At 37.3% G+C, this 57,671-nt stretch carries 50 protein-coding genes, 1 riboswitch and 1 other annotated feature (1 of these 52 running past the window's edge); of the genes, 26 read left to right on the top strand and 24 right to left on the bottom strand.

Annotated features, from left to right (window positions below; translation table 11 throughout):
* The 7 genes from AC3WOM_RS13280 to AC3WOM_RS13250 form a co-directional block, all read left to right on the top strand.
* Positions 1-434 carry the 3' portion of an ATP-binding protein gene (locus tag AC3WOM_RS13280; RefSeq protein WP_427542954.1) on the top strand. 1,054 nt of this gene lie to the left of the window's left edge, so only the last 434 of its 1,488 coding nucleotides appear in the window; its start codon lies off the left edge, out of view; it ends in the stop codon at positions 432-434.
* Positions 431-1,099 carry a response regulator gene (locus AC3WOM_RS13275; protein WP_427542951.1) on the top strand — a complete coding sequence of 223 codons (669 nt, stop codon included), beginning with the start codon at positions 431-433 and terminating at the stop codon, positions 1,097-1,099. The genes AC3WOM_RS13280 and AC3WOM_RS13275 overlap by 4 nt, the downstream gene beginning before the upstream one ends.
* A gap of 315 nt (positions 1,100-1,414) precedes the next feature.
* Positions 1,415-2,458: a DctP family TRAP transporter solute-binding subunit gene (locus AC3WOM_RS13270; RefSeq protein ID WP_492447227.1), complete on the top strand. Its 1,044-nt coding sequence runs from the start codon at positions 1,415-1,417 to the stop codon at positions 2,456-2,458.
* Positions 2,459-2,515: 57 nt separating this feature from the next.
* The gene (locus AC3WOM_RS13265) at positions 2,516-3,559 is read left to right on the top strand and encodes a DctP family TRAP transporter solute-binding subunit (protein WP_492447226.1); all 1,044 of its coding nucleotides are present in this window, start codon (positions 2,516-2,518) and stop codon (positions 3,557-3,559) included.
* A 286-nt stretch (positions 3,560-3,845) separates the two neighbouring features.
* Positions 3,846-4,343: a TRAP transporter small permease gene (locus AC3WOM_RS13260; RefSeq protein WP_427542942.1), complete on the top strand. Its 498-nt coding sequence runs from the start codon at positions 3,846-3,848 to the stop codon at positions 4,341-4,343.
* Positions 4,324-5,592, top strand: a complete 1,269-nt coding sequence (locus AC3WOM_RS13255; protein WP_492447225.1) for a TRAP transporter large permease — start codon at positions 4,324-4,326, stop codon at positions 5,590-5,592. The genes AC3WOM_RS13260 and AC3WOM_RS13255 overlap by 20 nt, the downstream gene beginning before the upstream one ends.
* 10 nt (positions 5,593-5,602) lie before the next feature.
* Positions 5,603-6,802, top strand: a complete 1,200-nt coding sequence (locus AC3WOM_RS13250) for an MFS transporter (protein ID WP_427542936.1) — start codon at positions 5,603-5,605, stop codon at positions 6,800-6,802.
* Between the two features lie 40 nt (positions 6,803-6,842).
* Here AC3WOM_RS13250 and AC3WOM_RS13245 read toward each other — a convergent pair whose 3' ends face one another.
* The 4 genes from AC3WOM_RS13245 to AC3WOM_RS13230 all read right to left on the bottom strand — a co-directional run bounded on the left by AC3WOM_RS13245 (position 6,843) and on the right by AC3WOM_RS13230 (position 12,193).
* Positions 6,843-7,748 carry a DMT family transporter gene (locus AC3WOM_RS13245; RefSeq protein ID WP_492447224.1) on the bottom strand — a complete coding sequence of 302 codons (906 nt, stop codon included), beginning with the start codon at positions 7,746-7,748 and terminating at the stop codon, positions 6,843-6,845.
* Between the two features lie 383 nt (positions 7,749-8,131).
* Positions 8,132-9,343: an amidohydrolase gene (locus AC3WOM_RS13240; RefSeq protein ID WP_492447223.1), complete on the bottom strand. Its 1,212-nt coding sequence runs from the start codon at positions 9,341-9,343 to the stop codon at positions 8,132-8,134.
* Positions 9,340-10,590, bottom strand: coding sequence for an amidohydrolase family protein (locus tag AC3WOM_RS13235; RefSeq protein ID WP_492447222.1), 1,251 nt, complete (start codon positions 10,588-10,590; stop codon positions 9,340-9,342). Before AC3WOM_RS13235 ends, AC3WOM_RS13240 begins: the two co-directional genes overlap by 4 nt.
* 43 nt (positions 10,591-10,633) lie before the next feature.
* Entirely contained in the window at positions 10,634-12,193 is a 1,560-nt protein-coding gene (locus tag AC3WOM_RS13230) for a glutathione ABC transporter substrate-binding protein (protein WP_427542925.1), read from the bottom strand.
* A 182-nt stretch (positions 12,194-12,375) separates the two neighbouring features.
* Here AC3WOM_RS13230 and AC3WOM_RS13225 point away from each other — a divergent pair, with 182 nt between their 5' ends.
* Genes AC3WOM_RS13225 through AC3WOM_RS13195 form a run of 7 tightly spaced genes read left to right on the top strand, consistent with a single transcriptional unit; the run spans position 12,376 to position 19,014 of the window.
* Positions 12,376-13,278: an ABC transporter permease gene (locus AC3WOM_RS13225; RefSeq protein ID WP_492447221.1), complete on the top strand. Its 903-nt coding sequence runs from the start codon at positions 12,376-12,378 to the stop codon at positions 13,276-13,278.
* A 14-nt stretch (positions 13,279-13,292) separates the two neighbouring features.
* Entirely contained in the window at positions 13,293-14,213 is a 921-nt protein-coding gene (gene nikB / locus AC3WOM_RS13220; protein WP_492447220.1) for a nickel ABC transporter permease, read from the top strand.
* A 13-nt stretch (positions 14,214-14,226) separates the two neighbouring features.
* Positions 14,227-15,240, top strand: a complete 1,014-nt coding sequence (locus AC3WOM_RS13215; protein ID WP_492447219.1) for an ABC transporter ATP-binding protein — start codon at positions 14,227-14,229, stop codon at positions 15,238-15,240.
* Positions 15,237-16,223: an ABC transporter ATP-binding protein gene (locus tag AC3WOM_RS13210; RefSeq protein ID WP_492447218.1), complete on the top strand. Its 987-nt coding sequence runs from the start codon at positions 15,237-15,239 to the stop codon at positions 16,221-16,223. The genes AC3WOM_RS13215 and AC3WOM_RS13210 overlap by 4 nt, the downstream gene beginning before the upstream one ends.
* 37 nt (positions 16,224-16,260) lie before the next feature.
* Complete coding sequence (locus AC3WOM_RS13205; protein WP_492447217.1) at positions 16,261-17,013, top strand: sensor histidine kinase; 753 nt, start codon at positions 16,261-16,263, stop codon at positions 17,011-17,013.
* Positions 17,014-17,051: 38 nt separating this feature from the next.
* Complete coding sequence (locus AC3WOM_RS13200; protein ID WP_427542908.1) at positions 17,052-17,750, top strand: response regulator transcription factor; 699 nt, start codon at positions 17,052-17,054, stop codon at positions 17,748-17,750.
* A gap of 4 nt (positions 17,751-17,754) precedes the next feature.
* Positions 17,755-19,014 (top strand): permease, encoded by a 1,260-nt coding sequence (locus tag AC3WOM_RS13195; protein WP_492447216.1) that lies wholly within the window; start codon positions 17,755-17,757, stop codon positions 19,012-19,014.
* Between the two features lie 60 nt (positions 19,015-19,074).
* Here the strand turns inward: AC3WOM_RS13195 and AC3WOM_RS13190 are convergent, their stop codons facing one another.
* Complete coding sequence (locus AC3WOM_RS13190; protein WP_492447215.1) at positions 19,075-20,013, bottom strand: DUF4181 domain-containing protein; 939 nt, start codon at positions 20,011-20,013, stop codon at positions 19,075-19,077.
* Complete coding sequence (locus AC3WOM_RS13185; protein ID WP_427542899.1) at positions 20,000-20,521, bottom strand: sigma-70 family RNA polymerase sigma factor; 522 nt, start codon at positions 20,519-20,521, stop codon at positions 20,000-20,002. The genes AC3WOM_RS13190 and AC3WOM_RS13185 overlap by 14 nt, the downstream gene beginning before the upstream one ends.
* A 342-nt stretch (positions 20,522-20,863) precedes the next feature.
* On the opposite strand from AC3WOM_RS13185, the gene AC3WOM_RS13180 reads away from it, so the two are divergent.
* Together AC3WOM_RS13180 and AC3WOM_RS13175 are read left to right on the top strand one after the other, a co-directional pair.
* Positions 20,864-21,718 carry a PhzF family phenazine biosynthesis protein gene (locus tag AC3WOM_RS13180; RefSeq protein WP_427542896.1) on the top strand — a complete coding sequence of 285 codons (855 nt, stop codon included), beginning with the start codon at positions 20,864-20,866 and terminating at the stop codon, positions 21,716-21,718.
* Between the two features lie 1,352 nt (positions 21,719-23,070).
* A complete protein-coding gene (locus AC3WOM_RS13175) occupies positions 23,071-23,259 on the top strand; it encodes a GNAT family N-acetyltransferase (protein WP_492447214.1) in 189 nt (62 codons plus the stop codon).
* A 452-nt stretch (positions 23,260-23,711) separates the two neighbouring features.
* Here AC3WOM_RS13175 and leuS read toward each other — a convergent pair whose 3' ends face one another.
* The 4 genes from leuS to AC3WOM_RS13155 form a co-directional block, all read right to left on the bottom strand.
* A complete protein-coding gene (gene leuS, locus AC3WOM_RS13170) occupies positions 23,712-26,129 on the bottom strand; it encodes a leucine--tRNA ligase (protein ID WP_492447213.1) in 2,418 nt (805 codons plus the stop codon).
* Positions 26,130-26,220: 91 nt separating this feature from the next.
* Positions 26,221-26,432 (bottom strand) — a binding site (T-box leader).
* A gap of 64 nt (positions 26,433-26,496) precedes the next feature.
* On the bottom strand, positions 26,497-28,236 hold the full coding sequence (locus AC3WOM_RS13165; protein ID WP_427550062.1) for a SulP family inorganic anion transporter: 1,740 nt from the start codon (positions 28,234-28,236) through the stop codon (positions 26,497-26,499).
* Positions 28,237-28,293: 57 nt separating this feature from the next.
* Positions 28,294-28,641, bottom strand: a complete 348-nt coding sequence (locus AC3WOM_RS13160; RefSeq protein WP_427547946.1) for an ArsR/SmtB family transcription factor — start codon at positions 28,639-28,641, stop codon at positions 28,294-28,296.
* A gap of 167 nt (positions 28,642-28,808) precedes the next feature.
* Entirely contained in the window at positions 28,809-29,987 is a 1,179-nt protein-coding gene (locus AC3WOM_RS13155; protein ID WP_427547944.1) for an MDR family MFS transporter, read from the bottom strand.
* Positions 29,988-30,612: 625 nt separating this feature from the next.
* Here AC3WOM_RS13155 and mnmL point away from each other — a divergent pair.
* Together mnmL and mnmM are read left to right on the top strand one after the other, a co-directional pair.
* A complete protein-coding gene (gene mnmL, locus AC3WOM_RS13150; protein WP_492447212.1) occupies positions 30,613-31,569 on the top strand; it encodes a tRNA modification radical SAM protein MnmL/YtqA in 957 nt (318 codons plus the stop codon).
* Complete coding sequence (gene mnmM, locus AC3WOM_RS13145) at positions 31,566-32,144, top strand: tRNA 5-(aminomethyl)-2-thiouridylate-methyltransferase MnmM (RefSeq protein WP_427547940.1); 579 nt, start codon at positions 31,566-31,568, stop codon at positions 32,142-32,144. Before mnmL ends, mnmM begins: the two co-directional genes overlap by 4 nt.
* Positions 32,145-32,272: 128 nt before the next feature.
* Here the strand turns inward: mnmM and AC3WOM_RS13140 are convergent, their stop codons facing one another.
* Together AC3WOM_RS13140 and AC3WOM_RS13135 are read right to left on the bottom strand one after the other, a co-directional pair.
* On the bottom strand, positions 32,273-33,781 hold the full coding sequence (locus AC3WOM_RS13140; protein WP_492447211.1) for an alanine/glycine:cation symporter family protein: 1,509 nt from the start codon (positions 33,779-33,781) through the stop codon (positions 32,273-32,275).
* Positions 33,782-33,895: 114 nt separating this feature from the next.
* Positions 33,896-34,702, bottom strand: a complete 807-nt coding sequence (locus AC3WOM_RS13135; RefSeq protein ID WP_427547937.1) for an alpha/beta hydrolase — start codon at positions 34,700-34,702, stop codon at positions 33,896-33,898.
* Between the two features lie 135 nt (positions 34,703-34,837).
* Here AC3WOM_RS13135 and AC3WOM_RS13130 point away from each other — a divergent pair, with 135 nt between their 5' ends.
* On the top strand, positions 34,838-35,359 hold the full coding sequence (locus AC3WOM_RS13130) for a gamma carbonic anhydrase (RefSeq protein WP_492447210.1): 522 nt from the start codon (positions 34,838-34,840) through the stop codon (positions 35,357-35,359).
* Positions 35,360-35,492: 133 nt separating this feature from the next.
* Here AC3WOM_RS13130 and metK read toward each other — a convergent pair whose 3' ends face one another.
* Positions 35,493-36,686, bottom strand: coding sequence for a methionine adenosyltransferase (metK, locus tag AC3WOM_RS13125; RefSeq protein WP_492447209.1), 1,194 nt, complete (start codon positions 36,684-36,686; stop codon positions 35,493-35,495).
* Positions 36,687-36,976: 290 nt separating this feature from the next.
* Positions 36,977-37,095: riboswitch (SAM riboswitch) on the bottom strand.
* Between the two features lie 523 nt (positions 37,096-37,618).
* On the opposite strand from metK, the gene pckA reads away from it, so the two are divergent.
* Entirely contained in the window at positions 37,619-39,205 is a 1,587-nt protein-coding gene (gene pckA / locus AC3WOM_RS13120; RefSeq protein ID WP_427547932.1) for a phosphoenolpyruvate carboxykinase (ATP), read from the top strand.
* A 1,290-nt stretch (positions 39,206-40,495) separates the two neighbouring features.
* Here the strand turns inward: pckA and AC3WOM_RS13115 are convergent.
* From AC3WOM_RS13115 to AC3WOM_RS13105, 3 genes are read right to left on the bottom strand one after another with little or no spacing between them, the layout of a single operon-like run.
* Positions 40,496-41,272: an alpha/beta hydrolase family protein gene (locus AC3WOM_RS13115; RefSeq protein ID WP_492447230.1), complete on the bottom strand. Its 777-nt coding sequence runs from the start codon at positions 41,270-41,272 to the stop codon at positions 40,496-40,498.
* On the bottom strand, positions 41,256-41,720 hold the full coding sequence (locus AC3WOM_RS13110; protein WP_427547929.1) for an NUDIX domain-containing protein: 465 nt from the start codon (positions 41,718-41,720) through the stop codon (positions 41,256-41,258). The genes AC3WOM_RS13115 and AC3WOM_RS13110 overlap by 17 nt, the downstream gene beginning before the upstream one ends.
* Before the next feature lie 26 nt (positions 41,721-41,746).
* Positions 41,747-42,307 (bottom strand): helix-turn-helix domain-containing protein, encoded by a 561-nt coding sequence (locus AC3WOM_RS13105; protein WP_492447208.1) that lies wholly within the window; start codon positions 42,305-42,307, stop codon positions 41,747-41,749.
* 175 nt (positions 42,308-42,482) lie between these two features.
* Here AC3WOM_RS13105 and AC3WOM_RS13100 point away from each other — a divergent pair, with 175 nt between their 5' ends.
* Both AC3WOM_RS13100 and AC3WOM_RS13095 read left to right on the top strand, forming a co-directional pair.
* On the top strand, positions 42,483-43,961 hold the full coding sequence (locus AC3WOM_RS13100) for an L-lactate permease (RefSeq protein ID WP_492447207.1): 1,479 nt from the start codon (positions 42,483-42,485) through the stop codon (positions 43,959-43,961).
* An 88-nt stretch (positions 43,962-44,049) separates the two neighbouring features.
* Positions 44,050-44,439 (top strand): hypothetical protein, encoded by a 390-nt coding sequence (locus AC3WOM_RS13095; RefSeq protein ID WP_492447206.1) that lies wholly within the window; start codon positions 44,050-44,052, stop codon positions 44,437-44,439.
* A gap of 87 nt (positions 44,440-44,526) precedes the next feature.
* Here AC3WOM_RS13095 and AC3WOM_RS13090 read toward each other — a convergent pair whose 3' ends face one another.
* The 8 genes from AC3WOM_RS13090 to AC3WOM_RS13055 all read right to left on the bottom strand — a co-directional run bounded on the left by AC3WOM_RS13090 (position 44,527) and on the right by AC3WOM_RS13055 (position 52,793).
* A complete protein-coding gene (locus AC3WOM_RS13090; protein ID WP_492447205.1) occupies positions 44,527-45,450 on the bottom strand; it encodes an aminopeptidase in 924 nt (307 codons plus the stop codon).
* Positions 45,451-45,463: 13 nt separating this feature from the next.
* Positions 45,464-46,225: an IclR family transcriptional regulator gene (locus AC3WOM_RS13085; RefSeq protein ID WP_492447204.1), complete on the bottom strand. Its 762-nt coding sequence runs from the start codon at positions 46,223-46,225 to the stop codon at positions 45,464-45,466.
* Positions 46,226-46,566: 341 nt separating this feature from the next.
* Positions 46,567-47,838 carry a M20 family metallopeptidase gene (locus tag AC3WOM_RS13080; protein ID WP_492447203.1) on the bottom strand — a complete coding sequence of 424 codons (1,272 nt, stop codon included), beginning with the start codon at positions 47,836-47,838 and terminating at the stop codon, positions 46,567-46,569.
* Positions 47,828-48,784, bottom strand: coding sequence for a DUF1177 domain-containing protein (locus tag AC3WOM_RS13075; RefSeq protein WP_427547916.1), 957 nt, complete (start codon positions 48,782-48,784; stop codon positions 47,828-47,830). Before AC3WOM_RS13075 ends, AC3WOM_RS13080 begins: the two co-directional genes overlap by 11 nt.
* 165 nt (positions 48,785-48,949) lie before the next feature.
* Positions 48,950-49,936: an ABC transporter ATP-binding protein gene (locus AC3WOM_RS13070; protein WP_427547915.1), complete on the bottom strand. Its 987-nt coding sequence runs from the start codon at positions 49,934-49,936 to the stop codon at positions 48,950-48,952.
* Complete coding sequence (locus AC3WOM_RS13065) at positions 49,923-50,942, bottom strand: ABC transporter ATP-binding protein (RefSeq protein ID WP_427547913.1); 1,020 nt, start codon at positions 50,940-50,942, stop codon at positions 49,923-49,925. The genes AC3WOM_RS13070 and AC3WOM_RS13065 overlap by 14 nt, the downstream gene beginning before the upstream one ends.
* A 19-nt stretch (positions 50,943-50,961) precedes the next feature.
* On the bottom strand, positions 50,962-51,828 hold the full coding sequence (locus tag AC3WOM_RS13060; RefSeq protein ID WP_427547911.1) for an ABC transporter permease: 867 nt from the start codon (positions 51,826-51,828) through the stop codon (positions 50,962-50,964).
* Between the two features lie 2 nt (positions 51,829-51,830).
* Positions 51,831-52,793, bottom strand: a complete 963-nt coding sequence (locus AC3WOM_RS13055) for an ABC transporter permease (protein WP_427547909.1) — start codon at positions 52,791-52,793, stop codon at positions 51,831-51,833.
* Positions 52,794-53,012: 219 nt separating this feature from the next.
* On the opposite strand from AC3WOM_RS13055, the gene AC3WOM_RS13050 reads away from it, so the two are divergent.
* The 4 genes from AC3WOM_RS13050 (at position 53,013) to AC3WOM_RS13035 (ending at position 57,558) form a co-directional block, all read left to right on the top strand.
* Entirely contained in the window at positions 53,013-54,614 is a 1,602-nt protein-coding gene (locus AC3WOM_RS13050) for an ABC transporter substrate-binding protein (RefSeq protein ID WP_492447202.1), read from the top strand.
* 65 nt (positions 54,615-54,679) lie between these two features.
* Entirely contained in the window at positions 54,680-55,741 is a 1,062-nt protein-coding gene (locus tag AC3WOM_RS13045; RefSeq protein ID WP_492447201.1) for an amidohydrolase family protein, read from the top strand.
* Positions 55,738-56,880, top strand: a complete 1,143-nt coding sequence (locus tag AC3WOM_RS13040; protein ID WP_427547904.1) for an amidohydrolase — start codon at positions 55,738-55,740, stop codon at positions 56,878-56,880. The genes AC3WOM_RS13045 and AC3WOM_RS13040 overlap by 4 nt, the downstream gene beginning before the upstream one ends.
* Before the next feature lie 6 nt (positions 56,881-56,886).
* A complete protein-coding gene (locus AC3WOM_RS13035) occupies positions 56,887-57,558 on the top strand; it encodes an AroM family protein (protein WP_427547902.1) in 672 nt (223 codons plus the stop codon).
* The last annotated feature ends 113 nt before the right edge of the window (positions 57,559-57,671 follow it).

The following is a 57,671-nucleotide window of genomic DNA, read 5'->3' as shown; positions in this document are numbered from 1 at the left end:
TTCAAGGATTATTACTTGGTAAATTCTCACGGGCGAAAGAACTTGGTGTGGAGCTGACAATTGATGAGGATTCAAAGCTCATTGATTTTATGAGTGGTTTTTCCAGTGGAGACATGGTGACTATTATAGGTAACTTATTGGACAATGCGATGGAGGCATGCTTTGAATGCGCTCATAAAGATGTTCATATTACCTTGATTGGTCATAAACATCATTTATTCATTGAAGTACAGGATAGTGGTAAGGGAATTACTGGTCTGCCAAATCGTATTTTCGATTATGGCTTTAGTACAAAGCAAAAGGATGGTCATGGTATTGGACTTGCCCTTGTGAAACAGATTGTGGAGTCAAACAATGGAATTATTCAAGTAGAATCAACCGTGAATGTTGGAACAATCATTACAATAGAAGTAGGGGTGACTGAAGAACAATGAGTAATCTTTCAGTGTTTATCGTAGAAGACGATCCAATGGTACTTGAAGTAAATAAAGGTTTTTTAAATAAATTGAATGGTTTTCAGCTCGTGGGTGAATCAGTCAATGGACGTGATGCCTATGACAAAATTATAAGAAAGAAACCAAATCTAATTTTACTAGATATGTTTTTACCAGATATGACAGGCATGGAATTATTCTTAAAGCTTCGTGCAGAGCGTGTCCCCTCGGATATTATTATGATTACTGCTGCAAGAGATGCACCTACAGTACAGGAGGCTCTTCGACTGGGAGCCATCGACTATCTCATTAAGCCATTTCGTTTTGAACGCTTTGAAAAAGCATTGCAGCAATATAAAAGCTCTACAAAAAAGTTACAAAGTTCACAGGCATTTAATCAAGAGGACATCGACAAATGGCTTGGAATACAGCATGAAACAATGGAGCTTCCCAAGGGACTAAACACAATAACAATGCAACAGATTCTTGATTATCTAATGACACACCGAGCAGCTATTACCTCAGAGCAGCTAGCTCAAAATGTCGGAATGGCCAGAGTAACCGTGCGTAAATATTTGGATTTCTTGGCTACTAAGGGTACTGTCTCAATTGAATTACAGTATGGGACTGTTGGTCGTCCAACGAAATACTATACCATTAAGTAGAATAAGGTTTAGTTCAATAACTAAATAACAAGAATCTGCCCTTTCCACGAGTATATTTCAGTCCCTGCTTAAGGCTGAAATATATTTTATCCCCTTTTATCAAGGAATAAGGCAGATTCTTTTTCTATTACAGATTTTTAATAAGCATTTACTTTTATCCATCGGGACATCTGTTTTGTAACAGTTTATTAAAATAATAAATTGTTATATACCATAAATACCAAAATGTCCATTAAAACCATAATATTGAGTATTTATTGAAATGATTTACAATGAAAATCGTTCACAACTTATAGAGATTAGGGGTGAATTTGTATGTGGAGTAATCGTTTTGCACGCAGTTTTGTTAGCGTTCTCATTTTTATAACAATTCTGTTAGTTTCATGTCAGGAAGACGTTTACCCTACCGACAATGAGCAATTAAGTCATGAGGAGCAAATCGTTATTCGATTTTCACATGTAGTTGGTGAAAACACACCAAAAGGAATGGCAGCGGTAAAATTTGCAGAGCTAATCAAAGAACGTAGTAATGGTCACGTCGAGATTCAAGTATTTCCAAACGGGGTTCTTTATAAAGATGGAGAAGAAATGAATGCCTTATTACGCGGTGATATTCAAATGATTGCGCCTGCTATTTCTAAAATTACAACGCTTGTACCAGAGTGGTCAGTTATGGATTTACCTTATGCATTTAAAAATGCAGATGAAGTGCATACATATGTCAACAGTGATGTTGGTCAATCGTTAATGACAAAGTTAAATGCCCATAATCTATTTTCCATGGGTGTTTGGGATAGTGGATTTAAGCAGCTTAGCAATAGTATTCGACCTATAGAAGCTGTTCAGGATTTGAATGGCTTGCGTATGAGGATTATGCCAAGTGATATATTAGCCGAACAATTTTCCATTGTTGGAGCCTATCCAAAACGCATTGACTTCAATACTGTTTTTCATCAACTGCAAAGAGGCAATGTCGATGGTCAGGAAAATACACTGACAAACATTACCAGCAAAAATCTACATTCACTACAAGACTACTTAACGATTAGTAACCATGGCTATCTTGGTTATTTACTGCTGATGAATCATGAATTTTGGAATTCCCTTCCTGAAGATGTGCAAACCCTGCTCATAGAAACACTAGAGGAAGTTCAAGAATGGGAATGGCAGCTTGCAGAAAATTTAACAGCAGAGCGACTTGAAGAAATGAAAGCATGTGATTGCATCAAAATTTACAATTTATCGGATGAAGAGAAGGAAGAATGGGAATCTGCATTTGAGCCTGTTTATCGCTATTATGCAGATAACTATGGGAAAAGATATATCCAAGCACTTCCTAAAAATCAATCACATCACTAGCATGGGTTAAAAAGGTTAACCTTTTAACTATAATCATAACATTTAGGGGGATATGTAATGAAAAAATGGCTTTTTATGTCACTTATGGCTGTGTTAGTTCTAGCACTTGCAGCTTGCAGCGGCGGAAAAAAAGAAACATCTGCTCCAGCAGCTGAGGGTGATGGTGGGTATACAAAGGATAAACCGCTTGTCATTAAATTTTCACATGTAACATCAATCGATAGTGTAAAAGGAAAAGCAGCTGATGCTTTTGCGAAATTAGTAGATGAAAAAACCGAAGGTAAAGTAAAAGTTGAAGTTTACCCTTCCTCTCAATTATACGGGGATAATGATGAACTAGATGCACTAGTTTCTGGGAATGTTCATATGATTGCTCCTTCTGTTACAAAAATGGTTAAAATCGACCCACGTTGGCAATATGTTGATATGCCTTATCTATTTGAAAACGAAGAGCATGCACGTAAATTCTTTACTTCTGACGTAGCAAAAACAATTCTTGAATCTAATCAATTAGCAGCAAATGATATTAAAGGTTTAGTATTCTGGGAAAATGGCTTTAAGCATTTCTCAAATAACAAGCATCCACTTGAAAAAGTAGAAGATTTTAAAGGCTTAAAGTTCCGTGCACAAGCAGGTAAAGTATTAGAAGCACAATTTAAAGCGTTAAATGCTGGCTCTGCAACAATTGCATTTGGTGAAACATACGCTGCCCTACAACAAGGAACAGTTGATGGACAAGAAAATACATTCAACAACTTTGATACACAAAAATATCAAGAGGTTCAAAAATATTTCTCAGTATCTGAACATGGTCGTCTTGACTATGCAATCTTTGTCAACAAGTCATTCTGGGATAAAATTCCCGCTGATTTATTAACAGCAGTGGAAGCATCTTTAGATGAAGCAACGAAGCTAGCTTGGGATTTAGCCGCAGATGAAAACGCAAAATCATTTGAGAATATCAAAAACTCTGGTATTGAAGTTCTTGAGTTAACGGCTGAGCAAAAAGAAGCTATTAAAGCAAAGCTTGAACCAGTATATGAAGAGTTTGGTGAAGTTATCACAGAAGAATTAATTAACGGTATTCGTGATCTAAAATAACATAACTTTGGGTTATTAAAAACCTTTCTATTCGGGGAATTAAATAGTTTAACGTAAGAATTCGCTCAATTCCATGGATAAGCTACAAGGTTCATAGGATAGATGAGCCTTGTAGGTAAACTGAATCAAATTTAGTAAATCACTTACATGAAATCTGTACGAACGGGTGCTAAGACGCTCACTACAAGCAGCAACATTACTATAGTGAGAGAGTCAGCACCCGTTTGTATTTAAATGATGAATAATCATCATTCCCTTTTCAAATTCACTTGAAGGAGGCAATTGAATGAAAGCCTTACATAAAATCTGGGGCTACTTAGAAGAAATCCTAGCTGGAATCTTTTTCGTAGCTGGTGTAGTTCTTATTTTTTATGGCGTAATTATGCGCTACATATTCAATGAACCACAGGCATGGGTAGAGGAATTAGCACGTTATTCAATTATTTGGGGTACATTTCTAGGATTTGGCTTAGCTCTGCGCCACAATCAACATATTCAAGTAGATATTTTATATGATAAATTAAAGCCTTCTATGAAACGTGTACTGGATATAGTGGCAACTGGATTAAGCATTGCCTTTTGTTTGATTTATACGTATTACGGCTTTGTTTTAGTAGAAAATCGTTATACATCAGGCATGGTATCACTTGATATTGGGATACCAATGTGGGTTGTATACTTAGTTTTACCAATTTCAGGCGTTTTATTTTTACTACGATTCGTAGAAAGATTAATCAATATTCTACGAGGAAAGGACGAAGAATATGCTAATCCTCTTACTTAGTTTCTTTTTATTACTATTCCTACGAGTACCAGTCGCGATTAGTTTAGCACTATCGACAATTCTTGTGTTCTTCCAAATTGATTTTAATATGAATATGATTCCTCAGCGTATTTTTACTGCACTGGATTCCTTCCCGATGATGGCAATTCCAGGCTTCGTCCTTGCAGGGGTATTAATGGCACGCGGTGGGATTTCAAAATATCTTATTGAAGCTTTACGTGCATGGATTGGTCATCTTCCAGGCGGTCTTGCTGTTGTAACAATTATCGCCTGTGCTATTTTCGCAGCGATTTCAGGCTCTTCACCTGCAACGGCAGCTGCGATCGGTTCTATCATGATTCCTGCGATGATTTCTGCAGGCTATAAAAAGCGCTATTCTATGGGTCTTGTTGCCGCTGGTGGTACATTAGGTATTTTAATTCCACCAAGTGTACCGTTAATCATTTATGGTATTACCTCAGAGCAATCTATTGGTGAGTTATTTATGGCTGGTGTTATTCCAGGACTAGCATTAACAGGAATATTAATTGTGGCAGCTATCGTTTATGCGAAACGCAATGGTTTTAAAGGAGATGAACCAGCTTCTTGGAATGAGCGTGGTCGTAAATCTTTGAAAGCAATTTGGGGTGCATTTTTACCATTCTTAATCTTAGGAACAATCTATTCAGGGGTTGTAACACCAACTGAATCAGCCGTTATTGCCGTTTTCTATGGTCTTATCGTATCCCTGTTCATTTACCGAGAGATGAAGCTAAAGGATTTCCGTGAGGTATTAGTAGAATCTGTTAATATTACAGCCATGATTTTCCTAATTATCGGTGCCGCTTCATTGTTTGGACTATATTTAACAAATGCACAAGTACCTCAGCAGGTTGGTGCATGGATTGCCGAAAGTGATATGAACAAATGGATATTCATGATAATTGTTAATATTCTATTCTTTGTTATGGGAATGTTCTTAGAGGCTGTATCCATTATTCTAATTACTTTACCAATTCTCTTACCGATTCTAGCACATTTCGATATTAACCTGATTCACTTTGCCATTATTATGACGATTAACATGGAGCTTGGTATGATTACACCGCCAGTTGGACTTAATCTCTTTGTCGTAAGTGGAATTGCTAAAGAAAAGCTTGGAGAAGTTGTCAAAGGGGTCATTCCTTTTATTGTTTTAATGATTATTTTCTTAGGATTAGTGGTTTTACTGCCACAATTATCACTTTGGTTACCAGAGCAAATGAAATAAGGGCATCTCTATGGAAGCATTTACAAAGAGATATTCGATTAAGGACCGCCAATTTTGGACAATCGTGATTAGCTTGGGAGGAGCTTCGGTGTTTGTATTCGCAGCAATGTATTCGGTACAACCCCTGCTCCCCTTCTTTACAGAGCAATTTCAAATTTCTGTTCCCACTGCAAGTCTGACCATGTCTGTAACAACTCTTTCCGTGATTATCGGGTTAATCGTTTTAGGATTTTTGTCTGATCGCTATGGCCGAGTACCATTTATCCTATTTTCCATCATTCTAACGATTGTCCCTTTTCTCTTAATGCCCTTAACAGATTCTTTTTCTATGATTATTCTTTTACGTTTTATCCAAGGCTTTGCGATTGCTGGTGTACCTGCAGCTGCACTTGCCTATATAAGTGAAGAAATTAATCAGCAATCAATGGGGTTTGCGACAGCACTTTATATTTCATGTAATGCTCTAGGTGGGACAATTGGACGCCTAATGATGGGTTATCTAACAGAATATAAATCTTGGGAGATTGCATTTTTCTCTTTAGCACTTTTGGGTGGTGTCATTTTCATTCTAGTGTGGCTTACCCTACCAAAATCAAGGAATTTTTCAGTTCACCAACGTACCATTCAAAAGGATTTACATGGTTTTTGGCTCCATTTAAAAAATCCAAATTTACTTATTCTTTTTGGGCTTGGGATCATATTGCAGCTATCTTTTACAGGGATGTGGTCATTTATCCCATACTATTTAGCTGAATCACCATTTTTATTATCATTGAAAACGATTTCCTTTATTTTTTTAGCATACGGCTTAGGAATCATTGGTTCGCCAATTGCTAATTCCCTTGCAGGTAAAGTCGGTATCAATAAAATTCGAACATTTGGGGTGCTTTTATTAGTATTTGGAATTTTATTAACGCTAAGTTCCTCTCTTACTATGATTGTTGTTGGGCTCTGTATTGCATGCTTAGGTTTTTTTACCGCTCATGCCTTAACCTCTGCAACAGTTAGTCGGACAGCTATCCATCAAAAGGGGCTTGCCTCAAGCTTATATCTCGTTTCTTATTATATTGGCGTTGCATCCGGAAGTACTTTGCTCAGCCCAATCTGGCTGCATTTTAAATGGCAGGGAATTGTTATGATTACCATACTTCTTCCTATACTATATATCGCTTTTTTAAATTACACATTACACAAAAAACTTCAAAGCTAAGCGAGCAAAAAAGATGCACTGAAACGATTCAAGCATCTTTTTAGCTCGCTTTTCTTTTAATAAAAGAAAAAGCTTTTATTTCTTTATAATAAACACATAGAAGAATACCTAAGAGAATCAATAAAGAGCCGTAGATCTGAATGATAGAAGGCAGTTGATGTAAAACAATGGCACTTAAAATCATAGCTATAGCTGGTTCAAAATTTAACAAAAGTGATGCATTTGTAGAACCAATGTCTTTCATTTTTCTATTCCACATTAAATTACTGATTCCATGAATAATTATGGCTGATACGACTAAAAGTACCCAATATGGAAATTCCACTTGCATATTCTTCTGCATAAATATAGATGTACCAAATGGCGTCAGCACAATTAATCCTATTAAATTTGTATAAAACGTAATGGCCTCAGCCGTAATTTTTAGACTAAGATGATTCACAATAATAAGGAACAGGGCGAAACTTAGCATTGTCACCAAGCTTAGTATCTCTCCTTTACCAATTGAAATGACAATCAATGCTCCCTTTGTAATAATCAGTGATACACCCATTAACGAAATAATAGCACCTATCCAAAAAATGCGGTTTCGATATTCTTTATAAATCATTTTATTAAGTAGTGACGTAACAATCGGTGCACAGGCTAATATAAGGGCAGCTGTAATGGGAGAAGTATGCTGAAGACTTGCATAAAAGCTATAGTGATTAATGGCAACACCCAAAATGCCTGCAATCATTAATAATATAAAATCATTACGTGTAAATGTTACATGGACAATTGCTTGCCAATGAATACACCCTAAAAAAAGAACAATGATCATTAGTCTGTAAATGGCTATTGCTATGGGCTCCCAATGCTCAATAAGGATAGAACCAATGATAAAATTACTTGCCCAAAAAAATACACAACTAAATAAAATCATGTATGTCGTTAATTGTTTCATTTGTTGCACCTTCCACATGATAATGTCAAAATACTTGCTTCAATGGAAAAAACCCGCTTCGCTTCCCGTGCAAAGTAGCGCAATCAAATGAAAGCGAAACGTAAGCACAGAATGTAAGCGGATTTTCATCTATATCAATTTCGCCTTGGCGTAATTGCGTCCGGATTTTGAATTGTGCCCGCACAATTCATTCCTTTGAAAATCCGTGACATCCGCTGGAGGCTTTATCTTCATTCAGTAGGTGTTTGGACACCCACTGAAAAAGAATCAACCGCATTCATCTCTCCAACTGTAGAGGTGAGAGTCTTCTGCTGAATGAAGATAAATTTGTATAAGGGGGGATAATTTGAATGGCAACTACACGATATGCAGTTCCAACATTTCTAGCGAATAAATTTCCCTTTAGACATCACAACTCGATCTAAAGGTCTTCTTGCAATGACCTCAGCACTTGATACCGCGTCAAAGAATACAAAGCTCGCTTCGTCTTTAACATTTGGCCAAACCATTTGACCATCTGTATCCAATGGCGTAATACCATTTGTAATATATCTCAATACTTGGCGAATGGAGCGCTCATCTAGTTTTCTAGTTATATCTGCAAAAGTAGTTGCTTTTTCCAACACATCTCCAGAACCATATGGACTCCATGAATCATAAAATCCATCACAACCAAAATGAACATCGACGCCATGTTCTGATAATAAATCAATTGGCGGCATAACACGATTGATATTAAATGGTACGGTTGACATGATTTTTACTTGTTGCTGTGCGAGTCGATCAGCAATAGTATGCTGCTCCATTACAGAAACATCTCCTAATGCGAAGGCATGGCTTATTGCTGTTCGCCCTTGGTAATTCGCCTCTTCGACAATATCAATCCATTTATCAATTGTATAATAGCCGACATGTCCTCCATCATGTAAATGAATATCAACATCAACATTAAATTCATGTGCAATATCCATTGTCTCGTAAAGAGAACGTTCAATGGTATTATCTATTCCTGCTGGATCAAGCCCGCCAATCATCGTAGCACCGTTACGTAATGCCTCACGCAGTAACTTCGGCACATCATCTCGTAATAAGCCGTGCTGTGGAAAGGCAATGACCTCTGCTGTCACAACATCTTTATAGTCATCTAAGGCTGCCAGTACACCTTCTAAATTTTTTAACCCTATATATGGATCAATATTGACATGTGTACGAATATGATTGGTACCATTGCTGATAATTTTTTCAATCATAGCAAGAGCACGCTGTTTTCCTGTAGCAGCTAAAATAGGCAGCTCTCTTGCTTCTTGCTCTAGCCGATCCTTTAGGTTTTTTGCTGGTACTACAGCTTTCCAAGGTAAGGAAAGATAGGTTTTATCTAAATGATTATGCATTTCCTTAAAAGCAGGTAAGAGTAATTTGCCCTTCATATCTGTAACCTGTTGTGAAGAATCAATGGGTTGTGCTGCTGATTTAATTTGTGAGATAAAACCATCGGTAATTTCAAGGTTAAAAAGCTCAACCTTTGTGCCAACTGTATCATTATCTTTTACATACTCTCCTGTTTCAAGTAGAACGTTTGTAAGCCATTGCTTCATCTGAATTCTCCTTTCAACTCTCCCACTTCCTGCTGGTGAATCAATTTGCCTTGTGAAATAACTGTAGAGATCGGGCATCTTCTAGCCACAACATGGGCTGAGCTCACGCCATCTACTAAAAGCATATTCGCAGCATCACCAACCTTCGGCCATACACGCTCACCCTTATCATTAAGAGGTGTTATACCGCCAGAGGCATATTTCCATGCACGACTTAAAGAGTATTCATCCATGAAACGAAATCTTTCTGCCATAATATTTAATTTTGTAATTGTGTTACCTGTACCATAAGGAGACCAATGATCTGTTAAGCTATCATGACCTACCGAAACGTTTACCCCATTGTCATATAAATAGGGAATTGGAATTGTAGAGCGATTAATAGCGACTGGCACTGTCGTTGTCACATCCATTTGTACAGAAGCCATCGCTTGTACTAGACTCTCTAGCTGTGGCTGTGGTAAATCAGCTAGTGCCATCGCATGACTGATTGTGACCTGTCCTTCTTTTTTGGCCTGTTTTGTCAAATCAATCAAGTTATAAAATTCAAATTCTCCCAATGTATTTGGTGTATGAATATGAATATCGATACCAGCGTTATAGTCTTGTGCAATTTGCATTGTTGTTTGTAGTGATCTTTCAATATTTCGATCAACGATGGATGGATCAACGCCCCCAACGAGCGTTGCCCCCATTGCCATCGCCTCACGGATTAGTCCTTCCACATTGGAGCGTAGTAAGCCATGTTGTGGAAAAGCCACAATATCATAGGTGATCTGATCTTGATATTTTTCTAAAACTTGTTTCGTAATTTCAATGTGCTTTGTCCCAATTTGTGGATCAACATTACAATGGGAACGAATATGTGTATGTCCCTGTGAAATGAGCCACTTGACCATTTCTTCTGCTCGATAGGCAGCTGTTGGCAATTGTTTGGGTAATAGCGCTCTTTCTTCTTCAATACGCGTTAATATACCTTTTGTAATCGGTCTTGGTGCCTGCCATTCTCCACCAAAATAAGTTTTATCGATATGAATATGCATTTCCCGGAATGAAGGAACCAGTAGTTGCTTTTGAGCATCTAAAACCTCTACATCTCCATCAACCACTATATTCTTATCCACTTGTTGGACATGTCCATCGTCAATTAGGACATCATAAATAGCTGTACGAGTTCCGACAATATGTTCGTTTTCGTACTCATAAGCTTCTTCTAGTCTCACATTTTTCAGCAGTAGTTTACGCATAGTTTCCTCCCTAATTGGTATTTTTATCGATCACCAAGTTTGATTATTCTACAATTTCAACGCCACTAATCATTGTGTAGTTAGATGCATCTAACCAGAAACCTTTCACAGCATTGCTGTAGACTGCCAAATGCTCATAGTTTCGAACTGGAATATACACAGCATCTTCTAACTCCATTTGCATTGCTTTTTTGTAGATTTCATTACGAGTAGCTTGATCTGATTCAGAGCGTCCTTCTTCAATCAGCTTATCTATTTCAGGATTACCGTAATAGAAATGATTTCCTGGTGCGCCCATAGAAGCTGAATGGAACAGATTGTACTGGTTATAATCAGCGTCACCAGTAGCATTGCCCCAGCCGCTAATAAATAATTGATGCTGTTCTTTCGTGATTTCTGAGATAAATGCACCATACTCCATAACTTGAATATCTACATCTAAGCCAATGCCCTTTAATTGAGATTGCACAACCTCTGCCATATTAATTCGTTCTTTACGATCACTTGTTAGTAATTTGATTTTCGTTCCTTCTTTAATTCCGGCCTCTTTTAAAAGCTGTTTTGCTTTGACAACATCATAATCATACGCCTTCGTTTCACTTGAATAGCCAATCACCTTTGGACTCATCGCTGAATTCGCAAGTGTCCCTACATTATCATAAATACCGCTAATAATTGCTTCACGGTCAACTGCATAGCTTATTGCTTGACGTACTTTAACATCAGATAATAATGCGTCTTTCACATTGAAACCGATGAATTCTACTGCAAGCCCTTCTGCACGGAAAAGATTCATTGACGGTGAATTTTCAATGCGATTAATTTCTGTTACTGGTACTTGCTCAGCAATATGGGCTTCTCCACTTTCAATCATTGCTAAGCGAGTAGAATCCTCTGGTACAACTTTAAATGTTACTTTATCTACTTTCGGTACATTACCCCAATAGTCTTTATTTGCGTTTAATGTAATTTCTTGTCCAGATTTCCAAGATTCAAATACAAATGGACCTGTCCCTACTGGATGTGTTGCCAACTTATCAGCCGATTCAGCAATGGCTTTCGGGCTTATCATACTGCCTTCTTGACTCGCTAAAATAGATAGAAGCGGTGCATACGGTTCTTTTAATTTCAACGTTACAACATACTCATCATCTACCACTACTTCGTTAATCATTGATAATTTATCACGCTGTGGAGATCCAGTTGCAGGATCTAAAATTCGATCGAATGTAGCTTTTACAGCCTCTGCATTAAAATCTGCTCCATCATGGAATTTAATGCCTTCATTCAATTTGAATGTCCAAGTAGCATCATCTTTTTGCTCCCACTCTTTTGCAAGTAATGGAGTAATTTTGCGATCTCTATCAAAAGCAACAAGTGTTTCATATACCTTGCCATGAATAATATTCGCTGAAGGAATATCTGTAATAAAGTGAGGATCAAGGCTTGTCGCATCTGATGCCCGTAAAATAACCAATTCTCCTCCTACACTTTTTGCTCCCTCTTTGGAACCCTCTGCACTTTTATTACTAGCAGTTGAGCATGCCTGCAAAACTAGAACAGTAATTAGTGTCATGAATAAAAGCAGCTTCATTTTCTTCATAAACATTTCCTCCTTGTGTGATTTGATACTTACATTTCGAATTATAAAGAAATAAAATTCACTTGTTTTTTAAAATTTTTACGTGTTTTTTAAATTTTCTGACTAATAGCCACTAAAATATTTACATTCTTTACGCTTTTCACTAAATTGAAATCACATCAAATAGAAAAGGAGCATTCGGTATGGAAAAAATAACTACTACTATCGATCATTCTGTTTTAGTGAATGCACGCAAGGCATCTAGAAAAAAGAATCTTGTTTCATTCCTAAATAAAATCAAAAAAAATAAAGCAGCTGTCGCAGGAGGCATTATCATTCTTCTATATATATTGATGTTTCTCATCGGGCCAATTATAGCCCCTTATGATCCCTTCGACGTACAGTTAGATCAAAAATTACAGGGACCGAGTTTAGACCATCTAATGGGTACCGATGACAAAGGACGAGATATTTTAAGTCGTATATTATATGGCTCGCGTTTATCTATCGGTGTTGGTATTTCAGCTGTGTTGTTTGGCGGGACAATTGGAACACTCTTAGGGCTCATCTCTGGCTACTATGGAAAATGGGTTGATTCTATTATTAGTCGTATGTTAGATATCATGCTAGCCTTTCCAGGTATCTTACTAGCTCTAGCTATTGTCAGTGCATTAGGACCAAGCCTTATTAATGTAACAATTGCAGTTGGCTTTTTCTCTATTCCGATGTTTGCACGTATCGTACGCGGATCGACAATGGAAGTGAAAAAATTGGAATATATTGATGCGGTCAAAACTCTTGGAGCCAATGATATGACCATATTAATCAAGCATATTTTTCCGAATATTTTATCACCAATTATTGTTCAAGCATCTATGCGCTTAGCGACTGCTATTCTATCGGCAGCAGGGCTATCATTCTTAGGATTGGGTGCACAGCCACCATCTCCTGAATGGGGTGCTATGCTGTCAAATGGTCGAGATTTCCTGTTTACTGCTCCTTATATGGCGTTATTCCCAGGTATTATGATTTCTATACTTGTACTAGGATTTAACCTATTTGGAGATGGATTACGCGATGCTTTAGACCCTAGAATGAAAAATTAAAGGAGAGAAAACACATGACATTATTTATCTTAAAACGACTTGCTCAAATTATTCCTGTGACGCTCGGTGTAACGCTTGTTGTTTTCCTAATTATGCAGATGATTCCTGGCGACCCAGCGATAATTTTAGCAGGCGAAGGCGCTTCACAAGAAACTGTTGCAGAATTACGTGAAAATTTAGGGCTCAATAAGCCTTTAGCTGTTCAATATACAGATTACATTAAAAATCTGCTACAAGGTGATATGGGTAACTCATTAAAAAATAACCAACCTGTATTTGAAGAAATTACTGCTCGTTTACCTATCACAATTGAGCTAGCCTTTTATAGTATTTTAATCACAATTGTTCTAGGGCTTATTGCCGGCATCATATCTGCAATTCGTCCCTATTCATTTATGGATGTTGGATTAATGGTCGTTGCATTATTAGGGATTTCCCTACCAAGTTTTTGGTTAGGTATTTTATTAATGTATGTTTTCTCGGTGCAGTTACACTGGCTTCCTGTGGCAGGTTGGGATAGTGCCAAACATATAATTCTGCCTGCTGTCACACTTGGTGCTGGTGGTGCTGCCATTGTTGCCCGTATGACGCGCTCTAGTATGCTGGAGGTTGTAAACCAAGACTATATTCGTACTGCTAAAGCGAAAGGTTTAAAGGGTTACATTATCATTTTAAAGCACGCATTACGCAATGCCTTGATTCCAGTTATTACAGTTGTAGGCTTACAGTTTGGTAGTTTACTTGGAGGAACAGTTTTAGTAGAATCTGTTTTTGCTGTTAATGGATTAGGACGAATGATTGTAGATGCTATTCGTACACGCGATATACCAGTCGTTCAGGGTGGCGTTCTTGTCGCCTCATTAATATTCGTTTTCATTAATCTTTTCGTAGACATTTTGTACCGATTCTTTAATAAGCGAATGGATTTAAACTAGGGAGGGAAAACAGATGAAACAAGAAACAGTGTTGGAAGTAAAAAACTTACAAACTTATTTTTATTCGAGTGAGGGAGTCGCCAAAGCAGTTGACGGTGTATCATTTACACTTCAAAAAGGGGAAACGTTAGGCATTGTTGGGGAATCAGGCTGTGGAAAATCAATGACTTCCCTATCATTACTTCGTTTAGTACCTTCACCCCCTGGTAAAATTATCAATGGTGAAATTCTCTTAAATAATACAGATATCTTGAAATTATCAGATGAAGAATTACGCAAAATACGGGGCAATAAAATATCAATGATTTTCCAAGAGCCGATGACAAGCTTAAACCCTGTGTTATCTGTTGGGGAGCAAATTGCTGAATCCATTCGTTTGCACCAAGGATTATCACGTAAGGAAGCATGGCAAAAGGCTGTAGATATGATTCGCCTTGTAGGGATTCCTGCACCTGAAAAAAGAGCGAAACAAGAGCCTTATCAGCTAAGTGGCGGAATGCGTCAACGCATTATGATTGCGATGGCACTAGCCTGTACACCAGACGTGTTAATCGCTGATGAACCGACGACTGCTCTAGATGTTACCATTCAGGCTCAAATAATTGATATTATTCAAAATCTGCAAAAACAATTAGGGATGAGTATAATCTTCATTACCCATGACCTTGGTGTTGTAGCAGAAATATGCGATAAAATTGCCGTTATGTATGCGGGGCAGGTTGTAGAGGAAGGTACAACAGAAAGTCTTTTTGAAAAACCGTTACACCCTTATACAAATGGATTAATTCAATCATTACCAAAGCTATATGAAGATCAAGAAGAATTATCTACTATTCATGGTACCGTTCCAAGTCCATATAATTACCCAACTGGCTGTCGTTATGCAGAACGCTGTCCATTTGCTTCAGATGTATGCCGTGAAAAACAGCCTGAGCTCCTTACTGTCGAACTGGAGAAAAAAGTACGATGCTGGATGTACAGCAAAGAGTGGCAAGGAGAAACACTTATGAAGGAGATGACAGTATGACGACAAAGCAGCAACCACTATTAGAAGTAAATAATTTAAAACAGCATTTTTTCTTAAAAAAAGAAAAGCTCTTTGGTCCACAGCAGGTTGTTAAAGCTGTGGATGGCGTTTCCTTCGATATTATGCCTGGTGAAACGCTCAGCATTGTTGGAGAATCTGGTTGTGGAAAATCAACGACAGGTCGTTCAATTTTAAGATTGGATGAGCCTACCGCTGGAGAAGTATTATTATTTGGCAAAAATTTAGTGAATATGAACAAAAAAGAGCTTCGAGCTGCGCGCAAGGACATACAAATTATTTTCCAAGATCCCTATGCATCTCTCAACCCACGACGAACGATTCGTAAAATGTTGATGGAGGCCATGTCTATTCAAAAAATAGTACCGCCTGAGCAGCAAGAGGCACGCATGATTGAGTTAATGTCGCTTGTGGGATTACGTCCTGAGTACTTAGAGCGCTATCCGCACGAATTTTCAGGTGGACAGCGTCAGCGTATTGGTATTGCGAGAGCCCTTGCTGTCAATCCTAAAATTATTATTTGTGATGAATCGGTTTCTGCCTTAGACGTTTCCATTCAAGCACAGATTTTAAACTTACTGAAGCAACTACAAAGAGATTTAGATTTAACCTTTTTATTTATCTCTCATGATTTAAGTGTCGTTCGCCATATTTCAGACCGAATCATGGTCATGTATCTTGGAAAGGTTGTAGAAATCGCTGATAAGCATTCACTTTTCACACAGCCACATCATCCTTATACAAAAGCACTATTTTCATCGATTCCAGTGATCGATAAGCACCATCGCAAGGAGCGCATTATTTTGAAGGGAGATCTGCCTTCCCCACTTAATCCTCCTACTGGCTGTAGCTTTCACACACGTTGCCCATTCGCAACAGATAAATGTAAAGCAGAAGTTCCAGCATTACGAGAAATTTCTGCAACGCATAAGGTAGCTTGCCATTTTGCAGAAAATTTAGTTTAATGTAACTTACACTTATAAAATAAATGGAGAGGTCGTTATGTTACAACTAGAAACCTTCAACATATATATTCTCCTATGTGTAATTGCTCCAATTATTGGAGCTTTTCTGCTTACGTTTATTTTTATTTTTGAAAAACAAATCGACAGCCTTGAGGAAGAAAAAAGGCATTTAGAGCTTGAGCAGGATTTACAAAGAGCCAATATTCTGCAATTAAATCAGCAAATACAGCCGCATTTCTTTTTTAATGCTTTAAATTCATTACTGAGCCTAGCCCGCATCAATCGGAAGGAAGATTTGGTTGCGGGCATTGAGGCCTTAGCAACGTTTTTTAAATTTAAATACAATAATCACGAGGTTTTAATCGCTTTAAAAAACGAGGTGCAATTTGTCGATAGCTATTTAAATATTCAACAACTACGCTTTGGGCATCGTTTAACGATTCACAAGTATGTTGATGAAGCAGCCCTATCCGTGCAAATACCTCCATTTATTCTCCAGACCATTATTGAAAATGCGTATAAACATGGCTTTGAAAAACATATAGGACCTGCGAAGCTATCCATTTTTATCAAAAAAATGGACAAGTTTTTATTAATAGAAATTAAAAATACACAGCCATCGGAAAAAATAGAAACTGTTGTTGAACAGGTAGAAGATGAATTGCAGCAAGGCTACGGTCTTGAAAATATTAAAAAACGACTTGAACTTATTTATGGACTCGAAAATATTTTATTCTCGATTCAAAATAATGAACAGTTTTACACTGTTACGATCCATGTTCCCGCTTAGGCTTTCTACAAATTTGAATGTGAAAGGAGAATCTCACCATGAATATATTAATCGCAGATGATGAGCCGTTAGAGCTTGAGCAAATGATTTATTTATTAAAACCGCATTTCCCTAATTGGACATTCCATACTGCTCAGGATGCCTCACAAGCTCTGCAATTAGCTAAAAAGCACCGTATGACTATCGCCTTTTTGGATATTCAAATGCCTGGGAAAGATGGAATCACTCTGAGCAAGGAACTAAAAGAACTTTATGAAGTAGATATTATTATGGTAACAGCTTATCAGACCTTCGAATATGCCCAACGAGCATTACGTATCGGGGTTAAGGATTATCTTACAAAGCCTGTCATCGCTAGTGAATTAGATGCTATTGTGGAAAAATATAAAGTATGGAGCTCTAACCACGATGCCATTCAAAGCGCTCTTTCTTATATTCATGAAAATTATCATGAAAAACTTGGTTTAAATATTATTGCTGAAAAGATTCATTTGAATCCAAGCTATTTAAGCCGCAAATTTTTGGAGGAGCAATCCATCGGCATTAATGAGTATATTAATAATTATCGGTTAGAGATGGCTGTCAAGAAAATAAATGAGAATCTAGACGCGAGTATGTCTGCAATTGCTGAGAGCTGTGGATTCAATAGTCAGCACTATTTTAGTGTAGCTTTTAAGAAAAAATATAATCAATCACCTCGTCAATATAGAACCTCTAAAATGAGTAAAGGGTATTGATTGTATGTTAAAGAAATATTCATTGCTCGTACCGTTCGCAAGTTTAAGCACAGCAGCAGGGGTCATTATTCTGTTAGCTAGATGGATTAATGGAAACTTATTATTGTCCTCTCCTTCTGCCCTTATTTCCTATGGTTTTATGGCGGGCATTTGTTACACACTAGCAACAGCCATATCATTTATCGTGCTTGGTTCATTTTTAAAGAGAAGCGGCTTTACACAAAGCCAAAACAAACAAAGCTTTTTGATTCTGAAAATGCAGGAAAAATTAAGTGGAATTAATTTAAAATTCATCCGATTATTCTATCTAATAACAGGCATCGAAATTTGGCTTATACAATTAATAAGCGTTAGTGTACTATCAACTATTATGTTAAATATACCAGTCCCGATAACACTGACACTGTTTTTGATTGGCATGTTATTATTGGATCGATTACTTTCAATAAAAGGGATATTATGGATGGATATTCTATTTATCATCATGCTTTTTTCGCTTCTTATTTTTATCCCCATCTTTTATTTTGTACAAAATGGTGCCAGTACTGTATATGAAGGGATTCGATTATATCATCCATATTTGTTTTATTTTAAAAACAGTGAAATCTTATTGTTCTATGTTGTATTACAATTAGCGATTTTAGGACAAGTATTGTTTGATAAATCAACATGGTATCTAATTGCCTTTATTAAACCTAAAAAAATACGGCGGAGTTTATTTTCTGCAGGCGTTATTTTAGCTCTACTAACACTATCATTTACCGCTATCTTAATGATCGCCCTATACGGTGGCTCCTATGGACAGTTTCAAATTTTAGTCCTTACATTTTTATATGAGGTACAGCCGGGTTTCCTTACATTTGCCTTTTTTGTCTTTACACTTTTAGCTATTGTGACTACCCTACTTGTTGAAATGCGAGCAACGAAACGCTTCTTTTCCGCAAAAAAACCCTATTATTACTATTTGATAGGTCTTATACTAATCTTGCTTACCTTGTTTTTATCTATTGATATGACAATTTTAGGTGTTATTTACACCTTTGCCTTTCTTCATATCACGATGTTGCCCTTTATCATTATTCTTTTATTTACAAACAGAACGATTCATAAGCATAGTTGGTTTGCACTATTTCTTTCTATAGTCATTGGTATCGGTATTGGATTATACTTTAACTTTTTATATGGTCTAGCCGTTAGCTTTATGATCTCTTGTATAGCCCAATTCTTGCTTCAAACTGAAAATATGGATAGTAGAAACATATGAGCTCGATTCCAATCGAGCTCAATACTAGCTCATCTTCTATTTTGCTTATGGCATACTACTTTAAATATACATAAGGAATATAAATAATAATAAAAGCATTACAATGGAAGAAATAATTGATACATAATGTCTTTTCTCTTCGCGGCCATAGTAATACTCAATCATAGTAGAAATTATTATTACTACTGCTAACGATATACTTAGAGCGATTGTATACAAAAACCATTGTTTTATTGTAAATACCAAAATAAAAATTGCATTCAGAAATTTCACGATATATGTGGAGCGCTGATGACCTGAGCTTACGTATTTTGGCTCCTTTGGAATATTAAACTTCCTTCGCAAAAGTTTATCAACTAACCACCCGATAAAGATAATAACAACTATAAAGGTAATTAAATCCGAACTATTAATATTGAATTCACTTCTCTGTACAAAATTCTTATAAGCAGATGCTAGGTTTTCATCCTTCACTTTATAAGATATGTTTGTCTGTTGATCAGTGAAAACTAATTCGATATCGTTTAAGCACATCTTCAGCTTTATGATTTGCCCATTATCAAACTCAACCCATATATCACTCTTCGCAAAAGTGATAAAATTATTATCCTTCAGTGTAACGGTAGCCTGCTGTAATATTTGTTTCAGCATATCTCTTGCTGATTCTTCTTTAAACACTTGCTGTCCTATAATCCAACCAGTTCTTCCGGCTTTAAAGGAATCTTCATCCCAATTTTGTGCCATAGTAAACTGTTTAATGGCTTCCTGTTGTGCTAATTCAACTATCGTAGCATGTTTTGTAGTTTCCACTTGTCCCCAAGGACCCATAACGAATAACAATAGTAGTGTCACCACAACTGCCCCAAAAGTTATCGTTGGATATTGCCGATTTCTTCTTTTTTTGTGCTTAACATGCTGTAAAATACGCTTTTGTAATGGTTGTGAAAACCGTGGCACTTCACCAAGCTCTTTATCCAATTTGTCCTTAAAGGATGTCATCTCCTAACACCTCCCAATCATTTTTATCTAGTTTTTCTTGTAGCATTTGTCTCGCTCTACGTAATCTAGTTTTTACTGTGTTTTCAGTTAATGCTAGGATATCTGCTATCTCTCGTATTTTTAATTCTTGATAATAGTAAAGAATTAGTACTTCCCTATAAGGTAATGAAAGTTCAAACAAAGCTGTTGCCAAAATCCGACGATCATCCTTCTCTACTAATTCTTTTTCAGGTGTTCGCCTACTCACGCCAATATGTAATTTTTCTAATAATATATGTCGCTTATTTTTCCAGCTTCGTAAATGGTCATGACTTTTATGTACAGTTATTTTTACTAAATATGTTTTCAATGAGGATCGTTGTTCAAAGCGCTCCTGTTGACGATAATAGGCGAAAAATACATCCTGAACGATTTCCTCCGCTATAGCCCAGTCCTTCACGTAAAGATAAGCCACTCGTAGGCAATATTCACCATGCTCATCCATAATTGCTGCTAAATGCTCACTCAAGCAAACACCTCCTAATCCCAGTCACACTATAGTCGTAATAACATCTTTATTAGTTTCAATATAATAGAAAAAAGTGCCCTACTATGTAACATTAAAGATAAGTAATTGTACATGATGATTTATTTCATAATTACTTTTTTATAATGTTGCACATATTATGAAAATGTACATTACTAATTTTAATTTGGTAGTGTACATGATGGAACAAAGAGAGAAAGAGTACAATAAGCAACGTAATCTGCTAAAACGTAAAAACCAAATTTACAAGTTATACAAACGACAAGTGTTGACGTAGTGCTTTCTATGCTACAATTTACTATAAGTGAGGAAGGAAGGTATCTTATGAAAATATCCGTTTATGTTGCAAGTGCATTTAGCAAGGATCATAAAGGCGGAAATAAAGCAGGAGTGGTATTTATTGAGAATACATTGACCACTACTCAAAAAATGGCAATAGCCAAACAACTGGGCTATGCTGAAACCGCATTTATATCAGAATCTAAAATTGCTGATTATAAATTTGAGTATTTTACACCAAAAGAAGAAGTTGATTTATGTGGTCATGCCACAATTGGCTCTTTCGCGATACTGATGCATTTAAATAAACTTTTCAGGAATCGCTATACGATTGAAACGAACAGCGGTGTTCTTACTATTACCATAAAAGATGACATCATATTCATGGAACAAAATAAACCGATATTCTATGATGTTGTATCTCCAAACGAGTTCATCGACTGTTTTGACATTAAAGCTATAGACAATAAATACCCAATTCAAATTGTCTCTACGGGCTTAAAAGATATTTTAATTCCTATAAAAAGCGAAACACGATTACATGAACTGCAACCTAATTTTGAAAAAATTAAAGAAATCAGCAAGTATTATAATGTTGTCGGGATGCATCTATATACTTTTAATGACAATCGAATTATATGCAGAAATTTTGCTCCACTATACGACATCAATGAAGAAGCAGCGACTGGAACTTCAAACGGTGCATTAGCTTGCTACCTTTATGAACAGCAATACTTGCAAAAAGAAGTCTATGTATTTGAACAAGGTTATTCTTTACACTCGCCTTCCGAAATATTAGTTAAATTAGCAACCAATAGCAAGAATAAAATAGAAAAAGTTTATGTTGGCGGCAAAGGCTATTACTGTGAAACTAAGTGTTTAAATGTAGATATTGAGTGAAAATAAAAAAACACCGAATAAAAAGGTTGAGAAAATAATTTCTCAACCTAGGTACTAACCTTTTTAAAGTTAGAACCTTATCCTTTTCTAACTCTACTGTAGATTTGAAATAAAGTTGCGATGTTTAAAATAAAGTTACGACGAAACATCCCTTTAGATTATATTGGTCTAAAGGGATGTTTTTATGTCTAAAGAGCGAGAACATCGTCAAGCTGAGAAATTTATATTTAGTAATCAAACTAAATATAAACATCGGTTGAAAAACTAAATGGTCAAGGGACTCTTTGTGAACACCTACTAAGTCAAATGAAGGTATTTCCGTTCCAGGCTACTCGCTTTGCCGCTGACGCTTCGCTTTCGCACAGAGCAAGGCTTCCTGTGGGCGAGCGACGAGCCGCTTCATACGCTGAGGAACGAAGACTAAGTGCGTCACGTCCTGTGACAATTTATCTGTGCGAAAGCGTAGCGACAGCAACAACGCCTTCGTGACCAACATCGTGTTGGCCTCAGGGTCTCGTCTGTCTCGCTATCCCACGGGAGTCGAGTAGCCTTGCACTCCAATCAGCAATAGTGTAGAACTTTAAATATTTTCTTCCCTCAAAAGTAAAGTAAAAGTATGTTACTCACCATCATTAAATGGATATAATGGCACAATTCTATAGTTGTTGCCCTACACTTTATGTATAGAATCATTTTGTTGCTTTACATAAAGCTACTCATTGCTGTCACTCTGTTTTCGCATAAAAAAATATTATCAAAGCTCCACTATTGCGCAATATAGTGATGGCAAAGACTTCATTTTATCACTACACATTTATGTGAAATGCCGATAGAAAATACGATGAGCAACGGTTGATTGGAGTGTAGACTGAGTGACTCCTCGGGGATACAGCGTCACAGATGAGACCCTGGAGCGAGCTACGCGAGTGAAGCGGCTCATCGGACGCCCCCAGGAAAGCACTCAGTCGGAACGGAGATCAACCCCTCGTTTTGAAAAAGAGCTATATTTTTTTATTTGTCACCTTGATTTCATTGACATAATAGTATTTCAACAACATGTTTATATTTAGTAATCAAACTAAATATAAAGGTGAAAAATTATGAAGACTGAAAAAGGAACAAAATATAATATAGAGGAAATTGAACCTTTATATAATGATTACCTTGATTCTCATATAAATTACCCTGGATGGAAAAAGGAATTTATCCAGTAAAAGAAACTGCAATAAATGGCATACAGGAAGGTAATTTATTTGTGATTAGAGATAGTATTCGTATTGTTGGCACTGTTATATTACGACATGAGCAAGAATTAGGTTATTCTAAAGCTAATTGGAATATCAATTTAGATTATGAAGATATATTGGTTATATACTTTTGCTGTACATCCTAAATATCTTAAAAAGGGAATTGGAAAAAGGCTTATGGACTTTATTATCCAATATAGCGAAGAAATGAATATAAAAGCTATTCGTTTGGATGTATATGGAGAAAATAAACCAGCTATAAAACTTTATAGAAAATATGTTTTTTTATATTGATACAATAGATTTAGGATATAGTGCATATGGTTTAGATAAATTTGAACTTTACCAGAAGCTTTTATAAATTCTAGTTTAAAGAACTGTTAATCTAAAAAGATTGACTGCTTTTTTGTTGCCTAGAGAGCTATTTCTGTCTTTATGTAATATAGGACGATTTGTGAATCATATCACTTGAACACATTCGGATTACATTTTAGCTGTTTTTGTTCATTTTTTGTAAAATATCTTTTGGTCATTACACTCTACTCCAACATCTTTTTTCTCATTATAAACAAAAGTACCCTATAGGATAGACTTTTTTCAAAGTGTCTATCTTATAGGGTTTATATTAGGTTCAGTCTTAATTTTTTTAATTAAAATGTGCAACCTTTTATAAAAGTATTGTTACATTAACAATTGTATACAAATTGTTGACTTTTAATAAAAAAATTTTGGACACTTTTTTATCATTATTTTACTACGATATTCACAAGCTTACCTGGAATAACAATGACTTTTACTAAGTTTTTGCCTGTCATATGCTCTTGAACCTTGCTGTCAGTAAGTGCTACTTTTTCGATTTCTTCCTTAGAAGCATCTTTTGCTACGATAATTTTTGCTCGTACTTTACCTGCAACTTGCACAGCGATTTCCACTTCATCATCCACAAGTTTAGACTCATCATATGCTGGCCACTGCTCATAAACAAGTGTTGCATTATGTCCTAATAGCTGCCATAATTCCTCGGCAATATGTGGAACGATTGGTGCTAGCATTTTTACGAAGCCATCTGCGTAAGCTGCTGGAATAACATCTGCTTTGTAGCAATCATTGATGAATACCATCATCTGTGAAATAGCTGTATTAAAGCGGATACCTTCATAATCCTCAGTCACCTTTTTCACTGTTTGGTGATAGGATTTTTCAAGTGTTTTATCATCTGAAACTTGAATTTTTGAAGAAATTGCACCATCCTCTTCATTGACAAATAAACGCCAAATACGATCTAAGAAGCGACGTGCTCCGTCTAAACCATTTGTAGACCATGCCACAGACGCCTCAAGTGGTCCCATAAACATTTCATATAAACGTAGTGTATCCGCACCATGTGAAGAAATGATTTCATCCGGATTAACTACATTACCTTTGGATTTAGACATTTTTTCATTACCTTCACCAAGAATCATTCCTTGGTTAAATAATTTTTGGAATGGCTCTTTCGTGTGAACAACGCCTAAATCATATAATACTTTATGCCAGAAGCGTGCGTATAATAAATGCAATACAGCATGCTCTGCTCCACCAATATAAATATCAACTGGTAACCAGCGTTTTAGTAATTCTGGATCAGCTATTGCTTCTGTATTTGTTGGATCGATATAGCGTAAGAAGTACCAGCTTGAGCCTGCCCATTGAGGCATTGTATTTGTTTCACGGCGTCCTTTCTTACCTGTCTCTGGATCCACAACATTTACCCATTCTTCAATATTTGCCAATGGTGATTCACCTGTACCAGAAGGACGGATATTATCTGTTTTTGGAAGCATTAATGGTAATTCCGATTCTAGAACTGCTGTTGTCGTGCCATCTTCCCAATGAATCATTGGGATTGGCTCACCCCAGTAACGCTGGCGAGAGAATAACCAGTCACGAAGACGATAAGAAATTTTCTTCTCTCCTACGCCCTTTTCCTCTAACCATTCGATCGCCTTGGCAATACCATCCGCTTTGTTTAAGCCATCAAGGAAATCGGAATTAATATGCTGTCCATCACCTGTAAATGCTTCTTTGTTAACGTCTCCACCTTCAAGGACAGGAATAATCTCTAAGTTAAACTCTGTAGCAAACTCATAGTCGCGTTCATCATGCGCTGGAACTGCCATGATGGCACCTGTACCATAAGAAACTAATACATAGTCTGCAATCCAAATCGGCACTTTTTTACCGTTAATCGGATTCACTGCATAGGCACCTGTAAATACGCCTGTTTTTTCTTTAGCTAAATCTGTACGCTCTAAATCTGACTTCATTTTTACTTTTTCTAGATAAGTCTCAACTGCTTGTTGTTGGTCAGCCATTGTAATTTGCTCCACTAATTTATGCTCAGGAGCAAGCACACAGTATGTAGCACCAAATAATGTATCTGGACGTGTCGTAAATACTGTAAAGTTTTCATCTAAGCCATCAATACCAAATGTGACTTCAGCCCCTTCTGAACGACCGATCCAGTTACGCTGCATATCTTTAATAGACTCTGGCCAATCTACTTCTTCTAGGTCGTCGATTAAACGATCCGCATAAGCTGTAATTTTTAGCATCCATTGCTTCATTGGGCGACGTTCTACAGGATGACCGCCACGCTCTGATTTCCCATCAATTACTTCCTCATTTGCCAATACTGTTCCTAATGCAGGGCACCAGTTTACAGCCACTTCATCTATATAGGCTAAGCCTTTTTTATATAGCTGGATAAAGATCCATTGTGTCCATTTATAATATTCTGGGTCTGTTGTGTTTATTTCGCGATCCCAATCATAGCTGAAGCCAAGCTCTTGAATTTGACGTTTGAATGTCGCAATATTTTTTGCTGTGAATTCAGCGGGATCATTCCCTGTATCAAGTGCGTATTGTTCTGCTGGTAAACCGAATGCATCCCAGCCCATTGGATGTAGTACGTTAAAGCCTTGCATGCGCTTGAAGCGTGACAGGATGTCAGTCGCTGTATAACCTTCTGGGTGTCCTACATGAAGACCTGCCCCTGATGGGTATGGGAACATATCTAACGCATAAAATTTTGGTTTATCCGTTTCATTTACTGTTTTAAATGTTTTATTATCAGCCCAATATTGCTGCCATTTTTTTTCGACTTGTTGATGATTAAAACTCATTTTTTTTCCTCCTTTAATTGTGTCATGCTCTTCATCATAAGAATTGACAAAATATTTAAAAAATAAAAAAACTCGTCCCTTTCTTTATTAAGAAAGGGACGAGAGAATTCGTATCTCCCGCGGTACCACCCAAATTAGTGATCACACTCGGCTCTAACTTCCTTAACGCAGAAGGAACGGCACGCGTTGCTTCACGCGGGCAGACTCAGAAGGTGAGTTCAATTTGCTTTCCTACTAGCTTCCACCTGCCGCTAGCTCTCTAAAAAGAATCACAAATTTACTATTCCTCATCACTGTCTTTACATGTATTGCATTTATTCTAATGGAAAGTGTTGAAAAGCACAAGCCTTTGTTCATATGCTAACCATTACTGTACAATTAAATCCCTTTTTTCCTTAGATTGTGATAATTCCTGACATTCACGGAAGGCAAAATGTTTACATCCTATACACTTATTTGTATCTAAATAGCTAAAAGCATCATTAATTGCTTCTCCTGTATGCGGATAAAAATGAGCTTCACCTATTTCATCATATAGGCCATTGTGCTGAAGCACTGCTTTCATTTCATCCTGTAGCCCTGTTATTAAAATGGTACCACCTTGCATTTTGAAATCCCGAATAATACTTCCAAAATATGTCTCACCTGTTGAGTCCATAAAGGGCACTTTACCCATACGCAATATTAATACTTTAGATTGATAAGTAGGAGCAGCAATGGCCTGCTCAAAAGTAGACGCTGCACCAAAAAAAAGCGGCCCTTCAATTGTATAGATACTAATTTGTGGACAATCATGCTGCTGATGAACAACATGTGATTGTACTTTTTCATGCTTTAATGAGTGATCTGGTAATACTTTTGTGACAACAAGCTTCTCGCTCATACGTTTTGAAAATAACACAACAGCTAACACAAGCCCAACCTCTACAGCTAGTGTTAAACTTGTAAAAACAGTCAGTAGGAAGGTAATGATTAAAACCAGAGAATCTCCTGATTTCAACTTCACAATATGTGCAAAATGCTTTTGTTCACTCATATTCCAGGCAACAACCATTAAGACAGGGGCCATACTTGCTAAAGGAATATGTGAAGCATATGGTGCCAATAGCAATAAAGTGATTAAGACAAAAACACCATGAATAATACCTGACATCGGCGAAACCGCACCTGTTTTGATATTTGTTGCTGTACGGGCAATAGCACCAGTTGCTGGAATTCCTCCAAACAATGGTGTTACAATATTCGCAATGCCTTGGCCTACAAGCTCTCGATTGCTATGATGTTTACTATTTGTCATACCATCTGCGACAACCGCAGATAAAAGTGATTCAATACCACCAAGCATTGCAATAACAAAGGCTGGTCCTATAAGCAGCTGAACTCGTTCTAATGTGATATCTGGTATCGCAAAGTTCGGTAAAGTGCTTGGAATTTGACCATAAGCAGTTGCTATTGTAGCGACTTGTCCTGAAAAAAAGAACGTTGCAATAAGTGTAGAAACAACAATGCCTGCTAACGCTCCTGGAACTTTCGGTAAAACTTTCGGTGTCAATAGAATAATAACGAGACAAATAATTGCTGTGACAATACTATAAAAATTCGTAGTACCAATATGCATCATAATTTCTTTTAAATTGGCAATAAAATACTCGTGTCTTTTCATATTTGTCAGCCCTAAAAAATTGGCTATCTGTCCTGTAAAAATAATCACGGCAATACCAGCAGTAAAACCTATTGTAACAGGACGTGGGATAAACTTAATTAATGAGCCTAGCTTAAAAATACCCATTAAGCACAACATAATCCCTGCCATCAAACCAGCAATTAATAAATTTTCGTAGCCATATGCAAGAACGATTCCTAGAAGAATTGGCACAAATGCACCCGTTGGTCCACCAATTTGATATTTCGAGCCACCAAAGATAGAAATTAGTATACCGGCAATACAAGCTGTATAAATTCCATACTCTGGTTTGACACCTGAAGCAATCGCAAAAGACATTGCTAGCGGTATTGCTACGATTCCAACAATGATGCCCGACAGTAAGTCCTTCTTAAAATGATGTGCTGAATATCCTTCAAATCTCCCTATTAACAGTGACTTCATACATAAATCTTCCCTTCGAAATAATAAGCAAAGCAAATCTTTCAAAAAAAATTATGATTATATATTCTCTTCGTCACTTCCATTGATGGTCATCTCTTCTAATCTTGTGATCGTATTAATTAAGTGATTGTTAAAAATCTCCTTGGCTACCCCAAGCAATTGACCAATCATCGGATCACTTAATGAGTAGTAAACTTTTTTTCCATCTTTTATCCCATATACGATATTTTTTGCTCTCAAAACACCTAACTGCTGAGAAACAGCTGAGCCCTCTTTTTCTAAACAGCTTTGTATCTCATTGACACTTTTTTTACCATCTATTAGTAATTCTAGTATTCTTATTCGTAATGGATGAGCTAAGGCTTTAAAAAAATCTGCCTTAAACTGCTGCAATCCCTCTTCCACTAACATCCCTCCAAGGAATTTCACTTTAACATATTCAAATATTTGAATATGTATGATTGTACGCCTATTTGTACGTTTAATCAATATCCAATCTAAAAAAACGAGTAAAAATTATGCCTTTCGCACAATTTCCACTCGTTTACATCCTATTTTCGTCAGTCTAACCATTATTCAGTCACTGTTTTATGTTTACGTAAAGGATAGTCATAGATTAAACATGGCACAATAGCAAACAATACAACTATTACTAGAATTAACACAAGTACAATCATCCCAAACTGATCAACCATAATACCACCAAACAGAGGTCCAATCATCCTACCAGCTGTTGCCGCACTGTTAATAATTCCTTGATAGAAGCCCTGCCGTCCCTTGGGAGCAAGTTGATTTGCGATCGTTGGTAAAGCAGGTGTATAAAACATTTCGCCAAAAGTTAAGACAACCATGGCAGCAGCAAACATTGTAAAATCACTCGCAAAAGCAATAATTCCAAATGATAATGCAATCAACGTAACGCCAAATACTAATTGACGCTTTATAGTATGCTCCCATCGCTTTACAAGTGGCGCAATGAGTGGTTGCCCAATAACGATGAGAAGACCGTTAATCGTCCATAGCAAGCTATATTGTTTCAAGCCTAATCCTAAATCCTGTGTATACGAAGAAATAGTCGCACTCCATTGTGAATAAGCCAACCAGCATAGTACAGAGGATGCACTAATAATTAATAATGCATAAAATGGTGCTTTATTAATAATTTTCTTACTTTCCCCCACTACATTTTTCGGTGCAATACTACCTACCTCTAATCGTTTAAAAGTAAATAATGCTATAAAAAAGAATAAAATATACATGACTAGGTTTACCTTGAATACGTAGTCAAATTGGTAATCAGCCACAATACCAGCGAGTGCTGGACCTATAGCAACCCCTACATTTTGAGCAAGATAAATGGCATTAAAGGCTTTTCTTCCACCCTCAGGCCACGCAGTTCCGGCTAAAGCAAACATTCCAGGAAATACGATTCCCCCACTAAAGCCAAGGATCGTTAAGAACCATACATAATGCGGCCAGCCGTGCCAAATCGTTAACCCTATTAATGAGGCAATCGTTAAAAGAATGCCGAGCATAATTGACTTAAAGCCACCTATTCTATCAAATAGATAACCACCTAATAGATTACCAAATACCCCAGCAGCAGAATTCAACATCAAAACAAAGCCAGCCATCGCCAGTGACTTCCCTAGATAATCGTGCATATATATGGCGTTTAAAGGCCATAAAAATGAGTTGCCCGTTGTGTTCACAAGCATTCCAATAATTAAAAACCAAACACTTTTCGGCATAGAATGACCTCCATTATTTCGCTACTCTAAATAGTTAGTGTATGCCGAAAAATACAAAAGCACAAGGGAAATATTTTTACCTTTTTTACAGTGGTAACACAACATAAAAAGTATATCTTCGCTGCATTCAAGCTGATTGATTTGATTTTAATTCATTTGCTTGGGTTGGCTTGATTTTTTCTCTTCATTCTCTCGGGTAGATCAGCTTTTCGCTCCGCTTCCCTGTTCTTTCGCTCAAGGGGTCCAACTTTCCGCTCGGGTTGACCGGCTTTCTACTCCGCTCTCCTCTTCTTCCGCTCAGGGGGCCCGACTTTCCGCTCCGCTTCCCTCTTCTTCCGCTCGGGTCGGCCGGCTTTCCGCTCCGTTTTCCTCTTTTTCCGCTCGGGTGACCGACTTTCTGCTCCGCTCTCTTCTTCTTTCGCTCGGGTGATCCGACTTTCCGCTCCGCTTTCCCTTTCATTCATTCCGGTTAATTCAAGTAAGCACCGTTGAATCCAATTAGCATAAATGCCTCTTCATAGGAATACAGAAAATTCCACTGTTTGAAGTTTCACATTATTAAATTCTTCCCTCATGACGGAAGCACTAGTACATGATAAAATATAGTGTTAGAGGAGTGAAATAAATGACAGAAACAAGCTTTCCTTTTCCTTCAGATGGGAAAAGATACTATACATGGAATCGTTATTTACGTGGGCAATTTGGTCATAAAGTCTTTAAAGTAGCATTGGACGCTGGCTTTGACTGCCCAAATCGTGATGGTACCGTTGCTTTCGGCGGCTGTACATTTTGTAGCGCTGCAGGCTCTGGGGATTTTGCTGGTAATAAAGTAGATCCTATTGATGTGCAATTCGCTGAAATTCGAGACAAAATGCATCAAAAATGGAAGGATGGCAAATACATGGCCTACTTCCAGGCTTATACAAATACACATGCTCCGCTTCCAGTATTAAAAGAAAAATTTGAAGCGGCACTAGCTCAGGATGGCGTTGTAGGCTTATCGATTGCTACTCGTCCAGATTGTCTACCAGATGATGTAGTAGAGTATTTAGCCGAATTAAATGAGCGCACGTATTTATGGATTGAGCTCGGTCTTCAAACTGTGCATGAAAAAACTGCAAATCTTATAAACCGTGCTCATGATTATGCCACATATGTGGAGGGTGTTGAAAAGTTACGAAAACACGGTATCCGCGTATGCTCACACATTATTAATGGCCTTCCTCTCGAAGACTATGACATGATGATGGAAACTGCTCGTGAAGTGGCAAAGCTCGATGTTCAAGGCATAAAAATTCACTTGTTACATCTTCTAAAAGGCACACCTATGGTCAAACAATATGAAAAGGGTATGCTAGAATTTTTAGATCAGGAAGTTTATACAAAGCTAGTAGCAGATCAGCTTGAGATTTTACCACCGGATATGGTCATTCACCGTATTACAGGGGATGGACCCATTGATCTAATGATTGGTCCTATGTGGAGTGTTAATAAATGGGAGGTATTAAATGGCATTGATGCGGAGCTTGAACGCCGTGGAAGCTGGCAAGGGAAATTTTATCAGGCTGAGGTTGTCAAATGAAGCTAGAACGCGTTTTACAATATGCACAACAACTATTAAAGGCTACAATTGAAGAGGGCGATACAGTGGTGGATGCTACGGCAGGTAATGGTCATGATACATTATTTTTAGCACAGCTTGTTGGAGATAATGGTCAAGTGTATGCCTTTGATGTTCAAAAAAGCGCTGTGGATACCACACTGCTTCGCCTGCTAGATCATGGCTTAGAGCATCGTGGACTTGTCTTACATAGAGGGCATGAGGAAGTTGCTAAATATGTACACAAGCAAGTAGCTGCTGCCATATTTAATTTAGGTTATTTACCAGGCAGTAATCACGATATTATTACAAAGCCAAATACGACGATAGTTGCTATTCAAGATTTACTAAATCTGCTGAAAATTGGTGGACTGATTGTTTTAGTCATCTATCATGGTCATCCAGGTGGTAAGGAGGAACGTGATGCTGTCATAGAGTATGTGAGTCAGCTTCCACAAAAATATGTTCATGTATTAAAATACGAGTTTCTAAATCAACAAAATGATCCACCTTTTGTTATTGCACTAGAAAAAATGAAAGAGTACCCAATCGAATAATTTTTAAGGCATGGCTTCGATACTACATCGAATTCATGTCTTTTTATTTATCATTTATACAACCCTTTACATAAAAAAGCTATCAAATAGAAATGAAACATTTCTATTTAATAGCTTTCCTATATCAACTATTTATTTTGACGCTTTTCATTATAATCAACCCAGAAATCGGCACCTTTAATACCTAGTTTTCGAGGATCAAAAACAGGATCTTTTCCTTCTTTTTTCTGTTTCTCATAATCCTTCAATGCCACTATGGCAGGCTTCATAATGATTAAAATTGCTATAACGTTAATCCATACCATCAGCCCAAGTCCAACATCCCCCATTGCCCAAGCAAGGTCAGATGTACGAATTGTACCATAGAATGCAGCTATTAAAATTGCAAACTTCGCAATCCATATGAAGACTTTTTCAGTAGATCCAGAGAATAAATAAGCCACATTTGTTTCAGCAATATAGTAATATGCCATAATTGTCGTGAAAGCAAAGAAGAATAATGCAATCGCTACAAATGGACCACCGAATCCTGGTAACGAAGAATCTACAGCAAATTGTGTATATGCTGCACCTTCCTTAATACTTTTTGCAAATGTTAGTTGATCTTCTCCACTAAGACCATTTCTGTTAAATTCCCCCACGTGAATAAATGGATCAACGCCTTCTGCTGCCTTCTCATCCTGTACATTATACATGCCTGTAAATAAAATCATAAATGCTGTAGCTGAACAGATTAATAATGTATCAATGTACACGGATGCTGCTTGCACAATTCCCTGTTTTGCAGGGTGTGATACTTCTGCGGCTGCCGCTGGATGTGCACCAGTTCCTTGACCAGCTTCATTTGAATAAATTCCGCGCTTAACGCCCCAAGCAATTGCAGAGCCAATAATCCCACCAAAAATTTCTTGTGCACCAAATGCACTAGAAAAAATAAGAGCGAATACGGATGGTATTTCTGAAATATTCATCGCAATAATGATAATAGCCATAATAATATAAGCTAATGCCATAAATGGAACAATAATCTGTGCAGCATTCGCAATGGATTTAACCCCGCCAATAATAATTGCACCTAATAATACAACAATAATAAGACCTGTAATCCATGTTTGAATATTGAAAGCGTTTTCAACAGCAGTTGCAATTGCATTTGATTGAACACCCGGCATTAAGATTAACATGGCAATTAATGCTGCTATAGCGAAAATTACTGCGAACCATTTTTGCCCCATTCCTTTTTCTATATAAAAGGCAGGTCCACCCCGATATTCAGTATCTTTTTCCTCTTTATAAATTTGAGCTAAAGTCGATTCCACATAAGCAGTTGCTGCACCAATAAAGGCGATTGCCCACATCCAAAAAACTGCACCAGGTCCTCCCATACCGATGGCTGTAGCTGTACCAGCAATATTACCCGTACCTACTCGTCCAGATAATGCAATAGACATAGCTTGGAAAGATGAAATCCCCTTTTCCGATTTTTCACCTTTAAACATTAAAACAAACATGTCTTTAATGTGTCTTACCTGTAAGAACCGTGTAATGATTGAAAAAAACAGCCCAATTAACAAAATTCCGTAAATAAACCACGGTCCCCATAAAATGTCATTCAGTTTTCCAACTATTACTTCCATTTTACCCCTCCAATGTGAAAATTCTATTATAAGTCATTATAGTATTACAATTTTCAGAAAATTACAATATTATATTACACTAGCAATAAAATAGTAATTAGGAGAGGCCATACATCATTCGATGATATAGCCAATTCTACGAAGTGCGTTGTTGATAAAATCACGAATATAGACAAAAATCTCTTCCCGCTCTACTTCATGAAATAGATTATGGTAGCAATTCGCCCATTCTTTGAATTGAAACTCTGTAAATTCCTGCTGATGAAGCCAATTACGAGTCTGTTTAGTTTCCGTTATATTATCTTTTTCAGCTGTCATCACAAGCATAGGCATATTAGGGAATTCAGCCTTTGGTAATAATACTAAATTTCGCATCATTTGCTGCAGCTCTCGATACCATTTCACTGAAACAACTGTCATAAAAGGAATCTCATCCTTCATCTCTTCTCTACCTTCTACACTGCGAGTCAATTTCTCAAATGTAATTTCATGTGTTATTTTAACATTAGCTGTTAGAGCACTTAAACTTGTTAAAGCATTTGATAGTTTACCTGGTAACAACTTCAATTGAAGCCATGGTGAGGTTAAAATAATGCCTGCACATTCATATTTTTTCTTCTGCATAGTATGTAGTAATAATGTTGCACCAAGCCCATGTCCTATTAAAAACACTGGTAAGTTATACGAAAAAGCATTCTCCATTAAATGTCTTGTATACTTATTGTATTCTTTAATATCTTCATCATGGACACGCGAAAATCTTGCATTGACACCATGATTAGGTAAATCTCCCATGACTATGTGGAAGCCTTCCAATCTCAGTTTTTCTATTAGCCATGCATACCAGCGGTGATTTTCATATGCACCATGAAGAATAGCAACCACAGCCTTTGCTTGTCCATCAGCTTCCCATTTCCACATTTACATAGTCCTCCTAAAAAAATAATTACACATTGATTATAAGTGAAATATCTAACTTCATTAATTTTATATTTCCATCAAGTTGCGTATTTGATACGATAATATTACATCATAGAAAGAAAAGAGGCGATTCTCATGATCTATCCATTTAAAGGTAAAGCACCAAAGATCGATCCATCCGTTTTTATTGCTGATTATGCTACTGTTACTGGTGATGTTACAATAGGTGCAGAAACAACTATTTGGTTTAACACTGTTATTCGTGGTGATGTGTCACCAACTATTATTGGTGAACGAGTAAGTATTCAAGACCTTTGTTGCTTACACCAAAGCCCGAAATATCCACTGATTATTGAAGATGAAGTAACAGTGGGTCATCAGGTAACTTTACATAGCTGTACGATTCACAAAAATGCCTTAATAGGAATGGGTTCAATAATATTAGACGGAGCAGAGATTGGAGAGGGTGCATTCATAGGAGCTGGCAGTCTAGTACCTCCAGGTAAGGTCATTCCACCGAATAGCTTAGCATTAGGTCGTCCGGCTAAGGTTGTTCGTGAATTAAATGCTGAAGATAAAGAAGATATGGAACGTATCGTCCGTGAATATGCAGAAAAAGGACAATATTATAAATCTCTTCAAGCAAACAATAAATAAGCCAAGAAGCCCCATATGATTTCGGGGCTTCTTTTTTATATTTAGAAAAGGGCTTTGTAAATAAATTAGCCCTTCCTGATTAATACTTTAAAATAATTTACAATTTACTTTAACACTTTAGCGAGATAGCTTATTAACGTACTCTTTCTCTTAAAGCCTCGGCTTTATCTGTTTGCTCCCAAGGAACATTTAAGTCAGTACGACCGAAGTGTCCATATGCAGCAGTTTGCTTATAGATAGGGCGGCGTAAATCAAGCATTTTAATAATTCCTGCTGGTCGTAAATCAAATAGCTCACGTACCCACTCGACAATCTCACTTTCCTTCACTTTTCCAGTACCAAATGTATCAACAGCAATGGACACTGGCTGAGCAACGCCAATTGCATAAGCTAATTGTACCTCAGCACGTTCTGCTAAACCTGCTGCTACAATGTTTTTGGCTACATAACGTGCTGCATATGCTGCTGAACGGTCAACCTTTGTTGCATCCTTTCCAGAGAACGCACCACCGCCATGACGAGCATAGCCACCGTATGTATCCACGATGATTTTGCGTCCAGTTAGACCGGCATCACCTTTCGGACCACCAATAACAAAACGACCAGTCGGATTAATGAAATATTTAGTATTTGCATCTAGTAATTCACTTGGAACAACTGGTGCAATTACGAACTGTTTTAAATCTGCCTGAATTTGTTCAAGTGTTGCTTCTTCATCATGTTGTGTTGAAATGACGATCGTATCTACTCGTACTGGAATATTGTTTTCATCATATTCAATTGTCACTTGCGTTTTTCCATCAGGACGTAAATACGCTAATTCACCAGATTTACGCACTTCTGTTAAACGATGTGCTAATTTATGCGCTAGACTAATTGGTAATGGCATAAGCTCAGGCGTTTCGTTACATGCATAACCAAACATTAAGCCTTGGTCACCTGCACCAATCGCTTCAATGTCAGCGTCTGTCATAGAGCCTTCACGAGCCTCTAGTGCTTGGTCAACACCCTGTGCAATATCCGGTGATTGCTCACCAATAGCTACAAGCACTGCAAGATTTTCTGCATCAAAGCCATATTTCCCACGCGTATATCCAATTTCTGCTACAGTATCTCGGACAATACCTTTAATATCTACATAGGTAGAAGTTGTAATTTCTCCTGCTACTAATACTAATCCTGTTGTTACTGTTGTTTCACACGCTACACGTGCATTTGGATCTTCTGCTAAAATAGCATCTAATATGGCATCCGAAATTTGGTCACAAATTTTGTCTGGATGTCCTTCTGTCACGCTCTCTGATGTAAACAGTCGACGGTTTGTCATTTGGTTTTCCTCCTATTACTCTTCCAAAAAGTATTTGTGAATGAATACGGTACTCATTACCCATGTCAAGTCCGCTCCTAAGGATTGAACTCTCAAGCCGTTGTTGCTGTCGTTTCACTTTCGCCCAAATAAACAGCTGCTCTTTTAACACGAGGATTTCGAAAGATCCGTCATTATAATAAGGAAAGAACTACATATACTTACCTCTGTATTTGTTTTTAACAATAAAAAAAATCCTTTTCTCACGCTTACTAACATGAGGAAAGGAATAATGACTTCGTAACCTTTCACTCTTATCGTTCAAGGGGTTCCCCTTGCATCAGGTTGGCACCAACGCATGTCGTGAAATAAGTTCATGCAGGTTGCCGGGTTTCACAGGGCCTGACCCTCCACCAGCTCGGGATAAGAGTATCCGTTCAATATCTCATATTACGTAAAAGGTCGAACGTTGTCAAATATTTTTTGCTATTATTGTTAAGGTATGAGAGAAACTTTATGATTGGCATTTGGGTAAGGCTGTAAACTGTAGCAAAATAATCCCTATTACTACCTTATATCCTGTGTTAACATAAAGGTGATCTAGTATCTTCATACATATAGCATAATATTTGTTGCTCTGAAGCCAATCACCACTACATGCGGGAAGATGAAATCAGTTTTTGCTCCTTCCGAACTTGAGTTAACAACCTTCCATCTTGTGCGAACCTCATGTTAGTCAAAAGCCTTCAAAAGCTGTTATGCTCCGGTGAATGAATGATGACATCTCACATTACTAATTACTTTTTGTCGTTTTCTTGAAAAGTAATAAAATCTCAAAAATAATTTCTGAATTAGTATAGATTATTTAAGCAATTGTGTTATACTATTTTTGAAATTAAGAAATTCTCCCTCAAACTCAAGGGAATACTATAAAAAAGGATGGTATTTAATCGATGAATTCAGTAGAAATTGCAAACGAACTGAAGGAATTATTAAGCGGCGGTAACATTAATGTTCAACTTTCAGTACCACAATTAGCTGAAAAGGCTACATCTCGTGGTGAAGCTATGTTAACAGTAGATGGCGCAGTTCGTGCAGAAACTGGCAAATACACTGGTCGTTCACCTAAAGATAAATATACGGTAGAAGAAGAAAGCACAAAGGATAAAATTGACTGGGGGAAAGTAAACCAACCAATTTCTTCTGAAGTGTTCGATAACTTATATGTAAAAGTAGTAAAATACTTAAAAGAACGTGACGAATTATTTGTATTTAAGGGATTTGCTGGTGCCGATAAAGATTCACAGCTTAGCATCCAAGTCATCAATGAATATGCTTGGCACAATCTTTTTGCTCATCAATTATTTATCCGTCCAACAGAAGAAGAGTTAGCTTCTCATGTTGCTGACTTCACAGTAATCTCTGCTCCTAACTTTAAAGCAGACCCTGCTGTGGATGGTACAGCTTCTGAAACATTCATCATTGTATCTCTTGAAAAGAAAATCATCCTAATCGGCGGAACTGAATATGCTGGTGAAATCAAAAAATCAATTTTCGGTATTATGAACTACTTATTACCACAACAAGGCATCCTTTCTATGCACTGTTCAGCAAACGTTGGTGAAGCTGGAGATGTAGCATTATTCTTCGGTTTATCTGGTACTGGTAAAACGACTTTATCTGCTGACCCTGACCGCAAGCTTATCGGTGACGATGAACACGGTTGGTCTGATAATGGTGTATTCAACATTGAGGGCGGTTGCTATGCAAAAACAATTAACCTTTCTGCTGAGAAAGAACCAGAAATCTACAATGCAATCCGCTTTGGTTCAGTTCTAGAAAACGTAGCTGTTGATCCAGAAACTCGCGTTTGTGACTATGATGATGGTTCATTAACAGAAAATACACGTGTCGCATATCCAATCCAATATATTGATAATATTGTTGACCCATCTGTTGCAGGTCACCCAAAAACAATCATCTTCTTAACAGCTGATGCATTTGGCGTATTACCTCCAATCAGTAAATTAACAAAAGAGCAAGCAATGTACCACTTCCTAAGTGGCTTCACATCAAAGCTTGCTGGTACAGAGCGTGGTGTAACAGAGCCAGAACCAGTATTCTCTACTTGCTTCGGTTCTCCATTCCTTCCACTTCCAGCAACTGTCTATGCTGAGATGTTAGGTCAAAAAATTGACGAACATGGTGCGCAAGTATACTTAGTGAACACTGGTTGGACTGGTGGCGAATATGGCACTGGCAGTCGTATGAAGCTTTCTTACACTCGTACTATGGTACGTGCTGCAATCGAGGGCAAATTAGCTGGAGCTGAAACAATTCAAGATTCAGTATTTGGATTACATATTCCAACTGCTGTTGAAGGTGTACCGACAGAAGTGCTTAACCCTCGTGATGCATGGTCAGACAAAGCAGCTTATGATAAAAAAGCGGCTGAGCTTGCTGGTCTATTCAATGAAAACTTCAAGAAATTCTCTAACGTTTCTGAAGCTATCACTACACTTGGTGGTCCATTAAAATAATTGCTTAAAACAAAGGGAACGATTTTAGTCGTTCCCTTTTCATGTTGTTGAAATACTATTATGTCAATGAAATCAAGGTGACAAATTAAAAAGTATAGCCCTTTTTCAAAACGAGGGGTTGATCTCCGTTCCGACTGAGTGCTTTGTTGCTGTCGCTTCGCTTTCGCACAGAGCAAAGCTTCCTGGGGGCGTCCGATGAGCCGCTTGGGGCAACAGATGTTTTTTGCGCGAAAGCGAAGCGGCAGCAGCAGGAGGTTGGTCACGAAGGCGTTGTCACAGGACGTGATGCTTTTAGCCTTCGTTCCCCTAATATGCTCGCTCCAGGGTCTCATCTGTGACGCTGAATCCCCGAGGAGTCACTCAGTCTACACTCCAATCAACCACTGCTCATCGTATTTTCTTCTGGCATTTTACACAAATGTATAGTGATAAATTGAGGTCTTAGCCATCACTATATTGCTAAAAACGGGGTTTGGGTAACATTCCCCTATTCAAAAGCGGTGTAGCAATAAGTGGCTTTATGTATAGTTACAAAGAGTTTTATGTACAAAATGTAGGTTGACAGCTATAGAATTGTCCCACTATTCTATCCATTTAATGAGTGTGAGTAATATGCTACTTTTGAGGTAAGAAAATAATTAAAGTTCTACACTATTGCTGATTGGAGTGTAAGGCTACTCGACTCCCATGGGATAGCGAGACAGACGAGACCCTGATGCCAACACGATGTTGGTCACGAAGGCGTTGTTGCTGTCGCTACGCTTTCGCACAGATAAATTGTCACAGGACGTGACGCACTTAGCCTTCGTTCCCTCAGCGCAGGAAGCGGCTCGTCGCTCGCCCACAGGAAGCCTTGCTCTGCGCGAAAGCGAAGCGTCAGCGGCAAAGCGAGTAGCCTGGAACGGAAATCACCTTCATTTTGACTAAATATTCACAAAGAGTCCCTTGACTATTTAATTTTTCAACACTATGCAAAGAGAACGATTTTAGTCGTTCCTTTTTTCTTTTTACTTTTTACGAACTTTGTATCGCTGCTTAGGACTACTTGAAGAGCTAACTATGCAGGTAGTGAAGCTAATGCTACCAAACAAGTATTAGAGCAGTAACATATTTTTCCCCTTTCATGCTAGTTAAGGTGTACTGAAGAAGATATTTTAGTTGGAAAGTGGAGTAGAAATGACTGCTGGAGATGATTGTTAGGGGAATATCCAATCTTTTAGAAAAATGGTAAGTAATTATTTCCCACCATATCCTCGTTAAAAATCACTGTTCGAGGAATGGCGGGTCCAATTACTGACGTTTCATCCATTCGCAAAGAGCATGAACGGTCTCACGATTTTTTGCTGGTGGATATTGATGTGCGTAATGACGATCATACCATGTTTCATAAGTTTTGTTGGCATCCTGCAAATAAAATTCTAATTGTCTGGCATGCTCAATATCTACATTTTCATCTTGATATCCATGAATAATAAGCACTGGAGCTGTAATATGCTCTATTTCAAATAATGGTGTTCGCGCGTCATAAGCCTCTGGTACACGATTAGGCGTTCCTCCAATAACTCGCTTCATCATTCGGCGCATATCAGTCCGCTCCCAATAAGTAGCAGTTGCATCCGAAACTCCTGCCCATGTTACAACAGAAGTAATATCTCTACGTAATATCGCTGTCCAAAGTGCCATAATACCACCGCGTGAAAAGCCAAAGACATGAATATGATCATTGCAATATCGCTTTAACACATCTACTGCGTATACAGCATCATATCGATCAGCTCCTGCAAACTCATCTCGCCCCTCACCACCTCGATTACCTCGATAATACGGTGCAAATACGATAAAGCCCTGTGCTGCAAATTGTGCGACACGCGAAGGTCTAACCATACCAATGCTCTGCATGCCACCACGTAAATATAAAAAACCATCATATGTACCTTCTGCTTTTGGCTCAGCCAACAAACCCTTCACACGTAGCCCCAGAGAAATATAAGTAATTTCGGTTAATCGAATAGCTGGATTTGGTGAAGGATAGGCACGCTTTTCAACGATGTCACCATTGATCATAATGTTTCAACTCCTCCAGCATTTTTTGCATGCCTTCATCCTTCATATGAAAGCTTAAATTTGGATGATTCGCAAATTCATCATCTGTTAACCAAGTCATCCCTGATGTCTCTAAATCAAACTCGATGTCCTCCTGCCCTGCATATTGAGCAGTAAAAACCGTTTTACAAAATAACACTTCATCATGAACGGCATATTCTGCAAACCACTTCAAATTTTTCACATGTACACCTGTTTCCTCAAACACTTCTCGAATTGCTGCCTCTTCCAAGGTTTCTCCAGGCTCTTGCTTTCCTCCTGGAACCTCTACTCCACGTTTTTTATGAATCGTACATAGCCATTTGTTATCATATTTTATAAAAACAAGAACATGTTTAGGTTCAACTGTAAATTCTCCTCTTGTAAAACTTAAATCCACACGTAAACCATTTAAATCTATAAATGAGAACATTCTTTTCAGCTCCTTTATTTGCCCTTTTATTTCATACTTTGAGTCGAATCGATTACTAAAAAATATTGGCATTCTTCAGCAGTTAGATTTATAAATCTATGCTCTGTATCTGCCTCAAAAAAGAAAGAATCTCCCTCCTGTAATTCTTCAATAATTGAGTCATTCCCTAATTCGACTCGTAATGTCCCCTTTTGAATATAAATAAACTCTTTAACGCCTCTTTTATGTGCTGGAAAGACACCTGATTCTTTATTTGCAGGCACTATATTCAAAATAAACTCAATTCCTCTAGAAGGAAACGAAGGAGACAATAAATGACGCTGGAATCCTGAATTTTCATCCCTATAAACTAGTCGTTCCTTCTTTCTAATGACAATCGTATCCCTTTTTTCCTGCTGATCTAATAATGCAGATAGCGTTGTATTTAATGCCTCAGCGATTTGACAGGCAACTTGAATGGTAGGATTTTTTTCTTCCCTTTCTATTTGAGATAGCATAGAGGCACTTACTTTACTAAGAGCGGACAGATCGTGTAATGTCATTTTTTTTTGCTTTCGTATGTTATTTACTTGTTTTCCAAATCCCATATTTCACACTCCTTTTCTCGCAATTTTTTTTTGGAGATACAGTTATTTTTACTATAGTGTAATTATGCTATTACAATCAACAATAATCGCTAATATTTTACTCTTTAATATTTACACTATAAGGAAAATATAATACACTATAGTATAAATAAACTTGTCATTAGGAGTGATTTATTTGATAAAGGTTATCTTTGCACTTTTACCGTTAATCAGTATATTATTAATGCTTTTCGTTTTAAAAAAATCTTCAATTTTTACAGGGAGTACAGCAATACTTATAACAGCAGCCATTGCCATTTCTCCAATTTATCAAACTAGCACAGATGTATTATCAATTCCTTTTATTAAAAGCTTTTTAACGACATCATTGGTTGCCTATATTTTATTCTTTGGAATTTTTTTGTTTCATTTAATGGAGAAAGCAGGAGCAATACAGAAAATTGCCTCCTTCATTTCAACTTCAACTAATGATCGTGTCTATCAGGTTTTAATTCTTGCCTTTGGGCTATCGCCTTTAATAGAGGCTGTAAGCGGGTTTGGTTTAGCTATTATTGTGATAGCACCCATTTTGATAGCTTTAGGTTTCCATCCTTTACAATCAGCTCTTATTGCATTAATCAGTCTTTGTATTATTCCATGGGGAACTTTAGCAATGGGGACAATTATCGGAGCAACTTTAGCCGATATTCCATTAGCCTTATTAGGAATAGTAAGTGCATTGATGTGCATTCCTATTTACATATATTTTTCTTTTTTAGTAGTTTTTATAGGGGCGGGTAAGCAAGCTGTAAAAGAGAAATTTCTCAGCATTCTCTTTATTGGCTTATTATTAGGAGTTTCCGTCTTTATCTGCAATTTATATGGTAGTGTAGAGCTTGCAGGTATTTTCGGCTCATTAGCTGTCATCGCTGCAAGCTTTTGGATGATGAAAAGAAATAATAAAAAGCCTTTTGTAGAAACACCAAAAGAATTAATCAAAAATCTTTCACCTTATTTACTGCTCATTATCCTGTTATTCATTTCAAGAATGATACTGCCGCTAAAAAGTTTTTTATCAGCTTGGACTATAACGAGCCCAACTTATAATTATCAGTTTTCGCCTCTCTATGCACCAGGCTTTTTTCTCATTATCGTATGTATTTATAGTATTGCTATCTTTCATATCAATCGCATAGCTATTCTAGATAGCATCAATTTAACGATCAAAAAATGCTCTCCTGTTATACTAACTACATTTTTGTATATTGTTGTGTCTGAAATGATGTCGCAATCTGGAATGATAAATGTGTTATCTGTGGCTGCCGCACAAGCCTTTGGATATTATTTTGTACTATTGACCCCAGTCATTGGAGCAATAGGAGGCTTTCTAACGGGTAGTAACACTGCTTCTAATACAATGTTTATTCGATTGCAGACTGCAACAGCGCAACAAATTGGCATTTCTCCACTATTGGCTGCAAGTGCTCAAAATGTGAGCTCGTCTCTGATGACAATGGTTAATCCTTCAAGGGTTGCCCTTAGTTGTTCAGTTTGTCAAATTGGTGAATGGGAAAATAATATTCAAAAGAAATTGGCACTTGTTGGGGCTGGGACTCTTTTACTGATAGTCCTTGAAATTGCCATAATAGTTGTTTTCAAATTAAATCTTCATTAAAGATAAATGAGGAAGCACCCTCTTTTTTTAAAGGATTCCGTAACTTTTTGGGATGATAAATGTCAAATAAATAAGGAGGGAGACATTAGTGAAAAAAATAAAATTCATTTATCTATTTATTTTTTCCTTATTCGTATTAATTGGCTGTGCTGATAATCATAAAGAAATTAACGTTTCTGTAAGTAAAAATCCTGATGCACAGGAAGTATTGTCATTAGATCGTAATGCGGATATATTTCAATGGGATGATGTCATTTATAAAACAGATATTGATTGGATTAATGATCTTCAGTTAACTGAAAATTCTAAGATTGGAATAATTGAAACTAACTCTTCGAATGCAGCAGAATTTAAAAATGGAACAGCTAACAAATTATCTGTGGGCACTGAAATTTTTACAGTGAAAGAACGAAATGATGTGTTCATGGTGAAAGATAATGGAGAAATTAAATTTTATTATTTAATAGTAGAAGGTTAATAGGAATATTTGATATTTCATAAAAAAAGCGTATTCGAATTTAATTTGAATACGCCTTTGACCTGGTTGAAAACAACAGTATCATTACTAAATAACTTGTTTACCATCGAAATAGACGGTTGGATTTTTGACGACACAATCAATATGGACGTCTGCCGCATTTGCTCCACCAAATGGGACATTACTGCCAAATGCAATATGAATGGTGCCAAATACCTTTTCATCCTCAAGGACATTCCCGCATAATATAGCACTTTTGTTTGCACCAATTCCAAACTCCGCAATTATACGACCGTTGCCATCCCCTAATAATTCAAGTAATTTTGGGCCATCTGAGCCAATCGCATCCTCTAGGCGACCATTACGAAGCTTTAGCAATAATGGTTCTTTCAACACACCAATATTGGCAATAGAGCCATCGACTAAAATTTCACCATTTGCCGAAGTTTCAATCGGAGCAATGTAGGATTCACCTGAAGGAATATTACCATATTCTCCAGAATTACGTACAATACCTGTTGAACGAATACCTGAACGATTTTCTACGCTAAACGTCAGCTTATATCCATCTTTTACAATTTGAACATCTTTTGCAGTGTTGAGTAGATTGACATAGCTTTCTACAAGTATTTCTATTTCATTTGCATCAGCATGAAGTGCTCCTTGCTCAAGCATTGCGAATGTAACACCTGGCATTGTGGCAACTCGTCCACCATTTTCACACGCCTTTTTACGAGCCATTGTATGCGTGAGAGAATGGGAGGTAATGCATAAAGTAACATCTACATGAGACATCAGTGATGATATAGCGTTCACTGGTTCCTGCCCAGATTTCTTCAATAATGGCATCACAACTAACATTGTGTTTTCCGTTATGGTTAAACCTGCCTGATGGAAAATTTCAGCGATCTCTTGTTTGTGAATATCCGTTAAAATCATCAGTGTTTCTGAGGATTGAACATTTAAATTATTTTTTAAGATATTCAGTGCAATCTCCTGTAAATGTTGCATGTATTTTTTCTCCTTAATTAAAATTCAAATGATACCTACGTATAATATTTTCAACATCTTGTCTCGCTTGTGTTAGCGGTTCCAAAACTTCTGAAATACGTTGCTCTGTAAAACGGTAAGTAGGGCCTGATACAGTGACTGAACCTACCACCTCTTCTTCACTATTAAATACAGGCATTGCAAGCGCCAGTACATCTGCAGTATATTCACCTTTACTGACAGCATAGCCGCATTCTCGTATTTTTACGAGCTCATCTCGAATTTCACTAGCATCTGTCATAGTATTGTTTGTGTAGGAGATTAATGGCACATCAATAACTTTCGAAACTTGCTCATCATTGAGGAAAGCAAGCATTGAACGGTAGGAGGCCCCTACATAAAGTGGTGTTCTACTTCCTCTAGATACTGTAAATTTCACCTTATTGACAGGCTCTGCCTTCAGCAGTGTTAACGCCTCTAGCCCATTTAAAACTGTAAAAATAGCAGTTTCACCTGTTGAATCCTTTAATTTTTCAAGAATAGGCATGCAAAGTTGATCAATGTTTAAAGAATCATACATATTCATTCCAATTTCCCATATGGCAATGCCCAGTGAATATTTCTTAGTAATAGGATCTTTCGTAATAAATCCGTTATTCTCAAATGTTTCAAGAATACGATATAAATTTGTATGATTCATATTCATTGCCATTGCTAGCTCACGTCCACCCCATATAGGCTTTTCCTTCGTAAACATCTTTAACACGGCAATAGATAAATTTAAGGTTTTTAGCATCTCTCTCATCCTTTTGATCTATTTATCTGGCATTAACGGGCAGCCCTAGAAAGTTAGGTGAGGAATTAACTGCCCGAAAAGCCTGATTCGTAAAGTTTAATCTGTAGGGTTGAGGAAAACCCTCACTGATTAGAACTTCACTTTATCTTGTACAAAAGATTACCTATACGGTTACTTCAATAAGGGGGAATTATCGAGATATGTATGGCAACCGTTTGTACAAGATCGATTTAACTTTAATCAGTGGAGGATGAAATTTAGGCTAGAAATGATTTGTCCTGCACGTCATCCCCCACCGATTAAAGCTTCATATTTTCAAAAGTAAGAGAGGTTGCTCCCTCTTACTTTTGATGTAAAAAATCTATGACAGCCGTAATATACACTTTTGCACAACGTACGATATCCTCTACACGCACTTTTTCATTATAGCCATGAATGCTTGGCAAGTAAGCCGGACCATATTGCAGCACTGGAATATTATATTGTCTGAAATGACGAGCATCACTACTTGCCCATTGCATCACACCATACGCCTCTTTCCCAGTAACAAACGAGATATTATCTACGATTGCTTGGCATACATGGTTTTCAGCTGATGTATAGTTAGCCACACTTTTAAATCCAAAACGTTTTATTGAATAGTCAATATTCAATGCATCTAATTTACTTTCCAATATAGCAGTGACTTCTTCTTGTGTAATGCCAAATGGTAAGCGGCAATCTATTTGTACTTTACAATAATCTGGAATAACGTTGGACTTCGTACCTCCCTCAATTGTACCAATATTTACAGTAATTTTCTCTAATACTTCTTGATATTTCAAACGATCTTTTTCCACTTCTCGCATGTATTTCTTAGATACTTCAATTAGGGACTGTACTTCCTCTGGAATAGTAATCTCTAAATCCCATAATGTACGGATTTCATTTATTGCTGCAATCGCATCTACAATGGCATTTCTTCCTGCTAATGGTGACAGGCTTCCATGACCAGGTTCCCCACGAACCTCTAATTCAAACCAGTATGAACCTTTTTGACCAATCGTAGGATTTAATGGTGATGAAGGCTCCGCAATTAAACAGCCATCACCCTTTACTAGATTCCTTTCTAATAGCCATGGGACTCCGTATTCCCCACCTGTTTCTTCATCAGGTACGATTGCTAAAGTCAGTTTTCCTGGTAGTTCAATATTCAATTTCTTCAGCATTTTAGTTGCAAAAATAATTCCTGCCAATCCGGCTTTCATATCACTTGCTCCACGACCAAGCATCCATCCGTCCTTTACTTCTCCTGAAAATGGATCAAAATCCCACTTAGCTAGATCGCCAACAGGAACAACATCTGTATGACCGCAATAGACTAGTTCTTTACCTTCTGCATTTCCAATAGAAGCTACTAAATTAAACATTTTATCCGCAGATTCATATTTTTCATATGGAATATTTATGTTATTTAAATAATCTTCTATAAAAGTTGTTATTTCCGTTGTATCTCCAGGTGGATTAACGCTCGGAATTTGAATTAGTTTTGAACATAATTCAATCAACTCATCTTTATTGTTTTCAACTTCTTCAATTAGTTGTAACTTGAGTGCGTGTAAATCATTGTTCATGAGCAGGTTCCTCATTTCCTTTTGTTTGTAAATGATTCATGCTTCCATATAAAATTTCGATAAGTGCAAATTGCTTTTCATCAAAGAATGAGCATTTTTTAGCACCATAAACCTTAGCTACTTCTAAGACAAATCGAACAACATTTTCTACATCTGTTACATGTGTGGCACCTGTTGCACAGCCCGCCACCACAGATTCTGTTGTAATGGCAACGCCTACAACCGGGCTTGTCGTGGCAACAGCTGGTTGTAAAATACTATTAATATGGAATAAACCATTTCCATATGGTGTAATATCTTGCGTAGTAATTGGCATGACAACAGGAGAAATTCCTGCAGATTGAGTATACACATGTAGTAAGTCATCACTAACCTTTAAAATATAGCCTTCTTTAACGGTTGGTGTGATGGCAAACCCCTTATGGTTACATATTTGATTACCTTTTGTTGTATCAATCGATAATATAGCATCCATCGTTTCATCAACTTCATTTTCATTCATAACACTAATATCTACTGGCGAGTTCATAAACGGTACTGGCTCGTGTGGTAACGTTGGGGCTGTTGGACAAATATGTGTTGTAAAAATAACGTCCCCCTCTAGCTGGTCGCCCTTTAATGCCATATCAATTGTTTTCGCTGCACTTGCCATACAGGCTAGTGCACCATCACCATCAGAAACGAAGCCTGTCATTTCTGGGCGTGCTCCAATTCCACCTAAACGTCCAATAATACCTAAAGTTGGGGCGTTTCCACCTGATGATTTACCGTTTTTCCCCTTGACCAAAACTCTTACAAAATCAGTGGAGCCATTGTCACCCTTAATCGTTTTTACAGTAACATCTGCAGAAGGGTCAATATTGTGTAAGTAACCTTTAACAACCTCCCCATTTACATAGATACTATCCATTAATTCGTATAATTCAATAACATGTTTCAATGACATATTCTTGCGCTCCTTTTTATTACCTCACAACATTTGATAGAGCTTCGTGAAATCGTTAGATAGACGTTTACCCAAGCTGCTAATAAAAGAATGTCTAATGAGGCTTTTTTTCATGTTGTATTTACTTAGTTATAACCAAGCTAATTTAATCTTTGCTATCTCTTACTAATTGGCATTATATAAATGACAAGAGACCTGATGTGTTGCAGTAACTGTATCTAGAGTAGGCTGAATTTGTGAACATTTTTCTGTCGCAAATCGGCAACGTTTATGAAATGCACAGCCGCTCGGTGGATTAACTGGACTTGGAACGTCTCCAGATAAAATAATGCGCTCCTTGTTATCAAAGGGATTATCCTTTGGAATAGCTGATAATAAAGCCTGTGTATATGGATGTTGAGGATTTCCATATATCTCTTCATATGTGCCAATTTCTACTATTTTCCCTAAGTACATAACGGCAATCCGATCACACATATAATTAACAACATTTAAATCATGTGAAATGAAAATATAGGTTAGCCCAAATTCCTTCTGTAAATCTTTCAATAAATTAATAACCTGTGCTTGTACAGATACATCCAATGCTGAAACTGGCTCATCACAAACGACAATATCTGGATTTAATGCAAGTGCACGAGCAATATTAATGCGCTGCCTTTGTCCACCTGAAAATTCATGTGGATGTCGCTTAGCATGATAAGCACTTAAACCAACTGTTTCTAGCAAATCAATCACACGTTTTTTGCGTGAGGCATCATCTCCAATACGGTGAATGGCAAGTGGCTCAGCAATTAAATATTCAATTGTTTTTCTAGGATCCAATGAAGCATATGGATTCTGAAATACCATTTGTATGGATTTACGAGCAGAACGAATATCCTTTGTATTTAAATTTGCTAAATTTGTTCCATTAAACTCTACTATTCCTTCTGTTGGGGTAATTAATTGATTAATAAGTCGTGCGACCGTTGATTTACCACAGCCAGATTCTCCAACAATGCCTAATGTCTCACCTTTATATAATTCAAAGCTTACACCATCCACCGCTTTTACAAATTGAGTTGTCTTTTTAAAAGGAATAGAACTTTTAATAGGGAAATGCTTTTTCAAATTGCTTACTTTCAGTACTAGCTCTCTATTCTGCTGCATTAAAAATTCCCTCCTTACGTTCTACAATTTGCTCTTTCGATTGCAGATGGCAAGCCACAAAATGGTTTTCTCGTACTTCTACTAATTCTGGTGCTTTACTATGGCAGATATCTGTTGCCATTGGACAACGAGAAGAAAAATGACAGCCACTGTGGGGCATCGTTAAATCAGGAGGACTTCCTGGAATCGCTGGTAGCCTGTTTTGCTCCTGTGTGCCCATCGTAATTTGTGATTCTAGTAATCCCCATGTATAGGGGTGCAGCGATTGCTCATATAGTTGCCTTGTTGTAGTGGATTCTACTGTACGTCCTGCATACATCACATTTACCTTGTCACAAAGTTCCCATACAACACCTAAATCATGCGTAATCATAATAATAGCTGTATCATGCTCCTGCTGTAGCTTTTTCATCAAATCGAGAATCTGTGCCTGCACGGTTACATCTAGTGCCGTTGTTGGCTCATCTGCAATTAGCAGCTTAGGATTGCATGCTAGTGCAATGGCAATCATAACCCGTTGTCTCATACCACCTGAAAATTCATGAGGATACATTTTTAGGCGTTTTTCAGGCTCTGGAATCCCTACCATTTTTAACATATCAACAGCTTTTTCATTGGCTTCTTTTTTTGATAAGCTTTCATGGGCACGAATAACCTCGATAATCTGATTGCCCACTGTAAGAACTGGGTTTAAGCTTGTAATGGGATCCTGGAAAATCATCGACATTTCATTGCCTCGCACATTGCGCATTTCCTTTTCTGATATTCCTAGTAATTCGCGTCCATTAAAATGAATTTTCCCATTTGTAATTTTTCCTGGCGGAGAAGGAATTAAACGCATTAATGCTGTAGCAGTAACACTTTTACCCGAACCTGATTCTCCTACAATTCCAAGTGTTTCTTTTTTATTCAATTGTAAATTTACGCCGTTTACAGCTTTCATCGTAGAGCCGCCACTTTTAAATTCAACTGTTAAATTTTCAACATCTAGTAAACATTCAGTCATGATGCCACCCCCTTCCCTATCAAACTTTCATTTTTGGATCTAGTGCGTCACGTAATCCATCGCCTAATAGATTAATGCCAAGCACTGTCAGTAAAATACATATCCCAGAAAATGTTGCCATTTGAGGATTCAACACTAGAAAATCTTTACCATCCTTCAGAATACTGCCCCACGAAGCAGTAGGCGGTTGTATACCTAATCCCAAAAAGCTAAGAGCTGCCTCAGATATGATTGCCCCAGCCGTACTCATTGTGCCGTAGACAATTAATGGTGCAAGACAGTTCGGTAAAATATGACTAAAAATAATACGTGCATGTGTAGCACCTAAAGAATGAGTTACTTCGATAAACTCCTCCTCTTTTACACTTAACACTTGACCGCGCACCAATCTTGCAAACCCTGGTATATTGGCAATACCAATGGCTACGATAACATTTACTAATCCTTGACCTAGCACTGTCATTAATGTAATAGCTAATAAAATGAATGGAAAAGCAAACAGACCATCCATTGTACGCATAATGATAGAGTCTAAACGGCCGCCAAAATACCCTGCAACTAATCCAAGTAAAGTGCCGAATACTGCCCCAAAGAGTACAGCAGCAATACCAACAATCATTGAAATGCGTGTACCATACACTAAACGACTAAACAAATCTCGACCATAGTTATCTGTACCAAGTAAATGCCCATCTGTATTCATCGGTAAAAATGATTTACCAACAGTCATTTCATTTGGTGGATGGGTTGCGATTAACGGAGCAAAAATGGCTACAATCGTCATCAGTGCTACAATTATTAAGCCAATTGTTGCTAATTTATTTTTTAACAATTTTCGTAATAATGTATTTTGCTTTTTGTTGTTATTTACAATTGCTTGTGCCATCGTTACTTTTTCCCCCCATCCGATTCAAGATTTACTTTTGGATTTACTACTTTATATAAAACATCCACGATTAAGTTAATAAGGACAAAGATGAAGGCAATAAAAATGACTGTTCCCTGTACAACGACAAAGTCACGCTTATCAATAGCATCTACAATAAGTCGCCCCATACCTGGCCAACTAAAAATCGTTTCAGTTAATACAGCACCGCCAAGTAAATTAGAAATTTGCATGCCTAGTACAGTTAAAATGGGTGTTAATGCATTTTTAAACGCATGTTTTCCGATAACTAAATATTCTTTAATGCCTTTTGAACGTGCAGTTTTAATATAGTCCTGTGAAATAACCTCCAGCATACTCGATCGTGTAATACGAGCAAATGTCGCCATCGGTATAGTAGCTAAAGCAAATGCTGGTAAAATTAAATGTTTTATATATGCCCAAAGTCCATCATCTAAATTTCCCATCCCCGTAGCAGGTAGCCAGCCGAGATTGACGCTAAAGAATAACACTAGCATGATCCCTAGCCAAAAGATTGGCATAGAGACACCCACTAAGGATATAAGCATTACAACATAATCTATCATTGTATTTTGTTTTCTTGCTGCTAATATTCCAGCGGGAATCCCAATAACTACTGCAATTAGTAACGCTGCCAGAGCTAATATCACTGTATTCGGAAATCTTTCTATAATGAGCCCAATGACAGATTCACTATAAGAATATGAATAACCCAGATTAAGTTGCGCTAGGTCCGCTACATAGGAAATAAATTGTGATGGAATCGATTTATTTAACCCTAACTCTTCCCTTAAATTCTCTACATCTTCCACACTTGCTTGAGGACCTAACATAACAGATGCCGGATCACCTGGAATCATTCTCGTAATAATAAATACGATGATTCCAACTACTAGCAGTGTCGGGATAAGGTTTATTAACCTTTTTAAAATAAATGACCCCATTTTCCAAGACCTCCTTTTCATTATTAGAATCAGTGGTTCATATTGTGAATAACTCAATACTACACCTAGTGATAATTATTTGTAAATATATTTTTTTCTGAATTTTTATAATTTTTTATTTACTTTCTATTTACAAATGTGCTACTTTTATTTCGAACCCTACCATTTTTTGAATCAACGGTTCATATTGTGAAACAAAATACAAGGAGGCTAGCATGTATGAAGAAAATAAACGTCAAAAAATCTGTACTACTACTGTTTTTAACTTTAATGATTGGGATTTTAGCAGCCTGTGGTGGTAACTCTGATAAGAAGAGTACATCAGAAGAAAAAGAAGGCGAAGCTACATCAGGTGGAACATTAAATATCGGTCTTTCAGCAAATTCAAAAACTTTTGATCCCATTAAATACACTGGGGTTTACGAATCACAGGTAATGCGTCAAATGGGTGACACTTTAGTTGTTTATAACAAAGATTTATCAGATATCATTCCTTCCTTAGCTACGGAATGGAATGTATCAGACGATATGTTAGTTTATACATTCAAGTTACGTGAGGGAGTAAAGTTCCAAAAAGGGAAATATCAAGACGGTCGTGATATGACTGCAGAGGACGTAAAATATTCTTTAGAGCGATCTGCAAAAGAATCTGCAATGAATCGACTAAGCGGCGTAACAGAGGTAAAGGTAATTTCTGAGAATGAGGTTGAAATTCATTTAGCATCTCCAAATGCTGCTTTACTTGCAATGTTAACAGACGCAGGTAATATCATTATTCCAAAAGAAGAGGTTGAGGGCTGGGGAGACAATTTCTCTGAGCATTTCATCGGAACAGGTCCATTCCAATTAACTGAATGGAAAAAAGACCAAGAAGTAAAGCTAGTACGTAATGAAGGTTACTGGGGTGAAAAACCTAATCTTGATAATTTAACAATGAAATTTATTTCTGATCAAAACATGATGTCAAATGCATTACGTTCAGGTGATATTGATATCGCAATGGATGTAAAAGGTCAAAATCGTGAAATTATTAACCAAGACAGCAATTTTGAGCTTTTAACAAATCCTGGCTTATCTATTGTCTATCTTGACCTTAATAACAAGGTAGGTCCAACGGCAGATAAGCGAGTACGTGAAGCTATCTACAAGGCTACAAATGTAGAAGAAATTATCACTGGTGTTAACCAATGGGGTGGTGGCGACGTTTCTTATTTACCTCTACCTCCAGGTTCATGGGGCTATGATAAAGGTTTGATTGACTTAGTACCAAAGTACAATCCTGAGGAAGCTAAAAAATTATTAGCTGAAGCTGGATATCCAGATGGCTTTAAAACAGAGATTTTTGTTTCTGAGGCACGTGTTCCTTACGCAACTATTTTCCAAAGCCAATTAAAGAAAAACTTAAACATTGATGTAGATATTAAGGTTCTTGAATGGGGAACTTACAGTGATACAGTTGCTAAAGGGAAAGCATCCATGAATATTGGTGGCTGGACGTGGTATCCAGATCCATACTTCTTCCTATACCAATTGTTCCACACAAATCAAATTGGTGCTTTAGGTAATGGTAAAGGCTATAGCAATCCAGAGGTTGATAAATTATTAGAACGTGCAGTATCGGAAACGGTTGTCCAAGAAGAACGTGCAAAATTATATCAAGAAGCTTTGAAACTAATTTTAGCTGATGTTCCTCGTATTGAATTAGAGGCTACACAAACGGTAGCTGGTGTGAATAAAAAGGTAAAAGGCTTTGAGGTTTCAGCAGATAACTCTGTGCAAATCGTACATCCTAATGGTACAAACGTTTCAATTTCAAAATAATTTAACATGAAAAGTGGAGATGATCAGTCTCCGCTTTTCTATTCATAAGAAAGGGAGCGCAGACGATGACTCGTTATACGAATGGTCTTGTTTTCAATTCTGAGACTCGTAGTTTTGAAAAAAATAATTTTGAAGTACATGGACAATATTTCACACAATTAAGTACGGCTGAAACGGAAATTGATCTTCTTGGTTATTACATTACACCAGGTTTTATCGATAGTTGCTCACAAATCGGATTAGCCGAAATTGGCATACGCTGGGAGGGCGATGATAGCTTTGAGTTTGAATCACATCTACAATATTCAGTTATTGATGGCATCTATCCCTTTGATACAGCGTTTAAAAATGCCCTTTCACATGGGATAACTGCCTCTCATATTGTCCCCTCTCCTAAAAGCTTGGTTGGTGCAAAAACGGCTATCATACACCATACACCTTCAACTGTTGATGAAATGGTGATTAAAAAAGATTTCGGCTATTCCTTCTCAATTGGTCAAAATGCCAAAAGTACATTTTTTGCTGCGCAGAAAAAACCACTTACACGCATGGGAATTGCCAAAATTATGAGAGAAACACTCCAACAAATTCAAGAACAAGAGCCTCTGATTCGCAAAATTTTAGTTCGAGCACATAAAGCTGTCGATATTGAATTGATTGCCCGCCTTCAACAAGAGTTCTCTTTTGAATTTCATATAATTCACGGTACTGAAATTCCACTGCTAGAGGGAGCATCCTTTAATACGGTGATCGCAGGTCCTACCTTCCGTTACATTGAGCATAATGAAATGATGGCACTTTCACCAAAGTTATACTCACAATTGGCTTCTCGTGAAATTCCATTTGTCTTTTGTACAGACCACCCCGTAAGTAGCGCAACTCATCTAGCATTAGAAGCATGTTTAGCAGTTCGAGAGAAATTGCCTCGTCAGGATGCTCTCTATGCATTAACGACAGGTGCAGCAACCTTACTTGGAATAGAGCATCTAACTGGTTCCATTAAAGTTGGACTACTAGCTGACTTTGTTGTTTGGAATAAGCACCCATTAGATTTAGATGCAAAAGTGGTTGCTACTTTTATTAAAGGGAAAAAAGAATACTCATGGGAAGAGGGTATAACAATATGATCATTTTCCATAATGCAAAATTTTTAGCCGTTAATGAACAGAATGATACTTTTGAACAGCTATGGATAGATGATGGTCGCATTGTATATACAGGACTAGCCAAAGAAATCCCTGACAATGCTGAAAAAATTGATTTACAGGGAGCATTTGTTACACCAGGTTTAATCGATATTCATGCACATGTTGGTACATGGGCAGAGGTTACGGAGGATATTAACGATGCCAATGAATATAGTGAACCCTTCACTCCCCTTATGCATGCTTTAGATAGTGTGGATATTCGACACTTCTCGTTTCAGCATGCTCTAGAAGGTGGTGTCACGACTGTTCAAACAGGTCCAGGAAGTGCCAATGTCATCGGCGGTATTTGGAGTATTTTAAAAACCGCGGGACCAACACTTGCTTCAAGGGTTCTTGTTGAGCGCAGTGGATTAAAGGGGGCATTAGGTGAAAATCCTAAAAACGTATTTGGCAATCAATATAAGCGTAAGCCTATGACGCGTATGGCCATTGCTCAATTGTTACGTGATGGTTTTCAACGTGCCACTCGCTTAAGTGAAGAAGAAAAATCGGAGCATGTAAAGCATAATTTAGAGCTGCGACCTTTTATCGAGGTGCTACGAGGAGAAATGCCACTACGCCTTCACTGTCATCGAGCAGATGATATTATGACAGCGATTCGTATTGCAAAGGAATTTAATGTTCAGCTACATCTAGAGCATTGTACAGAGGGACATATGATTGTTGAAGCTGTAAAAGCTAGTGGATTTAATGCAACCGTAGGACCCTATATGCTTACACCATCAAAATATGAAACTCGCAATTCAACACCAGCAATCGCAAAAATTTTTAAAGAACATACTATTCCATTTGCTATTATGACTGATCATCCATTTGTACCAATTCAATATTTGAAGTATTGTGCCTCTGAAGCTATTCGCTATGGATTGGATGAAGAAACAGCATTAAAAAGTATCACCATTCATGCAGCTAAGCTTGTCCAGCTCGATCATCGAATTGGCTCTTTAGAAGTTGGAAAAGATGCAGATTTTGTAGTATGGTCTCATCCAATTTTTGAAACAGAAGCAAAAGTACTACAGACCTTTGTAAATGGTAAAAAATATTACGAAGCGGAGTGAAGAAAATTGGCGAAGTCAAAAATCGCAATAGTAACAATTGGTCAAGCACCTCGCAAGGATATGGCTACTGATATTCAACAATTAAAAGATGCAGGTTTACATGTAACGGAATTTGGTGTCCTCGATTTGCTGACTTCCTCAGAAATAGCAGCACTTGCCCCTGCTAGAGAGGATTCAGATGTTCTAGTTACTCTACTTGCTACAGGGGAACAGGTAAAACTTAGTAAAAAGAAGCTGATGCCTTTTATCCAAAAACGGATTTATGAGCTTCAGGATTTTACTTGGATATTACTCATGTGCACAGGCGATTTCACAAACTCCTTAAGTGGTAAAAATCTATTGCTACCTGATCGTATGATGACCTATTTAGTCAAAGGCATGAATGCTGATTTAACGCTTGGTTTAATAGGGCCTGAGCCTGAGCAGCAAATGACTGTAGCAGAAAAATGGCAGAAGGCTCAATTTAATGTGACCTTCGCTGCCAGCTCCCCCTATCGCTTTAATGAACAGGATCTATTATTAAAGGCTAATGAATTGCAATTACATGGAGCTGAATTACTTATCTTAGATTGCATGGGCTACTCAACTGCCATGAAAAATACCCTAAAAGACAAGCTTACAATCCCTGTTGTTGTACCAAGAGAAGCTGTTTTTACTATTTTAAAAGCCATATGTTAAGTAAAAAAGAGGGTCACTCAATTCAGTGACCCTCTACATAGTGTTGAAAAACTAAATGGTCAAGGGACTCTTTGTGAACACTACTAAGTCAAATGAAGGTGATTTCCGTTCCA

The sequence above is a fragment of the Lysinibacillus sp. FW301-JW8 genome (assembly GCF_058788755.1).
The sequence above is the reverse complement of the archived record's forward strand: the minus strand, read 5'-3'. Positions and strand labels throughout refer to the sequence as shown.

Coding starts and splice junctions, on each gene's coding strand:
- AC3WOM_RS13275 (WP_427542951.1), top strand. CDS start 431: ATGAGTAATCTTTCAGTGTTTATCGTAGAAGACGATCCAATGGTACTT.
- AC3WOM_RS13270 (WP_492447227.1), top strand. CDS start 1,415: ATGTGGAGTAATCGTTTTGCACGCAGTTTTGTTAGCGTTCTCATTTTT.
- AC3WOM_RS13265 (WP_492447226.1), top strand. CDS start 2,516: ATGAAAAAATGGCTTTTTATGTCACTTATGGCTGTGTTAGTTCTAGCA.
- AC3WOM_RS13260 (WP_427542942.1), top strand. CDS start 3,846: ATGAAAGCCTTACATAAAATCTGGGGCTACTTAGAAGAAATCCTAGCT.
- AC3WOM_RS13255 (WP_492447225.1), top strand. CDS start 4,324: ATGCTAATCCTCTTACTTAGTTTCTTTTTATTACTATTCCTACGAGTA.
- AC3WOM_RS13250 (WP_427542936.1), top strand. CDS start 5,603: ATGGAAGCATTTACAAAGAGATATTCGATTAAGGACCGCCAATTTTGG.
- AC3WOM_RS13245 (WP_492447224.1), bottom strand. CDS start 7,748: ATGAAACAATTAACGACATACATGATTTTATTTAGTTGTGTATTTTTT.
- AC3WOM_RS13240 (WP_492447223.1), bottom strand. CDS start 9,343: ATGAAGCAATGGCTTACAAACGTTCTACTTGAAACAGGAGAGTATGTA.
- AC3WOM_RS13235 (WP_492447222.1), bottom strand. CDS start 10,590: ATGCGTAAACTACTGCTGAAAAATGTGAGACTAGAAGAAGCTTATGAG.
- AC3WOM_RS13230 (WP_427542925.1), bottom strand. CDS start 12,193: ATGAAGAAAATGAAGCTGCTTTTATTCATGACACTAATTACTGTTCTA.
- AC3WOM_RS13225 (WP_492447221.1), top strand. CDS start 12,376: ATGGAAAAAATAACTACTACTATCGATCATTCTGTTTTAGTGAATGCA.
- nikB (WP_492447220.1), top strand. CDS start 13,293: ATGACATTATTTATCTTAAAACGACTTGCTCAAATTATTCCTGTGACG.
- AC3WOM_RS13215 (WP_492447219.1), top strand. CDS start 14,227: ATGAAACAAGAAACAGTGTTGGAAGTAAAAAACTTACAAACTTATTTT.
- AC3WOM_RS13210 (WP_492447218.1), top strand. CDS start 15,237: ATGACGACAAAGCAGCAACCACTATTAGAAGTAAATAATTTAAAACAG.
- AC3WOM_RS13205 (WP_492447217.1), top strand. CDS start 16,261: ATGTTACAACTAGAAACCTTCAACATATATATTCTCCTATGTGTAATT.
- AC3WOM_RS13200 (WP_427542908.1), top strand. CDS start 17,052: ATGAATATATTAATCGCAGATGATGAGCCGTTAGAGCTTGAGCAAATG.
- AC3WOM_RS13195 (WP_492447216.1), top strand. CDS start 17,755: ATGTTAAAGAAATATTCATTGCTCGTACCGTTCGCAAGTTTAAGCACA.
- AC3WOM_RS13190 (WP_492447215.1), bottom strand. CDS start 20,013: ATGACATCCTTTAAGGACAAATTGGATAAAGAGCTTGGTGAAGTGCCA.
- AC3WOM_RS13180 (WP_427542896.1), top strand. CDS start 20,864: ATGAAAATATCCGTTTATGTTGCAAGTGCATTTAGCAAGGATCATAAA.
- AC3WOM_RS13175 (WP_492447214.1), top strand. CDS start 23,071: ATGAAGATATATTGGTTATATACTTTTGCTGTACATCCTAAATATCTT.
- leuS (WP_492447213.1), bottom strand. CDS start 26,129: ATGAGTTTTAATCATCAACAAGTCGAAAAAAAATGGCAGCAATATTGG.
- AC3WOM_RS13165 (WP_427550062.1), bottom strand. CDS start 28,236: ATGAAGTCACTGTTAATAGGGAGATTTGAAGGATATTCAGCACATCAT.
- AC3WOM_RS13155 (WP_427547944.1), bottom strand. CDS start 29,987: ATGCCGAAAAGTGTTTGGTTTTTAATTATTGGAATGCTTGTGAACACA.
- mnmL (WP_492447212.1), top strand. CDS start 30,613: ATGACAGAAACAAGCTTTCCTTTTCCTTCAGATGGGAAAAGATACTAT.
- mnmM (WP_427547940.1), top strand. CDS start 31,566: ATGAAGCTAGAACGCGTTTTACAATATGCACAACAACTATTAAAGGCT.
- AC3WOM_RS13140 (WP_492447211.1), bottom strand. CDS start 33,781: ATGGAAGTAATAGTTGGAAAACTGAATGACATTTTATGGGGACCGTGG.
- AC3WOM_RS13135 (WP_427547937.1), bottom strand. CDS start 34,702: ATGTGGAAATGGGAAGCTGATGGACAAGCAAAGGCTGTGGTTGCTATT.
- AC3WOM_RS13130 (WP_492447210.1), top strand. CDS start 34,838: ATGATCTATCCATTTAAAGGTAAAGCACCAAAGATCGATCCATCCGTT.
- metK (WP_492447209.1), bottom strand. CDS start 36,686: ATGACAAACCGTCGACTGTTTACATCAGAGAGCGTGACAGAAGGACAT.
- pckA (WP_427547932.1), top strand. CDS start 37,619: ATGAATTCAGTAGAAATTGCAAACGAACTGAAGGAATTATTAAGCGGC.
- AC3WOM_RS13110 (WP_427547929.1), bottom strand. CDS start 41,720: ATGTTCTCATTTATAGATTTAAATGGTTTACGTGTGGATTTAAGTTTT.
- AC3WOM_RS13105 (WP_492447208.1), bottom strand. CDS start 42,307: ATGGGATTTGGAAAACAAGTAAATAACATACGAAAGCAAAAAAAAATG.
- AC3WOM_RS13090 (WP_492447205.1), bottom strand. CDS start 45,450: ATGCAACATTTACAGGAGATTGCACTGAATATCTTAAAAAATAATTTA.
- AC3WOM_RS13085 (WP_492447204.1), bottom strand. CDS start 46,225: ATGCTAAAAACCTTAAATTTATCTATTGCCGTGTTAAAGATGTTTACG.
- AC3WOM_RS13080 (WP_492447203.1), bottom strand. CDS start 47,838: ATGAACAATGATTTACACGCACTCAAGTTACAACTAATTGAAGAAGTT.
- AC3WOM_RS13075 (WP_427547916.1), bottom strand. CDS start 48,784: ATGTCATTGAAACATGTTATTGAATTATACGAATTAATGGATAGTATC.
- AC3WOM_RS13070 (WP_427547915.1), bottom strand. CDS start 49,936: ATGCAGCAGAATAGAGAGCTAGTACTGAAAGTAAGCAATTTGAAAAAG.
- AC3WOM_RS13065 (WP_427547913.1), bottom strand. CDS start 50,942: ATGACTGAATGTTTACTAGATGTTGAAAATTTAACAGTTGAATTTAAA.
- AC3WOM_RS13060 (WP_427547911.1), bottom strand. CDS start 51,828: ATGGCACAAGCAATTGTAAATAACAACAAAAAGCAAAATACATTATTA.
- AC3WOM_RS13055 (WP_427547909.1), bottom strand. CDS start 52,793: ATGGGGTCATTTATTTTAAAAAGGTTAATAAACCTTATCCCGACACTG.
- AC3WOM_RS13050 (WP_492447202.1), top strand. CDS start 53,013: ATGAAGAAAATAAACGTCAAAAAATCTGTACTACTACTGTTTTTAACT.
- AC3WOM_RS13045 (WP_492447201.1), top strand. CDS start 54,680: ATGACTCGTTATACGAATGGTCTTGTTTTCAATTCTGAGACTCGTAGT.
- AC3WOM_RS13040 (WP_427547904.1), top strand. CDS start 55,738: ATGATCATTTTCCATAATGCAAAATTTTTAGCCGTTAATGAACAGAAT.